55 protein-coding genes (1 of these 55 running past the window's edge) are annotated in these 57,671 nt (G+C 36.0%); 31 read left to right on the top strand and 24 right to left on the bottom strand.

The features are described 5' to 3' along the window. Both ACH6C1_RS16860 and ACH6C1_RS16855 read left to right on the top strand, forming a co-directional pair. On the top strand, positions 1 to 723 hold the end of the coding sequence (locus tag ACH6C1_RS16860; protein WP_374079129.1) for a serine/threonine-protein kinase. The gene continues 2,424 nt to the left of window position 1, outside the view; the window shows 723 of its 3,147 coding nt (coding positions 2,425-3,147); the start codon falls outside the window, past its left edge; its stop codon occupies positions 721 to 723. After that, positions 720 to 2,456, top strand: coding sequence for a hypothetical protein (locus ACH6C1_RS16855; RefSeq protein WP_374079126.1), 1,737 nt, complete (start codon positions 720 to 722; stop codon positions 2,454 to 2,456). The genes ACH6C1_RS16860 and ACH6C1_RS16855 overlap by 4 nt, the downstream gene beginning before the upstream one ends. Before the next feature lie 361 nt (positions 2,457 to 2,817). Here the strand turns inward: ACH6C1_RS16855 and ACH6C1_RS16850 are convergent, their stop codons facing one another. Continuing rightward, positions 2,818 to 3,978: a hypothetical protein gene (locus tag ACH6C1_RS16850; RefSeq protein ID WP_374079123.1), complete on the bottom strand. Its 1,161-nt coding sequence runs from the start codon at positions 3,976 to 3,978 to the stop codon at positions 2,818 to 2,820. Between the two features lie 422 nt (positions 3,979 to 4,400). On the opposite strand from ACH6C1_RS16850, the gene ACH6C1_RS16845 reads away from it, so the two are divergent. Both ACH6C1_RS16845 and ACH6C1_RS16840 read left to right on the top strand, forming a co-directional pair. Then, a complete protein-coding gene (locus tag ACH6C1_RS16845; protein ID WP_374079121.1) occupies positions 4,401 to 5,459 on the top strand; it encodes a hypothetical protein in 1,059 nt (352 codons plus the stop codon). Next, entirely contained in the window at positions 5,459 to 6,211 is a 753-nt protein-coding gene (locus ACH6C1_RS16840; protein WP_374079118.1) for a hypothetical protein, read from the top strand. Before ACH6C1_RS16845 ends, ACH6C1_RS16840 begins: the two co-directional genes overlap by 1 nt. Here ACH6C1_RS16840 and ACH6C1_RS16835 read toward each other — a convergent pair. The 7 genes from ACH6C1_RS16835 to ACH6C1_RS16805 all read right to left on the bottom strand — a co-directional run bounded on the left by ACH6C1_RS16835 (position 6,208) and on the right by ACH6C1_RS16805 (position 16,466). Then, positions 6,208 to 6,846: a hypothetical protein gene (locus ACH6C1_RS16835; RefSeq protein ID WP_374079116.1), complete on the bottom strand. Its 639-nt coding sequence runs from the start codon at positions 6,844 to 6,846 to the stop codon at positions 6,208 to 6,210. The genes ACH6C1_RS16840 and ACH6C1_RS16835 overlap by 4 nt on opposite strands. A 9-nt stretch (positions 6,847 to 6,855) precedes the next feature. After that, positions 6,856 to 8,880, bottom strand: coding sequence for a peptidoglycan DD-metalloendopeptidase family protein (locus tag ACH6C1_RS16830; RefSeq protein WP_374079113.1), 2,025 nt, complete (start codon positions 8,878 to 8,880; stop codon positions 6,856 to 6,858). Then, the gene (locus tag ACH6C1_RS16825; protein WP_374079111.1) at positions 8,880 to 12,713 is read right to left on the bottom strand and encodes a hypothetical protein; all 3,834 of its coding nucleotides are present in this window, start codon (positions 12,711 to 12,713) and stop codon (positions 8,880 to 8,882) included. Before ACH6C1_RS16825 ends, ACH6C1_RS16830 begins: the two co-directional genes overlap by 1 nt. Position 12,714: 1 nt before the next feature. Continuing rightward, positions 12,715 to 14,820, bottom strand: a complete 2,106-nt coding sequence (locus ACH6C1_RS16820) for a VirB4 family type IV secretion system protein (RefSeq protein ID WP_374079108.1) — start codon at positions 14,818 to 14,820, stop codon at positions 12,715 to 12,717. Then, entirely contained in the window at positions 14,771 to 15,676 is a 906-nt protein-coding gene (locus tag ACH6C1_RS16815) for a hypothetical protein (protein WP_374079105.1), read from the bottom strand. Before ACH6C1_RS16815 ends, ACH6C1_RS16820 begins: the two co-directional genes overlap by 50 nt. A gap of 14 nt (positions 15,677 to 15,690) precedes the next feature. Continuing rightward, entirely contained in the window at positions 15,691 to 16,011 is a 321-nt protein-coding gene (locus ACH6C1_RS16810) for a PrgI family mobile element protein (RefSeq protein WP_374079103.1), read from the bottom strand. A 68-nt stretch (positions 16,012 to 16,079) separates the two neighbouring features. After that, the gene (locus ACH6C1_RS16805; RefSeq protein WP_374079101.1) at positions 16,080 to 16,466 is read right to left on the bottom strand and encodes a hypothetical protein; all 387 of its coding nucleotides are present in this window, start codon (positions 16,464 to 16,466) and stop codon (positions 16,080 to 16,082) included. 261 nt (positions 16,467 to 16,727) lie between these two features. On the opposite strand from ACH6C1_RS16805, the gene ACH6C1_RS16800 reads away from it, so the two are divergent. Next, positions 16,728 to 18,248 (top strand): hypothetical protein, encoded by a 1,521-nt coding sequence (locus ACH6C1_RS16800; RefSeq protein ID WP_374079098.1) that lies wholly within the window; start codon positions 16,728 to 16,730, stop codon positions 18,246 to 18,248. A gap of 29 nt (positions 18,249 to 18,277) precedes the next feature. Here the strand turns inward: ACH6C1_RS16800 and ACH6C1_RS16795 are convergent, their stop codons facing one another. Then, positions 18,278 to 18,472 (bottom strand): hypothetical protein, encoded by a 195-nt coding sequence (locus tag ACH6C1_RS16795; protein ID WP_374079096.1) that lies wholly within the window; start codon positions 18,470 to 18,472, stop codon positions 18,278 to 18,280. A 15-nt stretch (positions 18,473 to 18,487) separates the two neighbouring features. Next, the gene (locus ACH6C1_RS16790; protein ID WP_374079094.1) at positions 18,488 to 18,826 is read right to left on the bottom strand and encodes a hypothetical protein; all 339 of its coding nucleotides are present in this window, start codon (positions 18,824 to 18,826) and stop codon (positions 18,488 to 18,490) included. Between the two features lie 590 nt (positions 18,827 to 19,416). On the opposite strand from ACH6C1_RS16790, the gene ACH6C1_RS16785 reads away from it, so the two are divergent. Then, positions 19,417 to 20,520 carry a hypothetical protein gene (locus tag ACH6C1_RS16785; protein WP_374079091.1) on the top strand — a complete coding sequence of 368 codons (1,104 nt, stop codon included), beginning with the start codon at positions 19,417 to 19,419 and terminating at the stop codon, positions 20,518 to 20,520. A gap of 563 nt (positions 20,521 to 21,083) precedes the next feature. Here ACH6C1_RS16785 and ACH6C1_RS16780 read toward each other — a convergent pair. The 6 genes from ACH6C1_RS16780 to ACH6C1_RS16755 form a co-directional block, all read right to left on the bottom strand. Then, positions 21,084 to 21,245, bottom strand: a complete 162-nt coding sequence (locus ACH6C1_RS16780) for a hypothetical protein (RefSeq protein ID WP_374079089.1) — start codon at positions 21,243 to 21,245, stop codon at positions 21,084 to 21,086. A gap of 71 nt (positions 21,246 to 21,316) precedes the next feature. Beyond that, positions 21,317 to 21,475 carry a hypothetical protein gene (locus ACH6C1_RS16775; protein ID WP_374079086.1) on the bottom strand — a complete coding sequence of 53 codons (159 nt, stop codon included), beginning with the start codon at positions 21,473 to 21,475 and terminating at the stop codon, positions 21,317 to 21,319. Then, positions 21,472 to 22,440: a TIR domain-containing protein gene (locus ACH6C1_RS16770; RefSeq protein WP_374079084.1), complete on the bottom strand. Its 969-nt coding sequence runs from the start codon at positions 22,438 to 22,440 to the stop codon at positions 21,472 to 21,474. Before ACH6C1_RS16770 ends, ACH6C1_RS16775 begins: the two co-directional genes overlap by 4 nt. 38 nt (positions 22,441 to 22,478) lie before the next feature. Beyond that, positions 22,479 to 23,762, bottom strand: coding sequence for a DUF3854 domain-containing protein (locus ACH6C1_RS16765; protein ID WP_374079082.1), 1,284 nt, complete (start codon positions 23,760 to 23,762; stop codon positions 22,479 to 22,481). Between the two features lie 225 nt (positions 23,763 to 23,987). Beyond that, on the bottom strand, positions 23,988 to 25,334 hold the full coding sequence (locus tag ACH6C1_RS16760) for a CpaE/TadZ family protein (RefSeq protein ID WP_374079080.1): 1,347 nt from the start codon (positions 25,332 to 25,334) through the stop codon (positions 23,988 to 23,990). After that, positions 25,306 to 25,557, bottom strand: a complete 252-nt coding sequence (locus ACH6C1_RS16755; RefSeq protein WP_374079078.1) for a helix-turn-helix domain-containing protein — start codon at positions 25,555 to 25,557, stop codon at positions 25,306 to 25,308. The genes ACH6C1_RS16760 and ACH6C1_RS16755 overlap by 29 nt, the downstream gene beginning before the upstream one ends. A 326-nt stretch (positions 25,558 to 25,883) precedes the next feature. Between ACH6C1_RS16755 and ACH6C1_RS16750 the strand changes: the two genes are divergently transcribed. The 8 genes from ACH6C1_RS16750 to ACH6C1_RS16715 all read left to right on the top strand — a co-directional run bounded on the left by ACH6C1_RS16750 (position 25,884) and on the right by ACH6C1_RS16715 (position 32,479). After that, positions 25,884 to 26,813, top strand: a complete 930-nt coding sequence (locus ACH6C1_RS16750; protein ID WP_374079075.1) for a Rad52/Rad22 family DNA repair protein — start codon at positions 25,884 to 25,886, stop codon at positions 26,811 to 26,813. 71 nt (positions 26,814 to 26,884) lie between these two features. Beyond that, the gene (dnaN, locus tag ACH6C1_RS16745; RefSeq protein WP_374079073.1) at positions 26,885 to 28,003 is read left to right on the top strand and encodes a DNA polymerase III subunit beta; all 1,119 of its coding nucleotides are present in this window, start codon (positions 26,885 to 26,887) and stop codon (positions 28,001 to 28,003) included. 58 nt (positions 28,004 to 28,061) lie between these two features. Continuing rightward, a complete protein-coding gene (locus ACH6C1_RS16740; protein WP_374079071.1) occupies positions 28,062 to 28,406 on the top strand; it encodes a hypothetical protein in 345 nt (114 codons plus the stop codon). A gap of 9 nt (positions 28,407 to 28,415) precedes the next feature. Continuing rightward, the gene (locus tag ACH6C1_RS16735) at positions 28,416 to 28,922 is read left to right on the top strand and encodes a hypothetical protein (RefSeq protein ID WP_374079068.1); all 507 of its coding nucleotides are present in this window, start codon (positions 28,416 to 28,418) and stop codon (positions 28,920 to 28,922) included. After that, on the top strand, positions 28,919 to 29,623 hold the full coding sequence (locus ACH6C1_RS16730; RefSeq protein WP_374079066.1) for a hypothetical protein: 705 nt from the start codon (positions 28,919 to 28,921) through the stop codon (positions 29,621 to 29,623). The genes ACH6C1_RS16735 and ACH6C1_RS16730 overlap by 4 nt, the downstream gene beginning before the upstream one ends. Further along, a complete protein-coding gene (locus ACH6C1_RS16725) occupies positions 29,616 to 30,554 on the top strand; it encodes a hypothetical protein (protein WP_374079063.1) in 939 nt (312 codons plus the stop codon). Before ACH6C1_RS16730 ends, ACH6C1_RS16725 begins: the two co-directional genes overlap by 8 nt. Next, positions 30,551 to 31,393, top strand: coding sequence for a ThiF family adenylyltransferase (locus ACH6C1_RS16720; protein WP_374079061.1), 843 nt, complete (start codon positions 30,551 to 30,553; stop codon positions 31,391 to 31,393). The genes ACH6C1_RS16725 and ACH6C1_RS16720 overlap by 4 nt, the downstream gene beginning before the upstream one ends. Positions 31,394 to 31,471: 78 nt before the next feature. Next, positions 31,472 to 32,479: a PIN domain-containing protein gene (locus ACH6C1_RS16715; RefSeq protein ID WP_374079058.1), complete on the top strand. Its 1,008-nt coding sequence runs from the start codon at positions 31,472 to 31,474 to the stop codon at positions 32,477 to 32,479. Positions 32,480 to 32,601: 122 nt separating this feature from the next. Here the strand turns inward: ACH6C1_RS16715 and ACH6C1_RS16710 are convergent, their stop codons facing one another. The 8 genes from ACH6C1_RS16710 to ACH6C1_RS16675 form a co-directional block, all read right to left on the bottom strand. Beyond that, on the bottom strand, positions 32,602 to 32,766 hold the full coding sequence (locus ACH6C1_RS16710; protein ID WP_374079057.1) for a hypothetical protein: 165 nt from the start codon (positions 32,764 to 32,766) through the stop codon (positions 32,602 to 32,604). Between the two features lie 221 nt (positions 32,767 to 32,987). Continuing rightward, on the bottom strand, positions 32,988 to 33,869 hold the full coding sequence (locus ACH6C1_RS16705) for a hypothetical protein (RefSeq protein WP_374079054.1): 882 nt from the start codon (positions 33,867 to 33,869) through the stop codon (positions 32,988 to 32,990). 21 nt (positions 33,870 to 33,890) lie between these two features. After that, positions 33,891 to 34,529: a hypothetical protein gene (locus tag ACH6C1_RS16700; protein ID WP_374079051.1), complete on the bottom strand. Its 639-nt coding sequence runs from the start codon at positions 34,527 to 34,529 to the stop codon at positions 33,891 to 33,893. Further along, positions 34,517 to 34,957 carry a hypothetical protein gene (locus ACH6C1_RS16695; protein ID WP_374079049.1) on the bottom strand — a complete coding sequence of 147 codons (441 nt, stop codon included), beginning with the start codon at positions 34,955 to 34,957 and terminating at the stop codon, positions 34,517 to 34,519. The genes ACH6C1_RS16700 and ACH6C1_RS16695 overlap by 13 nt, the downstream gene beginning before the upstream one ends. Positions 34,958 to 35,204: 247 nt before the next feature. Continuing rightward, positions 35,205 to 36,086, bottom strand: coding sequence for a tyrosine-type recombinase/integrase (locus tag ACH6C1_RS16690; protein ID WP_374079046.1), 882 nt, complete (start codon positions 36,084 to 36,086; stop codon positions 35,205 to 35,207). A 251-nt stretch (positions 36,087 to 36,337) separates the two neighbouring features. Further along, positions 36,338 to 37,327, bottom strand: a complete 990-nt coding sequence (locus ACH6C1_RS16685; protein ID WP_374079044.1) for a hypothetical protein — start codon at positions 37,325 to 37,327, stop codon at positions 36,338 to 36,340. 388 nt (positions 37,328 to 37,715) lie between these two features. Further along, entirely contained in the window at positions 37,716 to 39,071 is a 1,356-nt protein-coding gene (locus ACH6C1_RS16680; RefSeq protein ID WP_374079042.1) for an FtsZ/tubulin family protein, read from the bottom strand. Then, entirely contained in the window at positions 39,068 to 39,427 is a 360-nt protein-coding gene (locus tag ACH6C1_RS16675; RefSeq protein ID WP_374079039.1) for a hypothetical protein, read from the bottom strand. Before ACH6C1_RS16675 ends, ACH6C1_RS16680 begins: the two co-directional genes overlap by 4 nt. A gap of 860 nt (positions 39,428 to 40,287) precedes the next feature. Here ACH6C1_RS16675 and ACH6C1_RS16670 point away from each other — a divergent pair. From ACH6C1_RS16670 to ACH6C1_RS16590, 17 genes are all read left to right on the top strand, one after another. Further along, complete coding sequence (locus ACH6C1_RS16670; protein ID WP_374079037.1) at positions 40,288 to 41,607, top strand: replication-relaxation family protein; 1,320 nt, start codon at positions 40,288 to 40,290, stop codon at positions 41,605 to 41,607. Further along, positions 41,600 to 44,164 carry a type IV secretory system conjugative DNA transfer family protein gene (locus tag ACH6C1_RS16665; protein ID WP_374079035.1) on the top strand — a complete coding sequence of 855 codons (2,565 nt, stop codon included), beginning with the start codon at positions 41,600 to 41,602 and terminating at the stop codon, positions 44,162 to 44,164. The genes ACH6C1_RS16670 and ACH6C1_RS16665 overlap by 8 nt, the downstream gene beginning before the upstream one ends. A gap of 836 nt (positions 44,165 to 45,000) precedes the next feature. Beyond that, the gene (locus tag ACH6C1_RS16660; RefSeq protein WP_374079032.1) at positions 45,001 to 46,173 is read left to right on the top strand and encodes a hypothetical protein; all 1,173 of its coding nucleotides are present in this window, start codon (positions 45,001 to 45,003) and stop codon (positions 46,171 to 46,173) included. Positions 46,174 to 46,366: 193 nt separating this feature from the next. Further along, entirely contained in the window at positions 46,367 to 47,266 is a 900-nt protein-coding gene (locus ACH6C1_RS16655) for a S1 RNA-binding domain-containing protein (protein ID WP_374079030.1), read from the top strand. Between the two features lie 108 nt (positions 47,267 to 47,374). Next, the gene (locus ACH6C1_RS16650) at positions 47,375 to 48,235 is read left to right on the top strand and encodes a hypothetical protein (protein ID WP_374079027.1); all 861 of its coding nucleotides are present in this window, start codon (positions 47,375 to 47,377) and stop codon (positions 48,233 to 48,235) included. 238 nt (positions 48,236 to 48,473) lie between these two features. After that, positions 48,474 to 49,970 (top strand): hypothetical protein, encoded by a 1,497-nt coding sequence (locus ACH6C1_RS16645; RefSeq protein ID WP_374079025.1) that lies wholly within the window; start codon positions 48,474 to 48,476, stop codon positions 49,968 to 49,970. 18 nt (positions 49,971 to 49,988) lie between these two features. Continuing rightward, the gene (locus ACH6C1_RS16640; protein ID WP_374079022.1) at positions 49,989 to 50,750 is read left to right on the top strand and encodes an SAF domain-containing protein; all 762 of its coding nucleotides are present in this window, start codon (positions 49,989 to 49,991) and stop codon (positions 50,748 to 50,750) included. Between the two features lie 12 nt (positions 50,751 to 50,762). Then, positions 50,763 to 51,959 carry a CpaE/TadZ family protein gene (locus tag ACH6C1_RS16635; protein WP_374079020.1) on the top strand — a complete coding sequence of 399 codons (1,197 nt, stop codon included), beginning with the start codon at positions 50,763 to 50,765 and terminating at the stop codon, positions 51,957 to 51,959. Further along, positions 51,959 to 53,446 (top strand): ATPase, T2SS/T4P/T4SS family, encoded by a 1,488-nt coding sequence (locus ACH6C1_RS16630; RefSeq protein ID WP_374079018.1) that lies wholly within the window; start codon positions 51,959 to 51,961, stop codon positions 53,444 to 53,446. Before ACH6C1_RS16635 ends, ACH6C1_RS16630 begins: the two co-directional genes overlap by 1 nt. Continuing rightward, positions 53,443 to 54,429, top strand: coding sequence for a hypothetical protein (locus tag ACH6C1_RS16625; protein ID WP_374079016.1), 987 nt, complete (start codon positions 53,443 to 53,445; stop codon positions 54,427 to 54,429). Before ACH6C1_RS16630 ends, ACH6C1_RS16625 begins: the two co-directional genes overlap by 4 nt. 20 nt (positions 54,430 to 54,449) lie before the next feature. Continuing rightward, positions 54,450 to 55,358, top strand: a complete 909-nt coding sequence (locus ACH6C1_RS16620; protein WP_374079013.1) for a hypothetical protein — start codon at positions 54,450 to 54,452, stop codon at positions 55,356 to 55,358. A gap of 15 nt (positions 55,359 to 55,373) precedes the next feature. Continuing rightward, positions 55,374 to 55,511 (top strand): hypothetical protein, encoded by a 138-nt coding sequence (locus tag ACH6C1_RS16615; RefSeq protein WP_217324243.1) that lies wholly within the window; start codon positions 55,374 to 55,376, stop codon positions 55,509 to 55,511. Positions 55,512 to 55,523: 12 nt separating this feature from the next. Next, the gene (locus ACH6C1_RS16610) at positions 55,524 to 55,664 is read left to right on the top strand and encodes a hypothetical protein (protein WP_374079011.1); all 141 of its coding nucleotides are present in this window, start codon (positions 55,524 to 55,526) and stop codon (positions 55,662 to 55,664) included. Between the two features lie 61 nt (positions 55,665 to 55,725). Continuing rightward, on the top strand, positions 55,726 to 55,881 hold the full coding sequence (locus ACH6C1_RS16605) for a hypothetical protein (RefSeq protein WP_374079008.1): 156 nt from the start codon (positions 55,726 to 55,728) through the stop codon (positions 55,879 to 55,881). A gap of 49 nt (positions 55,882 to 55,930) precedes the next feature. After that, the gene (locus ACH6C1_RS16600; protein ID WP_374079005.1) at positions 55,931 to 56,308 is read left to right on the top strand and encodes a hypothetical protein; all 378 of its coding nucleotides are present in this window, start codon (positions 55,931 to 55,933) and stop codon (positions 56,306 to 56,308) included. Positions 56,309 to 56,328: 20 nt separating this feature from the next. Next, positions 56,329 to 56,823 carry a peptidase M23 gene (locus ACH6C1_RS16595; protein ID WP_374079003.1) on the top strand — a complete coding sequence of 165 codons (495 nt, stop codon included), beginning with the start codon at positions 56,329 to 56,331 and terminating at the stop codon, positions 56,821 to 56,823. Positions 56,824 to 57,179: 356 nt separating this feature from the next. Continuing rightward, positions 57,180 to 57,671 (top strand): hypothetical protein (locus ACH6C1_RS16590; protein ID WP_374079000.1); only part of this gene is annotated, 492 nt, incomplete at its 3' end.

Genomic DNA, 57,671 nt, shown 5'->3' with positions numbered 1-57,671 from the left:
GAAAACCAGATTGATACAAGTAAGCTTGAGAAAAGCCTATTTGAAGATATTTTTGAAGATTCAGCACCTGAAGCAAGAGTCACATTGACTTCACAATTTCGAATGCACCCGGTTATATCCGATTTAGTTAATAAAAGTTTTTACCAAACGTATAAGATAAAGACAAAGGTAAGTGAAGATAAAAGGAAACACCATCTTGATTTTGAAGAAGTAGTGTTATGGCTCGATACTTCTGCACTGCCTGATAAAAAGGAAGAAAGAATTAATAATTCTTTCAGAAATAGTTTAGAAGTTCGAATTATAAAGAAGGAGTTAGAAAGGATAAATAGCATCTACTTTGAGAAGAATATCAAAGCGAGTGTAGCTATAATTTCTGGATATAACGCTCAAAAGCAGTTGCTCCTTAATAGTATCGAACCCAAAAATGAAATTTGGACTAATTTACAAATTCAAATCGACAATATAGACGCATTTCAAGGTTCTGAAAGTGATATAGTTTTTTATAGCTTAGTACGGTCAAATGAAAGATTTGATTTAGGTTTTCTAAGAGATCAACGTAGAATCAATGTTGCCTTATCCCGAGGTAAAAATGGATTGTATATTATTGGTGATAAAGAGTGCGTATTGAACAGCTCTGTTAAACAAAAAGAAGGGTTTGCTAAAGTCCTTCAATTTATAAGCCGTACCCCTCAGAAATGTATAATAAAGGGAGCAAGATTATGAATATAGTGAGAGAAGCAGCGAAATCAGATTACCCAGATTATAGAATTGTTAACATTACAGGAGCTGGTTTTCCTATTCATAAGAAGACCGTAGTATGTCTGGCGACGATCCAAAAAGGTTTACCAGTAGTTATGGACTTCACATTAAAATTACTTAATCTAGGTCTTACAACGGATAAAATATCTGAGCTTTTGTCTATAGACGAGGAACTAATAAACAATGCCTATTACGATTTAGACCAAAATAATATGTATGATATAAAACTAAAGAGACTTACAGACGATGGTCTAAAATATATTAATTCGAACAAATACGAGTCTTTACAAAGAATAGAACTACCTGTTGCAATTGATGGATTCACCAGTTTTGTCAGTAAATCAAAAAATTATATATCTAATAAGAATGCAAAAGAGCTAAATTTAAACACGATTGAGCCTATAATAAAGAAGAAAAATAATGATGTCATACGCGGTGGTACTATAAAGAAAGTACTTAAAGATTATATTCTCGAAAACAACATGGAAAACGAAGGAGAACTTGTTGAGATAGTAAAAGTAATCGACAAACCAACAGAATATAGACAGATGTATATAGTTGTACTAGAGGGCCCAGATAGTAAATGCAAATTGGCTGTTTATGATAGAAATATCAAAAATAATTATATAGAAGCTGAAATTACTACTGCTGATAAAATGGGCATAAAATTCTTTTCCGACAATTCTATAGACTTTTTCGTAGAGAATATAAAACAAAATATATCTGCATTCAACTGTCCTTCTGATGAAATACAAAATATAATAGATGTGAATTTTTTCAATGAAGACTATAATCATATATACTTTGAGATTCCAATGATTGAGGCATATGAATTAAATAGCGATTGGATTAATGAATTAGAAAGATACTTAAAAAGAGGATATAGAGTTAAGATTAGTTTTAATGGTCCTAAGTATCCCACAACCTATATTAGGAATAGAACTTTTGATATTATTTTGTTAAGTCACAAATATGATAACCTTGAAATATCACATAATATTGAATATAGATATGCCGCAACAATATTCAATAAAACTCTAGGATTCGTAGATGGAATACAAAAATATGACCTACCGTTAGTTCACAACCCTTATTGTTTATCTCAAAATATTCATAAATTAACTCAACATGAAATAGATACAATATATTTAACCAATACTGATTTGGAACTCAATTTCATAGATAGCACAAGGGATTTAAATGAAAAGGTTAAGGAAATGATTAAACTTGCAAAGAGTTTAAATATTGAAATGGAAGATTACTATGGGGTAGGATGGTTAGATAACGGAGAGTTCTTAAATGAATATAGTCTTAACGACTTGAAATTAGCAACTAATAGTAGCAACTTTAGTGACTTCACAAAAAAACTCAACGCTTCAATGATTGAAGTTATAGAGAAAATCGGGCAAGAATACGGTATTAGTGAATACCTTTATAATGATTTCAAGAAAAATTATCCGATACTTTTTAACGCATTGGAGAGGTTAAAAGTCTACAGAAACTCCATGCAACATAATGATTTAAATACAGCCAATAGAAAAAAGTATTTAGAATTAATTAGCTTAGACCTTGGTAATTCATTTCCTGAGTTTCATTCAAACGGATACAAAATTTTACAAACTGCAATAATAGAGGGTATAATCAAAGCCATAAGAGAAACCACTGAAACTATAAAATTAGCTTCAGATATTTACTAATTAAGAAGAGAGAGTATAGAGTTGGCACTTATTGAGACTACTCTATACTCTCATTTTTATTCTAGTTTACATAAGATATATTATCGGAAGTAACTGTAAAATTTATAAAATATCTCATTATGTTGAGTATTCTTGTTTTTTGAGACAAAATTAAAAAAAAGACTAAAGAACGTAACGCATTTTGGTTCAATAATCTCTTTTTAATGCTTTTCAATATGTGTTTCTGCTAAATCATACCTTACTATTGGTAATTCTATATGCTTACAGTGCCACTAAAAATTAGGTTATTCCAGTAATTTGTTCTATCGCAAGGAGACTTTACAAGAATAGTTTTTTGTCTTTTGCATAATAAGAACTGGAGTTAATTGGATTTTATCTCTTTCAGCATAATAAAATCATACAAATATACCTTTTTATTAAACGTGTTCAATTCCGGGAAGTTTTTAATGATCCATTCTCCTGTTTCTTCATCTTTAAGAAGACTATACTTCAAAATCTTGGCCGATGACTTATTCTGATTAAGAGTGAATAGATACAAATGATTATTTTTATGAAATATTTCAATACTTCCCTGCATGTCTTCCTTCTGAAATGAGAAGGCCTTTTCACTTTCTCCCCCAGAAGTAGGTATACGATACACATCACCAAATCCATCTATAAAGTAAAGATTTTTTCCTTGGAGAAACACACTTCTCTTAAAGCTGAAAGGCGTTTGTTGATACATCGTTTCCTCATTATCTTGGTACTCTATGGCTTTTGAAATCACATTTTCCCCTGAACGTTTATCAACTTTCACCATTTCAGTCAGGTTTCCTGTTTGTCTTATGAAATACAGGTATTTCTCATCAGCTTGCAACTGCCCGAAAGTTGTACTATTCTCACTCTTTTCTATCTCCGTGACCGTTTCAAGTGATGATTCGGAACCGATGCCTGCCATGCTGATAACATATGATTGTCCATCTTCCGAGGTTGACAGAGTAAACAATTTATCATTATCCACAACCGAAGCTTCTATGAAAAAAGGAATCACTGTTTTTTTGAACTTTCCTTCTTCTTCCCAGTAAAGATCAGATTGATAAACTCCGGTCTGACGGTCAAAGCCTGAATTATAAAGTGAATAAAACCCTTTCTTCGCCTTTAGGTAGCCGATATGGTCTCCTGTATGCTGATATTTTCCCCTCGGAATCTTTTCGAATCCGTCCGCAACCTTATAGAAGTTTTCTTTGTCCTCCATCAGAACTTCATCTTCATTGACCCCTATGCCGCCTAGCTCCAGCCCTCCCATTTCAAAAAAATTAGCTTGGCCTTCTTGATTCAAAAATACGGTAAAACTTTTTCCTTTCCCGTCCATATCCTGATCGGCGGTTGTAGAAAAGTATAGGACGGCTTTTTTATCTTCTAAGAACCCCTCATTATCCAGGTCACTTTCTACAGCCTTGTTTGACTGGTTTACTGGCCCGACGAAGTACTGGTAAAAAGCGATTGATACAAATAGAACGGCCAGTATTCCGGCTGCAATCAACCAACTCAGTCTCAACACAACCCCTCCTTTGTGCCCTCTTGCAATTCTGCAAAGAGGAATACACTTACAGCCTCCATGCTGCTGTAAGTGTATTCCTCATATTAATTAATTGTGGCCACTGTGCTCGTATATGAAGAACTTGTGATATCACGCGGATAGACACCCAGCCCCTCATTATCATCGATATCAATACCCGCTTCCAGCGTGAACGCAGACCAAAGCAACTTAGAACAGTTTTTATCTCCATAGTGACTTGTTAGTCTGTTTCAAATTTTTAAATTGATTGATAGCTTTTTTTAAAAATTCTTACATCTTATGGAATAATTTAATACTGATACTTTACTTGTTACATCAATATTCAAATAGTGTAATATATGATTTTTTATGTTACAATAAAAAGAAAGATGCACGGGGTGATCTGAATGAATACATTGTTACATATAGGAGATATCGCTTTACAGTATTATAGAGGACGTAAGACTGGATTAGTCGGTTTAGCTGCAATATTCATTACTATAGTTGTAGTGGCAGCATGGAAATACATTTCTCCTATATTTCGAGTGACTGGTATCTCCTCATTATTAGAAAACATTGGTTTAATTTCTCCTGGCGATGCCGCATTATCCGGATACAAGATTCTCTTTGCTATAGTAGCGGTCTATTTCTTACTTATTCTTATTACATTTCCTACCCTTTTAGTCTTTGCTCTCCTACATCGTCTTGTTTCGAGTAAGCTGGGTACATATGGAATAAGCGCAATGCTAGCTATTCTACTGTCGCCTATACTTATTCTAAACTTCTTCTTAAAGCTATTTCTAAGACCACAGCATAAAATGCAAGTTAAAGAAGAAAGCATTGTAGATGAACTTTTAACGTATAAATGTAATACTGGCGATAACAATGCCATTTTTTCTGAAGAAGCAAGAGAATATTTAAACCGAATTCCTACCCTAAATGATCATTTATTCCTAATTGGAGTAACTGATGCAGACGAACTTTATGCACTGTTACCGCGACCATTCGGTGTTTCTATATACGGAGATGTACAAAACAAACTTTTTTGCAAAAGATTAAATGTACGCAAATATAACAGTCAAACTGACAAGATTCCTTCATATGCTATGTATCCTGAAAAATTCATAGCTGAAATAGAAACAAATCCAAAGATAAACGATATTGACATTGAGGAATATGATTCATATCGTTTTAAATACTTTATTAAAGCTAGCAATATGGCTGATTTAGTAAATACTTTCTCGATTTATGCAGCAAGTAAGCAGTATAAGAGTTATGTCAATGTTGTGCAGAATAACTTTTTTAAGGGTATGGATAAGATTAAGTATGAATTAGCAAATTGTTTAGATAGAGAGCATCTCTATACATTAAGACATGAATTGAATATATACGAAAAGATAACTAACCAGAGCATAGTAAGGAGTATCTGGGAAGGGAAAAATTCGAACAACATAGAGGGATATTAATGGATTCAGAACGAAGGAAAGAAATAATTAAGCAAATAACGGATTCCAAAATTAAAGTAACTACAGTAAGAGATTGGAACCTAACTGCAAAAGAACAAAGGTTACCTTCAAGTTCGACTCTTATTAATGAATTTGGATCGTGGAAAGCCTTTAAGGAAGCCTGCGGCGTTGGCACGGAGAACAAATATACGTTAAAAAAACTGCTTGAGATAGCAAAGTTGAATAAAGACCACCTGACTTCCCGAAGAAAATGGGATGATTTTGCTTCTGAAAATTCTCTCCCTCGATCACAAATATTTATTGATAAATTCAGCAGTTGGAATAATCTTAAGCAGAAGTTAGACTTACCTGCCTTAACAAAGCGATCGGACCTCTATACAAAAGAAGACATAGTTAGCATCCTAAAACAACATGGAGCTAATCTGGAGTCCCGCCAACAATGGGATGTATACGCTCATGAGAATAATCTACCTACTTATAAAACTTTGCGGAAACACTTTACTTGGGATGAAATATTAACCTTGACCAATAGGAATAAGATTAGTCACCTGACGAGAGATGATCTTATAGAAATTAGTATTAAACATTATAAAGTATTTGGCTCAGCTTCTATTACTACCTGGAACGACTATGCTAGGGATAATAAAGTCCCAAGCAGCTATAGCTTCATAAGAAACTTTGGAAGTTGGAAAAAAGCTAAAGTTGAAATCACAAAAATTAAAAATGGTTTAAAAAAGACACCCACTAATTAGTTGGTGTCTTTTTCTACTTGAGAAACTATTTCAGAAGGTGTTGTAGAAATTAGATATGTGGAGAGATCATCTCCATGATTATTCGAACTGTAGTGTTTAAAAGCCAAGTTTATTTCAGCTTCAGATTGATCGCTGTATACCAATTTAACAGTTGCTTCATCCTTAGATGTGCCCAGGACTCCATCTTTTTGATTGTATTTTATATCAGTTATTTCTTGATCCTTCGAAATAGCTTGGATGAAATCCATGATTACATCACTGTTATCTACAGAGCCACCATTGAATAAATCTTTAGAAAGACTTTCTGGCTCAAATGTTTGAACAAAGAGATCCTCATCTTTTAATGTCACTGCAGAAAACAAGAATGTTATGGCTCCTTCTACTGAATTATATTTCTCTGCCACTTCATCATTGTGTAAATGAATGTGACCGCCGTCTCCAATTTTCTCTTCATCAGCCCATTTATACAAATCTTCTTCCTGATTTATAACAGACTTCATATCTTCTAATGTGTCAGCAGACGCTTGCTTAATATTTATACTGTCTTCTTCGTCATCTAAACTGAAGAATACAAGCAACCCTGTCATAATAAGCATCCAGGCAGCGATAGAAGCTAAAACAAGCTTTCTTTTCATAATTCCCTCCTAGAATTGCACATATTTTGCAGGATCTAATTTACCCGACTTAGTAGAATTCCATGCTGGCGAATGTAGTTCAAAATGAAGATGCATGCCTGTTGATTGTCCAGTATTACCCATGTAACCTATAAACTGTCCTTTTTTGATATTAGCTCCTGCTGATACCTTTCGCGAAGCTAGGTGAGCATAAAGAGTTTCATATTGTTTTCCTTCTATATTGTGCCTGATAATAATCGTATTTCCGTATGAGCTTGAAAGATACGATTTAACCACTACTCCATCTGCAGATGCCACTACCTGTACATTTGATCTACCACCACCGCCAATGTCTATCCCATTGTGGTAAGTTCCCCATCGTATACCAAAAGTAGAAGTGATATCACCTGTTGCCGGTCTCATAAAGGCACCAGAGGTTACTTGTGGTACATCGCCACCACCATTAGGGGTATAAGTTGCTTGTGATTTGAATTTATTAGCGTTTTTTAGGACCTTATCGACATACCAGTTAGCATGATTGTAGTTGTAGATAGCCCCTCTTTGATCGGAAGCATAATTACTTCCGGCCAAGTAATTGGCCGCAGTATGTATTGCATCTTCAATCTTCCATGGATCAGCCTTTCCATCGCCATTACCATCTACTCCATATCCACCACCGGCTTTAATTACACTTAAGCTGGTTATGTCAAGAGTTGCACTTACTAGCCCGCCTCCAATATCATATGTCCAACCTACCCATGTGGCTGGCATAAACTGTAGATGTCCAACTGCTCCGACTGAAGATACCATAGTGGGATGTGTACTAAAACCTGTCTCAACAAAGTGAATAGCGGCTAAGGTGTACCAATCTACACCGTATTTCTTCTCAGCAGCTAGATATATTGGCATATACTCTGCAGGAACCCCTTCACCTGGAACAATTGTTCCATCATATGAAATACCGGAACCAAACCCCGCACTACTATCTGATTCCAACCACTCTAAGTAGCTAATATCAAAGCCCTGAAATTCGTAGTTAGCTGATATCATACGTTTGTCATTAAGTCCTAGACCGTAGGAATTTAAGATACTATCAAAATTGGAGTAATCATGAGTAGTCGTTTCAGTTGTATTAAACCTTTGATGTCTCGTCATAGTTGTAGTTTTCACTGTAATATCTCGGACTTTTTCAACCGGGACTCTTTCTTCAACAGTTTCCTTCACCACTTTATGCTTTGTAACGTACTCTTCTTTCCAAGTCCCGTCTTTTTGTTGTACATATTCCTTTTCTCTATAAGGAACTTTCGTTGAAACTGTTTTGGTCACAGTCTCATATTCGATATATTCTTCTTGCTCTGTCTTATAAACAACATCACTCTTCCAATCAGTAATGTAATCATCATGGTCAAAGTGAGTTCCGCCTTCCCAATGCTCTACACCGGTCAACTTAGTTACCCATTTGTCTTCCCTATCTACATCGCTCCATTTTTCGCACTTGTCATTCCGGCAGACCTGCGTCTTACTTTCAGACCATTCATTGTATTCATTGTAAGAGAACGAAGGAGCTAAGCTTTCTGTAAACTTATCTACCAGCTCATAATAATCCTCTCCTTGCATCCCATCAATTTGTATTACCGCGGAAAGTAGTTCAACTGGAAGCTTATACGGCGCTTGCAACGGATCTGACATATCCACTGTTTCTTCAGTTTTCTGAACCATATAGTCATGTAAGTCTTGTTCTTCCGAGGTAAGACTTTCTCCTTTACCAAGGAAAAACGATAAACTCAATGACACTATTATCACTGCAATTACTACAATTCCAAAGACAATTAGCGCTGGTACACCAATACTCCCTAAAAAGGTTAGAAGCATCTTAATTAAAACCGCAACACCTTTTTTTACTGCTTTGGCGGCTAGTTTTGCGAGTTTTTTCCCGGCTTTCTTACCTAATTTCTTACCCGCATTTTTTACTTTTCCTTTCGCATAGCCTTTGGCTAAATCGATAGCACCTGACTTCTGTTCTTGATCATTTTCTTGTTTCACAGGAAGAACCATTAGATGGCTCCTCCCATACTTTGATGACGAAGTGCTTCATATTCCCTTCTTCTCTGCAGGCGATTATTAACCACTGGCGGAAGTAGATCCTCCGGTTTAGCAGAGGTCTGGTAATTTTGGCTAGAAGGATTAAAGTCTTTGACCAACCTCTTATTCTCAACAGAATAATTGATTTGAACTGTCTCTTCGTCTTTCAGTCTTGTATCACCTTTACCGTAAGGAGATACTCTAAAATCTCTGCCGCTACTATCCTTGGCAATCATAAAGCTTCTATTTTTAGATACTACCATTCGAACATCTTTTGTATTTTGCACTACATCAGCATATGAAAGCTCACCGCTATCAACTTGTTGATTGAGTGCAGGTATCTCTTGAATAGTTGGTTGTTTACTAGAATTTGAGCTAGCCCTATTAGCTAACAAGCTTGCTGGCTTCACATTTATTGGTCTTCCAGTTTCTATACGGCCACCAGTACTATCCATCTTATATGGTGTTGAGTCATGCACCAGGGCACCATTAGAAACGTTAAGATCTTGATACACAACTTCACCTTTCTTAAGTGAACTATCTCCAGACCCATAACGTGATACGACTTGTTTCTGGCCATGTATATCTTTTACTTGAACAAACGATTTATTTCCAGTCGTAACTAGCTGTATTGCACCTTTTGCTACTTCCTTAGTGCCGTTAGGTGTTTCTACTTTCTGAGCCATATGCTCCACTTCAGAAACTTCCATCACTTTTTGATTTACGTCTGCGTTATAAGGATTTGTACGAACACCTAATTTGCTTGCTGCTTGGTATCCCCTAACACCACCGATCACTCCACCAACGAAGGACACTGCATTAGTATAGTTAGCTTGTCTTTCTTCAAGGTTTTGCGGAATATGAGTGTTTCCGATTTGTGTCTTAGCAGCAGCTAATCCACCAGTTATTCCATTTGATACTGCAGAAAACGCGTTAGAAACAGGACTTGTAGCTAGATCAGGATTAATGACAGTTTCCTGATAAGCTAGGGCAGCGCCTAGTACACCAGATGATACCAATTTCCCTAATTTGGTATCCTTCGCAAAAGCGGACATATCTTTCACACCAGTTACAACCCCAACACCACTGAGGACACCAGAAGTAATTGCCGCGGCTCCATTGATTGCTCTTACATTACTGAATGCACCATTAATTGGAACTTGAGAGGGTATTTGTTGCGAAACCTCTCTAAGATTCTGTTTGTATACATTAGGTTCTTGTGCCTGCCAGGCTTGTTCAGCAGCTTCTTTAGTAACATCCTGCTGTCCTTGTTCCTTAATAAAATTAGCTTTAGCTTCACTAGTCTTGACTGAAGCCATTTGCGAGGCTAAATAATCTGTATTAACTTGATTTCCGGAGTACAAGGTTCCTGATTTAACAGAATCTGCTGCTCCTTTTGCCATTTGGAAATATCCACGAGAAGATCCGTTATGCTCTTTGAAAGCAACTTCTACGTCTTCCTCAGTTGCACCTGGATTGCTTGCTTTATAATTCTTTTTGAATTCTGCCTGATCGGCGTTAAATACTTCTTCACTGACACCGTTCGCAAAATTGTTTTTATCAATTAAAGATGAATTTCCAGGATTAGCACTTGTCATCTTAGCAGCAACTGAGCTTGCAGCAGCTTTAATACTTCCGGATTTAGCTGTAACAGCATTATTCCAAGCTGCATCTCTTTGCTCATTACGTGTAGCAATATCTTGTTCAGACATATTTTCTGTAATAGGATTTTCCCTATCATAGTTATCCATGAATGCTTGTTTATTATTAGAGGCCCAGTTGCTAGTCAATTTAGCAGTAGTTGCACTCACAAGTTCATCGGCATCTGCAACTTTTGCTTGTTTAGCCATGCTCTTACCTGCTCCAAGTCCACTAACAGCAGCTAAAGCTACTTGAGCATAGGCAGACTTATCACCATTCATAGACTGGAACGCCTCTTCTGCTTGCTCATCTGTAGCCGCAGGATTACTTGCCATGAATCTATCTTTAAATTCATTTTTGTTCAAGTCTGATACTTGATCACTAACTGATCTTGCGTAATCAGATTTATTAATAAAGGCTTGGTCAGATGGAAGTCCATTGCTCATTTTACCTGCAGTCGAATTTGCAATACCTGCTATCTGCTCACGCTTGTCTGCGACAGCATTATCCCACTCAAGTTCCTTTCGCTCTTCTCTATCTGTTAAGTCTTTAGAGGACATGCCAGGAACAATAGGATTTTTCTTATCGAAATCCTCCACAAATTGTTCTCTATTCTTGTTAGCCCAGTCCTGGCTCAATTGATCAGTAGTTGCTGCAGAAAGAGCATTAGCATTTGCGTATTGACCATCATTTGCTCTGATCTTACCCACTTGTTCTCTTGCCTTCGCTAGATTTTCAGCTTTTTTATCACTGACCGCTTCATCCCATCTACTCTCATGGGAGTCAGGAAATCTTTCTCTTAAGTCATTCATAAATTGCTCTTTATTCGCACTTGCCCATTCTGTAGTTTCATTTTCTGCCATTGCTTCAGCGAGCTGCTCATCTGACTTAGAAGGATCCATTTTGTCTCTTGCAGTCTGTAATCCCTCTTGCCAACCTTTTTTCAACCTAGATCCTACAGCCATAGCCCCAGCTGCTCCTGTCCTACCTACAAGCCCGCCGGCAATGCCACCTGCTTCATAACCTATAGTAGAACCTAAAATACTACCTGAAGGACCCATTGTAGAACCTGCAATAGAACCCGCTGCTCCAAAAACTGCTTTACCACCGCGAGAAAGGATGTCACCTGCTTTAAGCATTTTCTCTGCTTTAGTAGTACTACCTGAGTCGGTACCGGTATTAGCGGCTAGTGTATTTGGATCCGTTTCTCCATTCTCACCTTTAGATTTGCCCAGTTTATCTTTTGCACCTTGATATGCACCTTTTAAAGCTCCTGTTACTGACTTTCCATCCATAGCTCCTTTAGCAGCTCCATACATACCTGCAAGTCCAGATAAGCCAAACATAGCTCCTGTTTTAGCTAACCCCGAGTTCATTCCACCGCCTAATCCTAATAGAGAGCGTAACGATTCAGATACTGGAATAAATATCACGTATAAGATAATTGTTTCTAATCCGTTATTAGCCGCGGCTAATAACGCAACTATCCAATATAGTGCGGCATGGATGGATTGAACAAACACAGTACCTACAAACTCTTTAAACCAGGCAAGCGTCATATTCTTTGTCTGAGGAATTAGATATAGAACAACCATTAGCGGTCCAATTATCATAAAGATGATTAGCGTTAGCTTTCTCATCATGTAATAAAAGTTTGCCCAGATACTAAGACCAAGGAGACAGAGCGCAATAATAATCTGACCGATTATATCTTCTCCGCCCTCGACACTCTCCTTAACCTTAGCAATCTCAGCGTTGTCTCCTCCACCAGCAAAGAGCTCAACTATTGTATAGTTGACAGTGAAAACAATGGTATATAGTGTTGCTAGGTTAAAGAACAGGATACCAACAACAGCTAGATCTTTCATGAATTGAATTGCATACAATCGATTAGAAGGGTTTATTCCGGAAGAGGAAATCTTCATCCCGCCCATTACTATCGCGATGAGCAAAGCACTTACAGCAAGTACAACAAACATATTCATACCTGGTGTATAGATGTTTGTTAACTCTTCCTCTTTGAAAATCCCAAATGCTAAATCTACGTCTTCTTCTTTACCAAAAATAAGACTTTTGAAGGTGCGTAATTCCAAAAACGGTGCAATCAACCACGTATACATGGTTGAAATCAGTGAATTAACTATATCTGTGATTCCATCAAGCACTTTACATCACCTGACCATTCCTGGAATTTTGTTTTCTCCTTTTCTGTAGCAGCTGCTCAAGTACTGCAGTATTGGACTCGATAAACGTGAGTTCTTCTTCACTTGGATTAGTCTTTAGCCATACTGAACTCTTACCGCTTCTTAAAATCCCTTCACCCTTGTCTGGATTACCAAAGAGAATTCCAATTTCACCATCACTTAGATCAAAATTTTCTTTTACTCTTTCCAAGTCGATTTTGTTCTGTTGCATAAATAGAATTGTGAAAGTGGAGGATAAAATACCCCTAGCTTTTGGATTCTCAAGAATCCGTACAAAATCTTGAGTAGCCCAACATAATCCGCAGTTTCTCTTACGCGCACGTCTTGCTACTTTCTCAAAGAAGGAAACTGTCTGTTCGTTATCGATGAACTGCCAAAGTTCGTCTGCATATATGTACTTCTTCTTTGTTGCGTTCTCACTATTCTTGGCAAAGTACTCCCAAAGGTAGTTGAGTATAACGTGATATGCAATTGGACGTAGGAAGCCCTCTTCCATTTGGCTAATGTTAAAGTTAATTAGTCTTGATGTATTTAGCGTTTGTGTAACGCCTTTTCCAAGATACGTTTGACCATCGAATATCGGTTTTGAACCTGTTTTCAGGAATGGCCGTATAGCAGCTATTAACCGGCCAGCTTTCCGATCTTTTGAATACTTATTAGACAAATAATTATAGACATCAGAAATTGTTGGTTCTGGCTTTCTCACTTTGGATTGTGTGAGGATACCATCGACTTCCTTTACTTCGTTTGTATACAAAGAAGAGGGATGTGATGTTATCTCCAGCTGTTCTTCAAAAACGTACTTGATAGACTCTTCAAGGAAGTTTCTCTCAAATACATCTAGTCCGCCCTCTTCTCCATTTTTTCCGCGCACAATGATATCAAAGAAACTTAGAATTTCATTCTGTTTTTCACGAAGAGGAACAAATCGCACAAATGTTTTTTCACCTTTTTGAATTATTTCTCGATCATCCGCTGTCTCTAGCCATTCCAATTCTTCATCTTCATCCGTCATCGGTATATCCGTGTAGTTAATGGAACACGGGTTAATACAGATATCTGCTTCTTCATTGACATTAAGATTTATTCCACCAAGCCTTTTAGTCAGCATAGTGAATTCACCTTCAGGATCAATGATAGTAGACCAAACGTTTGCTCCGCTCATTTCCCTAGCAATTTTGAGTTTCATGGCTAGTGACTTACCAGAACCTGGAATACCGGTAATCCCTACATTGTAGTTTTGAGGTCTATTCTCTTCGGTACCGAAGCTATTGATAAACTCAAGTTGATCAGTAATTTGATTTTTTCCGATCGGGACTCCACCGTTGTATTTACCGCTACCACTGATGAACGGGGAGAATGTTGATAGTGCTCTCCTATCAACGTTTCTCATAGAATCTGGAATTTCATTCTTTCCTAAAGGAAGGACACTATAGAATCCTTTTTTTACACGACTCCAAGTTGAAGTCATCTTTACAAAGTTACCTGAAAGCTCATCTTCAAGTGTCTCACTGTAATTGTTTAATTCCTTTTCACTACCCGCATACAAAACGCCCATAGTGGACACATAGAATAAGTCATTCTCTGAGAACTGAATTTCACCCATCAGAACATCAGTATCAAACATTTTTGTCTCAAGGTCTTTAATCTGATCAATATTCCCTCTCTTTGTTTGGAAGGAATAGTTGGACTGTAGCATCGTCATTTGCTTTTGTAGCATTCGTATTGCATCTGTCTTTGAAATTTTGTGTATATCCAGCATCGTATCTGCTTCACCACTAGAAGTGATAGAGTATAGCCAATTTGTAGCAAGCTTACGAGGATAGCCGTCACGAGGAACATACCACGGTCTGAAATACGTATTGGTTCCCATTGATTGTTTAATCACACCAAAATCTTCTGCATTGATTGTCATACCATCCGGAGCGATAATATCCCAAAAAGTCGGCTTCGCATCAAGTTGAGTTTGTATTTCTTCCTCGTTAAGCTTCCCCTTCTGTTTCTTTTTTTCTACCGGTTTAGCTGGCTTGCTCTTTTTGTTCGCGTTCTTCTTCTGTAACAGCTTCATCTTCAATTCCCTCCTTAACAAGGTCTACACGGATATCATCCTGGTCTGATGTTACAAATAGTGACAGCATCTCATTTGGACCAAAATCTTTAAATCTTGATTTTACTGCTCTCTTCCTATTAAAAGCGTGGTAGAGAACATCTGTAATTCCTTCACTAGTTAGTAATTGAACATCTATACGAGCTTTTCTTAACTGGTTCCTAGCAGCAAAGTACCTTCTTGATAACTCAGAGAAAGCCTTATCTACAATCTTTTGTTCTAACTCCTCTTGATTCTCTGCATTTATTTCACTGGACTTAACTTGATATATGAAGAGTAAATACCTTTTTGTTTCAAAGCGTGGCGCAATGCGCTGCCACTCTGTTAGATCCTCCACCATTGTTTTTGCATATTCTCGAGCGTTTTCACTCAGATCTTCAGCATCCTCCATGCTCTTTCTCATAGAACTGATTTGATCTGACAAGTCCACATATCTGTTTTGTAAGTAAATTTGAAACTGATAGTTTGTTTGAGCTAACCAACGTTCGAAGACTACATCAATTGCTTCTTGTTCAGCTTGGCTTAATAGAAAATAATTGACTGGTTCAACTTCTGCATACATCACAAATTTGTCATCTTTGTAACGAAGCATGTGACTCTCAATCCCTTTTACATCTTTAAACAACTCTTGAAACGGTTGCGGCTCCTGATCCATTTCAATACCGTTTTTACTATCCGATGTTTTGCTGTTCTTTTTAAATTTGCTACTTTCCCTGGCTTTCTTTTCACCCCAAGGTAGTATGGGTTCCTTCATCATTACTCTGTAGAAAATCCACAACCCTATAGCAAGTCCACCCATTAAGAGCATGTCGAGCATTTTATCGTCCCCCTTTATTTAGGTCCCTTACGCCATATACCAAGTTGCTTTTTGTAACCCGCCTTAATAAGAAGATAAAAATCGAAGTTCAGATTGTACTTTCTCTTCTTATAGAAAGCGAATATAAAAACTAATGCAGCTGTAGGAACGGCAGAAATGAGACAAAAGATAATGCCGAATATCATGTTCGGCGCTAAGCTAAAGACCGGCTCCATATATGAATAAATCAGCACAATACCACCGAATATATAAATCAACTGCCTTTGTGTCAGAAGGCCAAGAATCGTCTTTTGTTCACTTGCCATATCTATTGGAACTGTCACTTTTCGGCTCATAATATCTCCTTTGCTTATAAATACACCCCTCTCGAACTAAGAGGGGTGTATTTCCTTTGTTATGCAATTTAAGCTCCGAATCCAGCAATCCATCCTGCAAAGTCGTAACATTTGTAAACAACGAATCCACCGATTCCTGCAAATGCCAAACCAATCATCCCAGCTGTACGGTTTTGCGGATTACCTTGTGCTGCAGATAGCTTCATACCTGCAAAAATGATGCAGACTACTGTCCAGATACCACCTAGAATGATGATTAGAGTAACAAGACCATTTAGATCATCGTATACTCCACTGCTTTCTACATCACCGTCCGGTGTGATACCAGCTTTTTCCCATGCATTTGCGGAAGCAATATCTGGGTTAACCGACATTAAAGCAAAAACAGCTGCCACAATAACCAAAGCAACAAGTGCTCTAGTTAGCATAGGTTTTTTAGAAGTTAGACTGTTCATCTCTTTTTCACCTCCATCTTCCGGAAACAAAAAAACCCCACAACTATGAGAAATGATTATTTCATCTCTTAATAGTTGCGGGGTGTCCCGTTTATATGTAGTTATTGCTTTGTCTAACTAATAGTAATGTTATAAGATATTTTGGCAAAAAGCAACGATAATTCGCCTTTTTTTGTAAAATTGTGCTTTTCTACAATATCCTATTTTATAAGCCGGATCCTTGCTATAATTAAGGATAGACAAACTAAGGAGTGATGTTTAATGGTAGAACTTCCTTATCTGATATATCAGGGTATAAACACGTCTCCTAAGTACGAATTATTAAAAGACAAAATTTTAAAGTTCCTTAGTGAAGATGAAGAACATGCTATAAAAGTGATATATGAGAAGTATTTTGATAATAAAGATCCAGAATCTGTTGTTTCATACCATAAGCATAATAAATTGCTTAAACGGAAGAAAAGTTGGACTGAAAAAGTAAAGACTGGCTATGAGAGTTACAGGAATGGAGACAAACTCAGTAAGGGCTTTGCAAAGCATTTAGTGGATATATATTCGATGATGAAAGACTATGAAGACGATAAAGGATTAACTGGATTTCAAAAAATGTTTAAGGAATCGAGCGCAGAAGCTGCTATTGAAAAGTACATCCAGGAGCTAGAACAATGGCATAGTGACAAAAACAGTATGTTAGCGGCATACCCCTTCTTTAGTGACCTTACGTCTAATCAAAAAGCAACATCAGTTGAGATCGACTTGATACTAATTATGGGTGAATGGTTGGTAAATAATCTTCATACACTCTCACCTACAGGGATAGAAGATGGGTTATTAGTTTTTGATGAAGAAGAGTATATGGAGTCTAAAAAGTTCGTTGAACAAGCCCCTACCTCTGCTCTAGAACACCCTTATTGGGGTGTAGCCAAAAAGGGGAAATCCCCATTAAATAAAGAAACGACGTTTTTAGAAGATGGGCGAACTCACTTTGAAGTTAAAAAGAAGAAGGACTACGAACTAGACGATTCTTATAATCTTGTTGTAGATTCTGAGATAATTGAAAGCTTTAATAAGCATGTTAAAACACCAGATATGTTCGATTCAAAGATATTTATAGATTTAATCAATAGAAGAGATAAAAATTTTCAAAAAAACCGCAGAATAAGAGTTTATTTATCAGAGCTTTTAGATACACACTTCAACGACAAAAGTCAGAAGTCGTATAAGGAATTAACGGAAAGGCTACTACGGTTAGGGTATTTTAGAATAGCTCAACGCGAAGGCGACTCAGTAAGATTGAGATCCTTATTTTCTGAGATGACAATTGAAAGAGAGCAAGGAAACAATGACCGTTGGTATCTAATGGCCTATGTAAGCGACAGTGTTTACGATAATATTCTTAAAGAACAATATGTCAGTATCTACAATAAGAAAATACAAGAATTAGAAAATAATTTAGCTTACCACTTATCTTTTATAATTCAAAAAGAACGTATACTAAGCTATAAATCTGATTCTGAGGATATATCTTTTGAATTGAGTTGGAGTGATCTTAGTTCATCGATACGCTTTAATAAGAGAAGTAAAAAAGAGAATTTTGATGAGATTGAGGCGGCACTCGAAGAAATAAAGCAAAAGGATTTTATTGTTAAAGGATACAAAAGATATACAAACGTTTCTTTCTTCGTTACATGTCACCCTTTAAACAAACGTGAATTGCAAGATATGAATAGTAAGCGACTTAACCTAAACTCTTCTAGTGACGCGATGATACTTGGAAGTTAAAAAACGATCCTATTCAGTAGGATCGTTTTTTAACTCATGAAATCTTCTATTGCTGTCCAGGACGCATAAGTATCTAGATTTAATATCTTTTCTTTCTCTTTTACATCAGTAAAAATAATATCTATTTTAAAATCATCTTCATCAACAAAAAATTCCTCTTGCTCATCTCTATCAAGAATCATAGTTAATTTAAGGACTTTACAAGTATTAGCCTCCAAATTCATTACGTAAGGTAGTTCTTAATCATCCACCTCAAACTTAAACTTTGGGAAGAAACTATATCCCGTACTCTTATTAGTTAAACTCAAACCGATATCAGAGAACGCTGTATTTGTTTTACCAGAATTAGTAGCTATTATGTATGCAGTCAATTTAACCTCTTCTGCAAATTCTATAGGAACACTTTTTTTTGTTAATACTCCATCGTCCTCAAATGTTCTCAGTCTTTCAAGATATATCTGTCTCTGAAAGAAGTTTGATTTAGGACGATTAGATATTGTATCTAAAAAATGTTTCACAAAAATACCCAGAAATGCCCCAAACGGTAATGTTGCTAGGATTGTAGTTAGTTCTTTCAAAAAAACGCCTTCCTTCTTAAAAATATCGGGTAATTCTACAATTTCTCTTATTTATATCGGTATTTTCTTCAGAAATTCTAGTAAATTACGGGACAATTTGCAGTACTGCTGAAAAGGTTCGGGATTTTCTTCAATTCCTTAATAAAATTTAATCAGATTACAATATTATTTGCTGATATTTACTACATAACTACTAGTAAAATCTTATTCGCATTCTAATCTTTATCGGGATTTTCTGCACTTTTTTCTTTTGTTGTAGGAAATTCGCAACTTTATTCTACTTATAGCTTAACTAATAGGAACAATACATAAAATCACTTATATCTCTCGGGATTTTCTGCACAAAATTTTCTATATTTTTTTTTAGAGCCTGATTTGGAGCTATTATTCAAATACCTCTTAAAATGTTCGGGTGTTTTTGCATCTTTTTCGGTATCTTAAACAGCCATTAAAACAACCTTCCTTTAAACTCTTCTTATATTGATCGGGATTTTTTGCAGTTTTGACCGAAAGATTGGAATCTATTATAAATGGTTAATAGAGGTAACTATACTACTACATTTTACTAATTACCGAAGGAGGCGGCTGCTTTGAAATTAGAATTCAGAAATCATACACCTATAGCAAATAAGTGGTTAATCGTCTTCTCTGGAATTAATAAGAACGCAGTAGACAAGAACGGTAAAAAACTCTATGAGCAACACGCATTTCATATTCCAAAAAGATGGATCTCAGTTAAATGGAGCCGCAGTATGATTAAGCAAATGCTAGCATACATGGCCTTATCTGATAGTGAGGGTAATGCTGGTGTTATTCATCTTGATACATTGGCTACATACATAGGATGTTCTACAAAAACAATTCAGAATAATAACAGAACTTTTGAAGCGCTGCAGCTGATTGAACGAACTGAGCTGTGGTCTAATTTAGTATGTATTAAGCTTTCTAACTACCGCGAAAACTTTTTAGATCTATACGCCTCCCCTATTAAAGGAGGCTCTTTGACAAGCGCTAATCCAGGTTCCGAAAGTGCAGAAACTAAATATTACTCCCGTACTGGTTATACAACGATTAAAAAAGAAGCTATGCTAGAGCTGCTTGGGCTCTTGAACGTAAATGAGCTTCGAATTGCTTGCAGATCTCTTTATTTATTTGAGAAAGAAGTGAATGTAGGCGGAAATTCAAAAGCCTATCTTACATATAATGACCTTAAAGGTATTTTACCAAAATACTATGTATTCAAAGCTAACATTAAAAAGACATTCAAGTATTTAAGTACTCTATTTAATTTTAAAACATTAGAAGAAAAAGAGATCATTGAATCACTGAACAAAAGCCATGAATCTATTCCGTTGCAGCTACAGAAGCTAAAAAGCAGATTTATGGTATCTTTCCAGCTACATGAACAGAAAAACAGCCGCCTTACACTCCAAAAAGAAATTAAAGAAGCAGATTCAGCATTTGATCTTTTCTTTTTGGAGACAAAAGTAAGGTCTATTTCCAATGAACAGAAAAGCTCACTTGTATCAGAATTTGGCATTGCTAAGATAAGCCAGGCACTTGATCAAATAACAACAATAATAAAAGGTAACTATTCTCCAACCAGGTCTAAGTTAATGGATGATTTAGAGAGCACCCCTGTAAATTCTATAAAAAATTTCATTTCTAGCACTGAGAAGGTGCAATTGATCTAATGAGCACCTTTTTTTGTCATGCACTAATTTAAGTAATTGTTCTTTTAAATAGAATATCAGTATAAGAATCAGTAATTATAGAGGACTCTGAAATATAAGGACGACACTATAATTACTTTTTTTTACAATCAAAGAAATAAATCAAATATAACCTTAATTTATCTATTTCATAGGTAAAATCTCAACTTACTTATAAAAGATTCAGATATAACAAAAAAAAATTAAGATAGAATGTACTTTTAATAACTTTTAAGTATTAATCCAACTTCTCTTTTGTATCTCAAAACCTTATTATTAAAGGATTCTCTGCTCTTTTCGTTTTACAATTTCTTTTAATTTCTTTAAATCTCTTCTAATTATATAAATATATATATTCATACATCCGACATTTTATATCTTTTCTTTTTTTAACCATAATTTAGGACACGATGAATTACAAAGATAGGAACGTCATTAAGTCTAATTGCTACTACGAAGATTGCGAGGGTTGTATTGGAGTTATTGTTTTTTGAAATATTATTCTTTTGATAAGCTGCAGATTGATCAGTCTACAGCTTATCAATTTACCTTCTTAGCCTATCAAGAGGATGACTATAAGTTGCTTTTTTAGAGTAAACAAGTATCCCTACATTTTCATCTAAATCTTTTCTTTTTTTAGCTTCTTCAGGTGTAACAGCAGCACTATAGAATTTCTCGTGCTTTCTACTATCTTTGTTATTATTCAATATATATACCCTCCTATAAAAAAAGCTACAGATTGTTAATCTGTAGCTACATATTATACATATAAAATCAACTATGCTCTTTTTCTGTCCAGTGGGTGTGTATACTTTGGCTTTTCAGAAAAGAGTATAATCCCGACGTTTTTATCTAGGTTTTTACGTTTTTTAGCTTCTTCAGGTGTAACAGCAGCACTATAGAATTTTTCGTGTTTATGCTTATCTTTTGTGCTCATTGCTCAGCACCTCCTAATAATGAATCCACAATGCCTATAATATCTGAATTATAGGATCTAATTGCTTGTAAATCACCTTGTTCTAACACATCTTTCCCTGAAATATGGAATGTTAAAACAAATTTCTTACCTATAGGATAGCATATTAAGTATGTCTTAGTAAATGGTGAGTCCTTCAGTATAACGTACCTGACAACATTGTTTAAATAAGTATCGATAACCATTATTTCGTCATTATATTCACTTGAAAAGTCATAGTATTTTCCAGAACCGACGTTACCTGCTACTTGTGCTATTCCTTCTGAATTCGCTTCCCAAATACTAGCACCTTCTAGTCGATAAGATAATAACGATTGGATATGTGAAGGTATTTCGTACCCACTCATTAATGCACTATATAAAGTTTGATATTTGTCGTTACTTTCGTCCCAAATCTTATCACAAAGGTGAGCATAGAATCTCAAGGCACGATAGTAATTATCTGCATCTAATTCATGATTAGGTCTTTTACCAAGTTCTCTAATCTTTTGGGTAATAACGCCACAAGCATGACTTACAGCTGCAGCAAAGTTGTTGTCTGTTCTTTTAGTATAAGACAGTGTATACAACCCCTCTAAATCAGTAGGCAATTTATAATCGCTTTCTTCATCGGGAATTATAAAAAATACTCTTTCTCTCCCTAGCTTGCCCCAAAACATACCTAGTTCAAACAAGGAATTATCCCGTGTTTTTAAATACTGGCGATCGCGCATATTAACAAGATCGTCAGGAGAAAATATAAAAACAGCGAAATCATTTGTTTCAAGCGCCTCCTCCAAGGAATCCATTGCGTATTTCTGAAAATCAAAGGCACTGGTCCAAGGAGTTACTTCTGCAACAAATTGCAAGTATCCCTGAACTGCTGTTACGTAGTCTAAAGATTCACTTGCTGATCCAATAAACACTCTAGGTTTAATATTATCCATAGTTCCTCCCAATATATTCATCAGTTAGTATTTGCTTTTTAAAATAGTGCGTTTATATTCGGCTTCTTATGGCCAATGAATAAATCATCAATGCCTTTACCGTCCTCTGCGTTCCATATAACCATATTAACATGGTAACCCCTGATTTTAAGCTCTTTTACGCATTTCATAAGATTAAGTCTGACGTATGGATTATTTACAACGTCTGCGTCAAAAGCCAAATTTACGACCTCTACACGCATGGCTTCTAAAAGCGGTAAAACAATTTGCCATGCGTTAACTCCAGGAAGTCCTAGAAAGATATTGCCGTATTCTTCAAGCTCACTTGCTGTAAGGATATCCTGTATTTTATCTGAAGCTATATCGATTTTGAGAGGACCTTCGGATAGCCAAACAGATTTTGCTTGAATTCCGTTTTCTCCCCTTCTCCGGATACCTGTAGGTAGCGATACATGAATAGGCGGTGGATCACCAGAACCTGTTCCTTTTGGTTTATTAGCAGAACTAAGCCAGTAATATCTGTTACCCTTTTTTAATGTTACTGACCCGAGAATATCCTTTATCTTTAAATCCTTTTCAGATTTTCTGTCGTAGATAAAGACACCCTTATCTAGCTCCAAAATCTTTTCATAAAGGAGTTCGTTATCTTTATAAATTCGCACAACATTCGGCTGCTCTATGACTTCAGCTGTTAAACCTGGATACCTCTGATCCACTTTTACATCATTCGAAGGATTATCTAATCGATATTGAAATCCCACTATCTGTTGCCTAGAATTCCTAAAAGGAATCAAGATCCCAGACCTGCCGCTAATTGTCCAATAGTTGCTGCCATACTTACCTTGTGCTTCGTAAAATCCGGGGACTCCTTTAAAATTGTCAATTCCTAACCTTTTCTGAATTTCTTTAACAACGACCCAAGGCTTGTCTGGGAATGAGCGGTATTCTCTTTCCTGTACTTGATTGAGATTCAACCCTCTATCAGGAGATGTAAGATGCTTTAGGTGTTCATTTGATAAGGTTAGACAATTGATTAGCTCCGTATATATGCGATGAAGAGTATCTTCATCAGCTTTTGGTTCACTCACTTCAATTACCTGGTTATCGTCAATTTTTTGTCTTCGTTGATCTCCATTTAGGAAATGAAGGTATGAAGGTAAAGAAGAATTTTTACTGAAGAATTTCTTACTTTCAACTCTTATACAAGCGACCATGTTTCCATCTTTATGTTGCATACACGCACCAGTTTTACCACATACAGGGCAAGCAATCTTAGTGAACTCGTACCACCCTTTTATTCTTGTTCTCCTTAATCCTTTCATTTGTACACTCCTTACTTTGTTTATTAAAAGCTATCTTTTTATTACCGTTGTCCTCTTTAAACACAAAAAAGTGGTCCTAAGAATAGAGAACAACACATTAATGTGTTAATCACTAGTCCAAGGACCACTTGATAAGTTTAATTGAAAGAACCTGCAAGCTAACTGCTGCAAACGAAAATAAAAAGATAAGTTTCAAGATAATCATACCTTTAAAATTTTCGCTTATCAAGAGCCACTAGGCTGCAGAAAAGACTGAAGGCGTTTGAATAGTCCTGGTTTTTTGTTCTTAGCGTAATCATCACCAAGCAAGTCAGATGCTAATATATGAAAAATCGGATTTAATTCATTTTGAACCTGCTGCACTTCTATTAGAGGCTTTTTGTCGAGATAGTTTTTATAAATCTCTTCTGTAAGATCTGGAACAGCTGTAAGTAAAGGGATCCCTAGCTGCTTGGCCAAATCATCACTACGAACGAATGGGAAGTCCTTCATAAAGATAAGTTTGGCATCTATGTTGTAGGTACTTATGGTGTTTTTAATATAGTTCTTCCAAGCAAGAATTTGTTGATATGAACCATCGACGAGAATCCAAATCTCATCTAGGTATTCCAATGTATCTAAAGTATGATTAGCCATTTCCCCCGTTGGTAAATCTACAATAGTGACATCAAAATACTTCGGAGTATTAATGTATTGTTTTATATGCTCTTTACTCCAAGAAGTTGATTTTGCATCTTCATCATCTAGTGGGAGCCAGTGTACTCCTTTAAATTGCCACTCTACAGAGCTTGGATGCTTCTCTGGATGATTTAGTACTTGTATAAATGAATTCCAGTTATCCGGAGTCTTTGTATATCTCATTAGCATGCTTTTCAATAATTGCTTTTGCGTAAGTCCTTCAATTACAGCGGAAGGAATATTGTACATGCCCAAGTAGATAGAGAAATTAACCGCTAAAGTTGTTACACCGATACGATGTAAAGGAGACCAAATACCAATGGTTTTATTTCTATCCCAATTTCCATTGTTAAAAGCTTTTCTCCTTATTAGTAATGAGCGTTCAGATAATAAATCAATTTCTTCTTCTTCGAAAGTTGTATTACTGTTTTCTTGAATTAATTTCTTACCCTCTTCTTCTATCATCTTAGACATACTGTCATCGACGATATCAGGATATGGATCGCTTACTTCTACAGGGTTGTAATCATTCTCGTTGTCATTTACTTCTTGTTGCTCTACATTAGCGATTTCAAAGACATTAGAGCCATGTTCGCGTATCCAGGTAACAAATGCCTTAACATCATTAAAAATCAAGAGTCCAGGCTTTATCTCATACAATACATTGTCTTGTGTACTCCTAATTAAGCAAGCAGCATTTTTAAAACGCAACTTCATGTAATCCTCAACAGATACATACCTTTCATCAGTAACCAGAAAATCACATTCGACTTTCGATACATCGATTCTCTCTTCGATGACTGAGATAGAAACCTCCTCAATCACCGCGCCAAATTCGCTGCGGACAATATTGAGTAATGCATTGTCACATATTGCTAAAGAGATTTTCTTCATTTCTGATTCTCTCCTGTTTTATAAATGAGTTAATTCTTTCTCTAATTTGAGGAGTAAATGGAAATTTACGATTTTCTACCTGTCCTATGTAACTCGCAGAGAATCCAAGATCTTTTGCGAATTGATACTGACTTCTACCTAAACGTTTTCTAAGGATAATCAATCTCTCAATATCGTCCTCTATTGTGCTGATTTCGTTAAAGCTATTGATATTCACCTTCATCACCCTTGTGCCAGAATTTAAAATAAAAAAACCGCTATTATCCCTTTTCTTGGGATTATAGCGGTTTTCGCTTCGTTTATAATTTGAGATTATTATAGCACAATTTAAAGAGCAATCGGAAAAATAATTGAGCATTTGTTGCGATTGGGCTATACTATCCTTATATTCACATCTTTTATTTTTTAAAGCAACTCATTTTGAGTTAGCTGTTTCATTAATTACACGTTATGGAGCCTTTGAGGTTCATAGATACCCCATCTATGTATCCTCAAGGGCTTTTTTGCGTTTAAAAGACGTGAATAATAAAATCAGAAAGGGTGCAAAACATGGGACGTAATTTAGACTTTGCAAGTATCGAAAAGGAGTTTAATAAACCATTTAGAGAAGACGAATTAGGTTGGAGAGTACTAAATTCTTATAAAAGATACAACAAAGTATATGTGAATTTAGCAGCATACGTTGATAGCAGAGCCATTATGAAAAGATTGGATTCTATACTTGGAATTAATGGATGGGAAGACATCTATGAAGAAATTAATGATGGATTCAAGTGTGGTATTCGTATTTATATCACAGACGAACAATCTAGAACAAAGTGGGATGGCGCACCTCTTACTGACTTTGAGTCAGTTAAAGGAGGTATGAGTAATGCATTTAAACGTGCGGCCACTAAATGGGGAATCGGAAGATATTTATATGACGAAAAAATAAAGTCAGCCGAACTTCTTCCGGAAAGACGTAATGATGGAGAATATATTTTTTTCCAGGATAAAAAGAAGAATTTGAAGGGTTATTACAAAGTTCCTTCTACTACTGACAGTAATCAAAAAGAAAATAATTTTAGTGCAGAAGCACAAGCTAATCCGAAAATCTTAGAATTAAAAGATGCACTAAAAAAATGCGAGTACAAATTAGGTCTCTCAAACAATCAGAAATCGATTGTTAAGATCTTCAACAAGGCAAATGGTATAGCCGGTGAAATTAATGTTAATCGTATGAACTACATTAATAGCGAGGCCACCGAAACTGAACTCAAGAATTACTATTTAGCACTTAAACCTCTCTATAACATCTGTATGGCAGCGGAGAAGTTTAGGATTAGTCTCGATGAAATGCTAAAGTTTGCTCAAATTATAAAGCCGGAGCTTAGTGTAACTAATGTGTTCTCACTTTTATTTAACTTGAGTAATGCGGAAGTAATGAAGATTTATAAGATTGCGGAATCAGAGTACAACAATAAGAAGCAAGCAATGTAATTGCTTAAGTGGGTGAACAGAAGATAAATCTTCTGTTTTTTTATTTTACTAACGGATTGGAGGAAGAATTTATGAAATTATCAATAGAAAAAAGCATGTTATTAGAAGGTCTACAAAAAGTGGCGAAGGTTGTTACTAACAAAAATTCAATACCAGTGCTACAAGGGATCCTAATGGACGTTGACCATGAAAAGATTGTTTTAACTGGCAGCGATTCTACAGAAACCATCCAGCACACTATACTAATTGATCAAGGAATAGAGGTCACAGAACCTGGGAAAACAGTCTTACCTAAAAAAGTACTCGATATAGTCAAGAAAGCACCAGCAACTATTTACTTAACTGAAGATGGAGAGAAATTAAAGATAAAATTCAAGAAAAAAGGTAGAAGTGAATTTAATCTTAATTGTCTTAACGCTGCCGAATTCCCTGCTTTACAGGACAACGAAAAGAATTCAGCAGCTGTCAGTTTAAGTAGTCAACAGTTCAAATCTATTGTAAATAAGACCATTTTTGCCGCAAGTACTCAAGAGGCACGTCCTATGTTACAGGGTGTTCAATTTGGTACAAAAGAGGGTTTCTTAACTCTTTACGCGACAGACAGCCATCGTCTTTCTAAAGTACAAATAGAACAGGATTGTAAAGACTTTGATGTTGTAGTGCCAGCAAGAGCTTTAGATGGCATGTTAAAGGTTTTTGATGATGAAGGCACAGTTGAACTTCATATTCAAAACGAGCAATCTGTCATGTTTAAAAGCGGCAATACGAGTTTTATCACAAGACTCTTCCAAGGTAACTATCCTGCAGTTGAAAGACTTCTGCAGATAGAATCTGATACTACAATGACTATCAATAGAAAAAACTTCCTTAATGGATTGGACTTAGTATCACTCGCAGCAGATAATACGCGCCCTACTGTTCATCTTCATGTTAATGGAGTAGCAGTTTTGGAGAGTTTATCAAGCCAGTCCGGAAAAGGAACAATAGAAGTTGAATATAAGGCTATTGAAGGCATGCAGGAAGAATTCGATATAACGTTTGATGCGTTGTTTGTTATGGATTCCCTTAAAGCCTTGCAGAGTGACGAAATTAACTTTAATTATGTAGCTAAAGACAAGCCTATTATTACTGGCGCTGACGATACATTAGCTTCAGAGGTACATCTAATTACACCAATTAGAACTAAATAATGTTAGAGGCAGGGAGTATTCATTTAGAGTACTCCCCTTTCTATTGTGGAGGCTTAGTATGAACAAATTTAATTTAAGTTCATTGGAGGAGAACCTTAAGGAAAAGCATAAGAATTCTGGACATTTGTCTTGTAACAAAGGCTATATAACTGTCCTTGAAACTCTTTGGTACGGAAAAGACATTACAAGAATAGATTTCACAGCATTCACAGATTCTGATGTACAACTTGCATTCGACCATATATGGAGTGTAGCAGGTGAAGCGTTGGATGATGGTGATGAAGCATTTGAAATTGATTGGTTATCAGATTATATGACATATGGAGCAATAGATAACGCTCTTACAGCGATAGCAAGAAATAAATTTAAACGATATCACAATGAAAATGATGATTTCATTTAGGAGGATCAAATGAGTGTTATAGAATCGCAAGAAATTCACTCTTTAGAAGCGACACTATCCACGCTTTTAACAGCAAAGCTTTTTGTAGATACCGGTGTAAATCCTGATGAATTTCAAACTAAGGAAATATATGTGAATTTCTACAGAGGAGACATAAATGGCTATGAAATCTTTATTGAAGGCTTAAATATCTTATTTGGTGAGATAGAAGAATATGATCCATATGATAATTCTAGAGAAGAGTTACTCGAAGTTGGAATCAGTGCAAATGGTCATGAAAAGTATCTGATATTAAAAGATAAGCTTTTTAATGGCTGTAAAACAATAGATTTATCTGAATACAAAAGAATAATAGATCAGGATAATCACTTCTTTGATATGGGATTTGAATGGGCTTCTAAATGCGATGGTATTCTTATAAGCCTTGACGGTATTGGATACTATCACTCATTAACCAGGGCTATTTTAAAGCTTAGAGAGGATCTAAAAAATCGAAAAGAGGAGATTGTAGCATGAAATTCACTATTGTAATAGATGATGACATCTCAAATTTTGATGATCATGTATTAATTACGCAGGAAGAAGATAATGTGACGGTCGCTCAGTACACTATGTCTCTTTCTGATGTAAGTGCAGCCCTGAACAATTCGAGGGAAAGCTATACCTATATTGAGACCCCCCTTCTACCAAATAATTGTTTGAAATATGAGAAGGTAGATGGTTCCAGGGTAAATGGAGGCTCTGTAGAAAATGTCTTTGTTGAAATCCCAAAAGGCAATCTCAACATTACATTTGAAGGCAAGGTTTACAACATAGGAGTTCCCCGACTAATTATGAAATACTCAATTGCTTCCAGCAGAGTATTTGAAATAGCGATTTTTGCATTAAAACAAGGTCAGAGAATCGAAGAAGATGGAGAATTGTTCTACTTCCCTTTTCCTAATGTAGCGCACGAATCTGGCGTAGCATGTTTTGGTGCTAATACTCTACCTAAAGTTGAGAAAATAAGACATTTAGAAACATATCATTATCTATTCTTTTCAGCCCCTTTTGGAGCGGATTATGGTACTAGAGTTCTAACAAATAAGACTATCCTTCAATTATTCGAAAGTCTGGATAATAAGGAATTTAATGATGATTGGCTTATGCCGGCAACAACAAAAAAAATTGGTGACTTTATCAAAATGAACAATGAGGAGAATTTACAAAATGACTAAAAAACTTAATTCCGAGCAAACAGATATCTTTTCACTTTTTGAAATTCCTGACGAGTATGCTGAGGAACAAAAAAAGCAAGCAGAAAAACGAAAAAAACAACAGGAAGAAAGACTAAAAACAACCAAAGAGGCTGCTAATAAAAAGGATAAGAAAGACGAATTTACTCTTAATACAGATACTAAAATATACTTTTACGCAGAACTAATTGATGTTAATGAGTACTTTAGTATTGAGGAACTCACTAACGGCATTCCTAATAGTACAAAAGCAGAAGAGGAAATTACTTATAAGAAAGTAAGTGAAAGAGAGTTATTGAAAAGATTAAAGAAAGACTACCCCGTATTAGATGTAAGTACAGGAGCACAAGCAGTGTATATCAAAAGTAAAAACGCTGTTTCCATAATACTTCAAGCTAAAAAGAAGGGCGGTCCTGCAGCGCCTACCCATGGATTAGTCAAAACAGATACCAAGATCCCTTATAGTATCTTGAGAGATTTCATATCTCTTGCAAAGAGAGTATATGACCTATATGGAACAGAGTTTCATGCAGATATATATCTGGATCATGAAACGAATGAATTCTTTTTAGATATTCCAGAACAAGAAGTAACTAGCGTTACAGTAGAAGTTATTGAAGATGAGCTAACTACCGCCTTACGTTTCTTGGAGCGAAGATGTACCAAGTATATGGAGATACATTCACATCATGTTATGAGGCCTGTGCCGAGTGCATTAGATGATGCTAGTGAAAGAATGCCCATCTACTATGCAATAGTTGGCCGCTTCGATTATTATATGCCACAAGTAACAGTGAGAACTTTTGATATAGAAAGAAATGAGCATGTCAGTTTTAATCCGTCTTTAGTTTTTGAAGATCCTTTCTATTATGCTAATCCACAGTATGATTTAAGTAAGGTGGAGAAAGTATGAAGGAAATAAGTCTTCTAAAAGATTTCGGTCGATACGATACTGTTTATCCTTTCATATGTCAGATAGGAACTGGTGCAACTGGTACAAACTTAGTTCAAAACATCGCACAAATGCTATCAGGATTTAGAATGAGTTTTAATTATATTCTAGCTGATCCAGACGTAGTAGAAGATAAAAACCTAAAAAATCAATTGTTTATTAGGAAGGACGTCGGCCAGACGAAGGCAAAGGTCTTGGCCAAGAGATATAGCGCTGCGTATGATATAGGGATAAGTTCTTATTCTGATGGATATGTAGAAGATGTAAAAACGTTAAAAAGGCTGTTTAGTATTAATGAAAAGTATGCTGATATTAACTACGGTACATTAATCTTGCCTATCCTCATAGGAAGTGTAGATAATAACTTCACCCGTAAGGTTATGCATGAGTTTTTTTATTCCGTACCTAGACTATTGTATATCGACGTAGGAAACGATTCAGTTAAGTTACCTAAAGGTAAAGAACTAAGTAATATGGGTCTTTGGACCGCGGATGAGAAAATAGAATATGATTCATCAGGTTGGGACGGACAGGTGGTATGCGGATTGAGATTTAATAATGAAACAATCTTAGAGCCAGTGGCTTCTATTTTCCCTAACATCCTGGAAGATGAGGATGAAATAGCGCCAAGTGAGATTTCTTGTTCTAATGTTGTCGCAAGTGATCCGCAGCGACTGATGACTAATCGGATGGCATCGATAACTGTACTCACTTATCTTAATCAGATATTTGAATCAGGTATTATAAACAATCATATGACGTTCTTTCATGCGAAGGATGGCTTTATGAGGAGTCAATAAAAAAGACGCTGCAGAAAATCTGCAGCTTTTTTTTATGTTTGTTATAATTTGTTAAATAGATCATAGAGGAGCTTATTAATGAACTTTTTTCTTGACTCAACAGTCTTTCAGAATGGAAAAGATGTCTTTCTAAATAACAAATTGAGTAGAAAATTCTTTGATATTTGTGAGCAACAAGATTTCTCGATTTATATCTCTGAAGTAGTATTACAGGAAATAAGAAGACAATATAAAGAATTCATGAAGATGCAACTAACAAACATAAAAAAGGGAATGGGTGCCCTTAATACAGTGCCTCGTCTATCTTATATAAACCAATCACTACCCGATATAGATAGACTGACTGGAGCCTTTGATGATTATTTTGAGCAGTTGCGTAGTGAAGGGCGAATTATATTAGTGCCTTATGACAATAATATTCTCCCAGAATTAATTGATCGTTCAATCCACCGTATTATGCCTTTTACGGAAAAAAAGCAAGAATTTCGTGATGCTGTTATTTGGTTTTCCTACGCCAAGTTAGCTGAGGAAGAACAATTGGAAAATTGTTTTTTGATAAGTGGTAACACGACAGATTACCTTGACAAAAAGGGTTATATACATAAAGAATTAGAAGAAAAATCTTCACGTTTCCAACTTCTAAAAGATATGCACGCTGTCTTAAATTCAACCTTCATGAGTCCCTTTATGGAGAAGCATGCATTATTAGAGAGTTTAAGACAAAGGTCATGGGAAGAAGAAAGTATTTATGAATTCCTTTGTAGAGATGACTCTTGGAATAACTTGCTAAACTATTTTCGAGATGAATATGAAAGTGAAGACAATGGTGAAGTAACAACAATTAAAGTATCAGATAAGAGACTCAAGATAAGAGGAACCGATTACGTTAGTAATGAGTTTATTGTAAGTGGAAGTTGCTTTATATTTGTTAATTTCACAAATAAAGAAAGCGAATATTTATACGTTGATTTCATCGCTACTTATAATTCAACACATGAAGCATTACTAAACCTTCAGGTAACCAGTTATATGGATGGATATGAATATTTAGAGGGTGTTCATCGTATTTCTCAAGACGAATATTAGAAAAATGATAGTAAAAGGCGAATCTTTATTTAAGAAGATTCGCCTTTTACTATTCGATATGAAGACATGGAATTAGTAATAGTCGTAGAATATAGACTTAGCACCTACTTGTGCGGAAAATACTAATTGAGTCCTTCATTATTTAGATGCTCTTCATTTTGTATACTGTATTCTAATTGTTCATTAGCTCTTTCTGCAGCAGTGTTGTCCATATAGGAGACAATTATAAGCGTTATTAAAATACCGCTAGTTAAACCTAAACAAAAGAGCTGCATACTTCTTTTCACCTCTTATTCATCTCCTCAAGTCAATATATGATGATTTGTTGTAAGGTAACCTATTAGCCCACTAGCTAATATAGTGACAGCCAGTGCTAACATGAATAAACATTTACTCATTTACTTTCTCTCCTATACGAATAGATAGAGTAACCATAAAGCCCCATACAGTGAGCCACTAATTAATCCAGCATTTAGTAAGCCTACAAAGAAGTCACCTTCTCTATTGATCAATGTGCTACTCCATCTTCTACTATTGCAAGATATTCCTTCACAATAGCTACATTTACCTGTAGCTGCTTTCTCTCTAATTGATTTATCTCCAGAAATCTTGAAACGAGATTGTTATAAATTAATTGGATTTCATAAGGAGTAAATGTTGAAACAAGATTAATGTTGAAAATATAATTATTTACTTCGCCATTGTTTACTTGTATTAAAGTTACATCGCCAGCCTTGTTATCGATCTGCCTAAGTGATGACCACCAATACAGATCCCACATTTCAGTTTCAGTTGTAATATGCTTCGGTCCCAGGTAAATTTGTGGCGTTATAAAAGTAAAGTCTCCTATTCGAGCCATACGGCTCTCTAAGCCGCCCTTTTGTGCTTCTACTTCTAATGAGTTGCGTTCGTCTAAAAACGCTCTCTTGCTCCCTAAGAAAGCAATGTCAAAGGCTATTTGCAAAAGAGAAGAATGAACATCCTCATATTCGGCCGTTAGCTCCATAATAAACTGGTACATTGTTTCAGTAATCAATGCTTCTTCTTCATTTTGTAAAACTGCTTCTCGTATAAGCATCGGAATTTCTTCAGTTAAAATGCCTTCAGGATTAGATAGCCATACAGGATCCAATGTTGTCTGCTCATCAGACAATAACTCACGAACGATAAAGTAGCCATTGAAATATTGAGATTTAACAGCTTCAAAGAAGGGTTCCTCGTAATCTCTGTGTCGTTCAGCATCAGTTAGAACTTTTACTTTCTCAAAATAGAAGTGATTTAAGATATTAAACTGCATATTGAAATGCTCATCATTTGTAAAAGCTTGGCGTAGTTTGTTTTCAGTGAATAATAAAGCTTCTTTTTTTGTTCCGGTGTTATTCATTGTCATATTAATTCCCATCTCCAATTCTTATTGCTCGATATATGGTCCAGAGGGACTGTCGTCAGAGAATTTCCAAATACCGCCCTCTTTGACGATCGTTGTGATATAAAATTCTTCGTTCTTGTCTCTTAATACTTTCCGATAAAAGTATGCTTCTACGTTTCCTTGGCTGTACTGTAATTCAGAAAGAGAGTAATCTTTTGCAGCAGGATTATTTTCTTTGTAAAGATCCTGGATGCTTTCAAATATATGAACACCTTCATGTTTGTCTTTAGGTAAATCATTCACAATCTTTTCTGATCCATACCTGGATAGAAAGTCATAATACTGCTCTGCTTTCAATTCACCATTCTCAAAAGAATAGAGTATAGTTGCAACATATTGTGCGAATAATTCAGGGTCATTCTCGTTTATCTCTTTTGATGCACTGTCATTCTTGTTCATCTCTTCTAATTCATCTAAGTCATTCTCTTGCAATGAATCCGATATAGGTTTCTCATATTCCTTATAAAATTCTTCAAGTTCCTGTTCTGATTTATCAACTTCAGTTTCATTGTCTTCAACTTGTCTGCCTTGTGTTTCCTTAGCCTTCTCTACAAAACTATCGCTGCAGCCTACAAGGAATACTAAAGTTAACGTGAACGATAGTACGATTAGTTTTCGCATGCTGTCCTCCAGTGACCTACATCTAATTTATTTCTAAGGTAATCTTTCTCATTATTATTTAAGTAAGAAGCTATAGTAGAACTTTCCAAGGAAGTAGTTCTATGGATGATTTTTTCATAGAAAGAAGATACATCTGAGATTTTCCAAATTCCTTTGCCAGGAGTGATGGAGTGATCAAGGATACTAGCAGCACAGTAACAAAGAGTTTTGAGATAGTCCTTGTTTACATTAGTAGAAACGCTTATACCCTCAATCTTCCTTGTACCAAAAAGACATATACTCACTATTAATGAATCATGGTTCAATACATCTGTTCCAAAAAGCTTTGTAAACACCTTGTCACCCTGAATATATAGCTGATCTCTTATGCTCTTTGCTGAACCGTTGAGTATAATTTTAAATTGATTTCTATTAGGCTGAACCTTCACCTTTTCACCTAGATTATTGACTAAGATGTAATTGAATAAGTAATGTGATTTCTCTCTCTCAAATGGAACTACTAGAGTATCTTGATTTATTGCATCTACTTCACTACAACTTATCAACGCTGCTATTACTAAGTTTCTGTATGACTCGCTTGATATCGTAATACACCTCCTTTTAAACAAAAAAAGCCTAAACGAAGCGCACGAGGCACTTCGTTTAGGCTTTATACCTGTTATATTTTGTATACACTTATTCTACTACTTGTGAACTTTGATTATCAAGTATGTTTTTACCTTCTTCTGTTCTAAGCTTACTGTGCTTAACTAGTATAGCAGCGCTCTCATACTCAATTCCAAGCATCTCAGATATTGTATCAATTGTATAGTTAAGTTCATAGTAGAGGTAATAAGCGTATGCCAGACGAATTCGCGATGGAGATAATTTTGTATTTAAGCCAAAGTCTTTGGCAATTCCATTAAGATGGCCATGTATAGTCATTAATTCCATCGGTCCAATTGAACCATCTTGTTTTTTGGAGGTTAAGAGGTATTGTGACATATTAAAATGAGCTTGGAACATATAGTGATTTAAAAAATCCGCATGTGCATCTATGAATTCTACATAATGCTTCCCAAGATCTATAATTACACTCTGTTCTGAAACAATCACATTCTCTTTTTTAACTTGATATTCAGAACTTCTTAACCCCTTCAGAGATAGTAGAAACACAGCTTTTCGGCTATCAGTATAACCTGCTTCATTTAAAACATCCGATGTGATTTCTATTAAACTCCGATAATTTAGAAATGAAGGACTCATTTTTAATTGTTTTATCGTTTCAATTTTGGCCGCTGGATCAAGAGCAATCTTATGGAACCTTTCGAGATAGTCAAAAAAGTTTTTAAGGATACTCAGGTGCTTATTTAACGTGGACGCGCTATTACCATCATTTATTTCCTTATATTTTAGAAAATCCTTAATATCAGATGCTGATATCTCATACAGTTCTTTTCTTCTTTTATACTTTTCATCCAGGAAGGTAAATAACATGTTTACAGTCTTAATATAAGATTCAACAGTATCTTCACTTTTATTATTGTTAAGTAAATAGTCAGAATAACCAAAAGGCAACCTATTCACCTCTTCTCGCAATCTTTTAGTATATTATAACATCACTTCTATATGACACATATTTACATGGGTCAAAAGACATCTTGATAACATCTTGTTTTTTTAGAGAAACATTAGAGTAATCAATTACCCTAATGTTTCTCTAAAAGTTCAAAACCATTGTCACCAAAATGAAAAAAGACCTAGCTTTTTCTCACAAATAAAGACGACACTATAGAGTGCCGCCTAAGCTGTATACATCCACTTGATTCTCAATCCTCATCGCCCATTTCGAGGTATCCGATACCTATATCAGCTAGTCCTCCTGCTGCTTCCTTTATACTTTGAAATCTGCTTTGTATATCTTCTAACTGCAGCTGATCTCTTTCGACCTTCTCTTTTGCCACTGCAAGTTCTTCTTCTTTAGCTTTTTTAAGGGAATATTTCTCTTCAAGCTGAGAATCAAATTCTTTTTTAAATGCACTTACTTCTTCTTGAGCAGTTTGCTCTGCTTTAGCCATAACTTCATCTACATCAACCGGATTGTTATCAGGCCCTTTGAAGATGTTTTTCAGTGACCATTTCTGCTCATTTTTAGCAGCCATTGAATTTCTCAATGAATTATCAAGCATACGATAGTACTTCTTCTCGAGCGCCTGGTTGTTTCTGCTTAATTTAATATTATCAATCTGCGAATCGATATGCTTAATCTCATTCTCAATTAACTGTACTTTCTTAACAGAATTATCTAAGTTGTATTGTTTCTCAAATACACTACTCTTCAAAGATTGGATAGTAATCATTTTCTTTAAGGTTGAGATTTCCTCTGCTAAGTCTAAATCGTCATAGCCATAATCTTCTACTTCTCTCGATTTAGGTGGCGTATAGCTTTGGTTAGAAATTGCACCTGTTATTCCAACTAGATAACCGATATCAGAAAGAGTCTTTTTCGGCTTGTCCATAAGAATAAATATCATATGAAGTTTGAAAATACTTATGTAGTCAAGTCTAAAGAACCTTCCTATTTTCTCAGGGTTTATATAATCGTTAATTTCTGATCTGAAATAGTTTCTCAAAGTTGAATCAGCTCTAGCTAAAATAGTGCTGGCTTCCATAGTACTGTATTTAGCAGTAGTGCTCATATTTAAGATTGATTTTGTAAAAAGTTCTTCATCTAGTTTCCAGTATGCAATCTCAGTCCGAAGAGGATCATCCTTAAAAGTTTGCTCAAGCAAATTCTTCATATCGTTTTCGTTGGACAAAACGCTACACCTCTTCATTGTGGATTTCTACAATAATACTAACTATAAAATGCTGTGAAATCAAGGATAACAGCACACATTACAAACGTTGAGCGTATTTACTGTAGCGGAACTGTATCGCTAGTTAGCGCTGAATCGTTATCTAGCGTTTTAGTGAACGTTATATCGTTTGTTAGCGTTTGTATAACGGATTAGTTGCATTTTGTTTGCGTATAATTAGCGTTTGCTTTAAGGATATTTTGCGTTTTTGCGGTTGGGAAACGCTAAGTAACGCTATATAGCGGAATACGAGTGCTGTTTTTAATAAACTACCGCGTTTTACCGTTCGTGGGTTCGCAAACGTTTTGTAGCGCAAAAAAATAACCCTCTAAAAGAGGGCTATTTCATCTTAAAAATCGATATCATCAAGGCTAGATGCAGTAAAGCGTTTAGCGCTTTGATTGTTTTCATCAGACTCCTCAAAGTCATCTAAAGATAGTTTCTTTCTTCTTTGGGGCTTATCCTGTTTAGTCGAGAAGAAATCATCAAATTCACCTAAATTTAGTGATGCTGCAGCTTCTTTTTGAGCTTTCTTTCTTTCTTCTTCGATCTGTAACCATTCTTGTAACTCGGAATTTAACTTAGCTATACGAGTAGGTGGTGAAGGTAAAACAGCTATACCATATAAAGTTAAATTCTTCACTCTGCTGTTATTAGAAATTGATAGGTTAACCTTAGTTTCTAATAAATCTGAGCTAAATTTATAAACATCATCTGCGATTCGCGGCTCGATATTTCTAGATGAAGGATACATAATTGCTACCGCTGCATTAACAGCAGAAGTAGAGTCATATTCAGCTAATACTTCATTGTTCCTAAAGAGCATATCTATTACACCTGAAAGGTTTGAATCGGTTTTAATATCGTTATTTCGAGAAATTGATAACCAACCTGGTGTAGACAATGTACTTAGAAGCTCAGTTTTGTCCAATACCGATCTACCGCTTAGAAGGGGGATAGACGAAATCTCTGCAATTAAGCCAGATACAACCATATTACTATAGGATTTAGCATCTACTTGATGACCCCCGTGAGTTTTAAGAGGGCTTTTCTCGTAGTAATCATTCATTCGTTCGTTGTCTATAACTAAAATACTACCTATTTGGTTTTGATCAACCATACTTTGAAGCAATGATATACCTGCTAATGCATTCTTTCTGAATTGGGAGCCTCTCTCATCTGAAGAAGGAAGGCTGCAGATAACGCCTAAAGGAATTTTGTCACCAGGTAGTTTTCGTGCTTCGCGAACTCTAGAAAGGTAAGAAAGGGCTACTTTTAAAGCGCCGTTTCCCGTTCCGCCACCAAGACTCACACAAACCCATACAAATTCGGCATCTTGGATCTCATCAGCTATGGCTACTTGCTGATACTTCTTTTTATTTTCTACAGCAATTTCGTAACCCAATTGTGCATTTTTATCTGTTCCTTCAAGTTCTGGGAACTCTTCACTGGAAGTAACTATTCTGTGTGATTCCGGTATTAGTTGATTATGTTCTTCCATATCAGACTTAGAAGAGTTAAGTAGATATGTTGGATGGCCAAATCTTGATAGTTCAGCTGCTATTCTTCCGCCGCCTTGTCCTAAGCCAATAATTGCTTGAGTAGGGTAACGATCCATCTCATTTTCAACTTCTTTGGAAAATAAGTGTTCAGACAGGATCGCTTTTAAAGCGCCTAGTTTATTATTTTCTGTCATAGTCTTCATTCAATATCCCTCCGCTTTTTTTCTTGTGTTAAAAGGGTTCCTAGCTGCAATCCCCTGATTGTTACAAAATAAGGAGTAGATGTGCCATCTTCTTTTTTCTCTATGAATCCCTGGGATTCCAAAACAATGAAAGCAGCGTCATACTTTTTTCTTTTGCTTTTATAATCTTCGAGACGCGTTTTAACCAATCCTTTTAAATTTTGGTTTTCTCGATTATAAATTAGAATCTTCCGGAATACCTCAGTTGTAAACTCGTTATGTTTGTCTCTTAAGAACTTTAGCGTCTGTTTATCGTACTCAAAGTTCTGAAAGTATGTATCATTAGAAGATTGAACTATCTCATCCAATAGTATCACCCTCTCCTTGTGTACCTAAAAGGTTCTTAATTATGTACCATGAATTCATTATAACAAAACCCCTTTAAATAAGGCAAATGCAATCTTTCGTAATTTGTGGTCCGAAAGGCTCCTTAATTGTGGTACATAAATATGGTACAATAGTTTGCGGGTTTTATATTTAAGTTTTTCTTTAGACTATTGGCATTTATCTTTCTTAAATGTATACTCGCCGCTGAATTAAAGATCCCATTAATCAGTAGCTCTATGATAGTGTTACGTTGCGTTCGGTTCAGGTAATGGCATGATAAAAAGCAGCTATATTCGCTAATCAGCGTTTGTTTAACAAGAGAATATAGCTATCTAGCGTTGAATAGCACTTTTAGGAATCACAAGTAAGCTCAATTAGCGTTTAATTAACGGTAACGTTCATTTAATGCTAGCGCTACGCTTCGTTTTACTTAGCCGAACGATAAAAGGACGCTAAATACAAGAGAAGCAAACGCTATTAAGCGTTACAACTTAAGCGTAACAGTTTAACCGTAACAGTTTAAGCGTAACAGAATGCCTGTTACGCTTAAACTGTTACGATATCGAAACAAGCTCGGTAGCTTCACTATGCGGAAATTCACTTCTTCAGAACCCCGAGTATTATCCCTCACAAAGAATTAAAATATCGTTATAAACCTCTGAAATGGCTTTTCTAGATAGTCTCAAAATATTACTCTAAACTATCCCTCTAATATGCCTTATCAGTCCTTTATTTAATGGGTGATTTCAACTTAGAATAGTCTAAAATGAAATAGGATGCTACAATGTTTTATGAAATATATATACATCAGGGATAAGCCCATTCACTTTACTCAACAGGAGTATTGTGGATGGGCTTTTGTTATGGGGAGGTATTTACTATTAAGCATCATTTTTCATTCGGTATTAATGGAAGGGGAGTCAATCTACAAGATTTTGAATTAGATCTTCTAAGGATTCTTGCTAATCAAAAGTTAGTTACTTCAAAGCAATTTCTAGATTTATACAACATGCATAAACCTATCTCTGGTGATTCATTGAGAGTAAAGCTATCTAGATGGAGCAAGTATGATGTAGTCAGCACTCAAAATGTGAGGGTTCAAAGACGATTTGGTAATCCTCTCAAGCACATCAGAATAGGCCAGAATGGATTAAGAGTTCTGGTTGATATGAAAATACTATCTCCAGATTGGAATAAGGTTGAAATAAAGAAATTCTCTCAAATTAAGAATTATGATCATTTCTTTGGCATTCAAGAAATAGCCACTAAGACCATCATAAACTTGCAGAATAAACTAAGTGACTTCAAATCTATATCTCCTGGATTCGCAGATGGTTCAGCTGTGAGTGAGGGTGAATTATCTTTAATAGCTGCAGATAATGTGATTCCAGATTGGATACTTAGTAGCAAAGGGCAAATGCTATTCTTAGAGTTTGATACAGGGAATGAATCATTACATGTTATCCAGGATAAGGTTAGACATTACATATCTTTATCCAAAAGGGACCACTCCAATAAATACATTGTTCTTTTCTCCCTTATTGATGAGTCGATGCCTACGCTTCGATATTATCCTGACAATAGAAAGATCAGAATCAATAATATGAAAATGGCTATTAAAGAGACATTTGATTCAGTTGGGGGGAATTCATCTAACTTAAGTGTTTATGTAGTTTCATTAAATAGATCAGTACGATTAGCAGAAGAGATCTTAATTGGCACAAAACCATATGGGTTATTAAATCAAGAGATAGAATTAGATACCTTTGCAACCTTAATAAATGACAACAACGGCTTAGACTTTCGTTTTGAAAATATTAGACATGCTGGTTCTCAGACAGGTCATACATTAGATACGATTGTTGAAATCGTAAATAAGAGCAGCGGCAGAAGAACGAATGCTTCTCTACTCCTAATGGATGAGGGGAACGTTGACATGATTGCTAAAGTGAAGCGGTTTTCTGATTATTCGCAGATGAATGTACTAGACAATGACAGCAAGATACTTATAGGTGTCTACAAAAATAAAGTCCAGTTAAAGAACGAGATTATTGGGATTAACCTTCCTAACGTATATTTCACTGATATGGATAGTTGGAAGCCATCTGGTTCTCAGGAATTTTTAAGAACTGTATCACCTACAAAGATGGAGGTATGTACTCTTGAATAAAAAAGAGCGATTTATTAGTAGCCTGCCTACTATAGTGTCTGGAACTCTTTTAGTTTCTTCTCTTTTTCTAACACTAAGAGCAATCTTTAATTATTCATTTTTAATGATTGGTCTGTTCCTAGACAAGATACCCGCGTTTATACTTTTCGGCAATCCGTTAAAGCCAACAATATGGGGAATGCTTGCTATTCTCTTACTCTCTGTTGCAGCATGGCTGATTTCAACTAAAGTGAAAAGATTCAAGTCAATTAGATGGAAAACGTATATATTCTTTCAGATGTTTGCGGGGATAGTTGCCTTTTACGTTTGGTGGATATCCGCTCCTGTATACAATCATGTAGTACCTTATTTACTCACGCTGGTAGATGGAATTAACATGAATGAAACATGGTCACAGCTACTTCTAGGGAATCCGGAATCACTTATGATTTTCATAATGTTTTTCCCTACGATTGCTATAACTTTAATCCTATTATGGCTCGCGGGACGGTATTCTCAGCATAGCGATTCACTTAAAGATGCATTTAGAGAATTCGAGTTTAACTCTTACTGGCTACAGAGATTCATCGGATTAGGGGAGACAGAAAGCTGGCCGGACGTTGTACTCGGAAAAGATTCAAAGACAAAGGAATTAGTTGTTCAATTAGGTAAAGATAGACCACTCAACAACTCAATTATCGGTAGTATTGGTACCGGTAAGACAGCTGCTTTAGTGCTGCAGCTGCTCAATCAAGATTTACATTGGATGACTAAATTCATTAATAAATTTGCAGATATTCATGAGGATGAAGATTATATTTCTGAGGACAAGAGCGGTATGTACTTAAACGGTATATCCGTAATTGAACCTTCAAATGATCTATGCCAGAAGGTATTCCAGTTAGTGAAGGCACACAATATACCAGACGAAGCGGTATTTTATATCGATCCTTCTAATCCCAATACCCCAGGGATTAATGCTATGCAGGGGCCGGTTGATCAAGTGGCTGAAGCATGGACAATGGTAATTGAGGGATTAGCTGAAGAGGGCAATTCAAACTTCTTCTTCCAACAATCCCAACGTAACCACTTGAAACAGTATATATACTTGTTAAAGCTTCATGAACCAGACAAGGAAGTACTATTCGATGATTTGATAGATATGTATAACAGCCCGCAGCTAGTAAGAAGAATGCATGAAAAACTTAAGAAAACATTCCCGAATAATATAGGAGGCATCAAAGATAGAGATGAAAGAAACCATTGGAAGATTGTACAGCAAACAGATGAATGGTTTGATATGCACCACCTGCCTAAACTATCAAGGAATGGCCAGCCTGAGCTAGTTAAGATCGAAGGGGAGTACCGCGGCGAACCCGCTTATTACGACTCTGAAGCAGAAATGGTTAAAGGTCTTAGAAATATACTTTCAGACCTTGGAGCAAACAAGTTGATGAGAAGGGTGCTATTCGGAAATTCAGATTTTAATTTCGATAAACATCTCGAATTTGGCGGGGTTTTACTTGTTAACACAGCTAAAGGAGAACTAGGCGGATTATCCAATGTGTTTGGTAAGTTGATTCTATTGAGCCTTCAGAATGCTGTGTTCAGGAGAAAGCCAAACGTATCTAATTTTCACCATATACTAGTGGATGAGTTTCCAGATTACATATACAAACCGTTTAAAGAGTTTCCTGCTCAGTCAAGGAAGTACAAGACTATTATTACGGTAGTTGCACAGACGGTTGCGCAGCTCGCTGATAAGTACGGTGAAATGTATCTGCAGACTTTACTTACAACTCTTAGACATAAGATGGTGTATGGAGACGTATCTGAATATGATGCAAAACTATTCTCAGGTATTTTTGGAGAGGCTGAGCATTTTGAAGAAACGCAGAATGAGCAAAGTATTTCACCTCTACAAGAGAATCCTGTAACGCGGGCCGGAAGTTCTTACGTAAGAACGGAAGAAGCTATACTATCTCCTAATGATATTATCTTCCAGAATGCTTTCCAGGTAGCGGCTAAACTTGTAAAAAACAATAGACCAATGCCGGTAAGACAAGTGAACGCCAACTTCGTTGCTAAAAAGGAATTTAACGTTGCAAAGCATTTGGTAGCAGATGAAAAGGGTGAATATTGGATTCAAGCTAGAGAGCGATTCTTGCAGAGTGAATACCTTGTAAAAGCTCCTGCTGAAGAGGAAGTAGAACAGGATGTAAGAGAAGTTGAGCAACAGAAAGCTGCGGAAATCAAGAAGGGGCTTGACGAGCCAATGATTATTGTTCCCGATAACGAGCAACCTGTAAGAGTTACTTATCATTCTGATAGGCAGACCATACAAGTAGCCACTCCTGTGATAGAGCACACTCAGGTAACTGATGTAGATGACAGTTATGATCCTCTAAGTGAATTGTTTAGATCTACTGCTGCAGTAGAAGATGAAACGGAAAAAGCAAGTTTGTCTGTCTTAGGCAAGAAGGAGAACGATTTACTAGAGATACTACAGAATGAATCATCAAAGGTAATTAGAAATAAACCAGAACCAATCTTTGAAGAATTAGAGAAGGATTACTAGAAAAACTCTCCATAAAGGAGAGTTTTTTAATTCATGCTAATGCAGGTTCTGCTTTCGTTATAAAACTTCCCCTTTTTTGAAATAGGGTTATTTTGTAAAACTGACTTCGTTGTGTATTATTTGGTATATAATAGCTTGGTCTTAAAAGAAGGAGTGGTTCTTATTAGTAATCGAAATCTTAGAGTAACTACACTTGTGATGCTGGTCTTTCTATTTGCAGGTACCGTTTTAACGATGTTTGGTAAAGAAATTGCAGCATTAGCCACTGGAATGAATTATATTCAGCGAATAGGTGTGTTGTGCTTAATAGTGGTCTTAATATCTTTTTTACTATTATTTATGTTCTATTCTTTTTCCATAGTTAGATCAAAAGATAAAGTACATTGGGATATCAAGTTCCTTATAATGTTGATGACTATAATACCCATAATAGTACTCTGCATAGATTTCACTTTAATAGCAATGGAGTTCGAGAATTTCAATCCGGACGGGGTGAAAATTTATCTGTTAATATTAGCGAACGGGATAACTGGGGTCATTATTATGTGTGTTTCAATATCACTAATAGATAAATATATTTCAAAAATAAATACTAAGCTCAAAGCAAACGAAAAGCTTACAATAATAATATCTGGTACTAGTGCTCTAATTGCTCTAATTGCTATTCTAAAATCGTAATAATTTATCTTTTAATAGTTTTTCGAGAGTATATCTAACTATTATACAACCGTTTTTTAGTAGTCTAGAATCACCTTATGACTATGTACGAAAGTAATATGTTATAGTTGGATTGTTATTGTTAAATTGTAAATTTCTACAAAATAGGTGATTAAACTATGGATTATAATATTTTTTATTCTTGGCAATCAGATCTTCCTAATGCTTCTAACAGAGGATTTATTGAATCTTGTATAAAGTCAGCAATAAAAGAGTTAAGCATCGCTGAAGATTTCCATTTAGAACTTAACTTAGATAGGGACACAAAGGATGAGCTAGGGACGCCAGATATAGTAAGCACTATCTTTGATAAAATAGAAAATTCAAAAATCTTTATTGCGGATATAAGTATAATAAACTCTAATTCTGATGGAAGGAAAACACCTAATCCTAATGTATTATTAGAATTAGGTTATGCTGCGAAAGTTCTTGGTTGGGAAAAAGTTATCTGTTTATTTAATACTGACTATGGGGATTTTAAGGATTTGCCATTCGATCTAAAGTTTAGACGCCCTCTAACTTATGGAATAGAGGGTCAGGATAAATCTAAAGTAAAGGCAAGAATAAAAAAAGTTATAAAGGAAACTATCAGTTCTTTACATAATAAAGGTATGCTATATGATGATCTTAACGATTATCTGAAAATGCAGGTGGACACACAAATACTTACGGTTATTAAGAATTTAGATTATATAATATATGGTTATGATGGAGAAAGTTCTTTTGATAAATATAGTAGATTATTAAGTATGGAGTACTCTGACATAAAGGATGTTCTTGGAAAGAGAAGATTCCTTGGATTTCAAGTTTTTAAAAATTTTGAGAAGATTGAAAAAGAACTAACCACCATTCTTATGAATATCACAGCATCTGCTTACTTTAAAAAGGAAATAGGAGTTAGTATCGTAAATCTTATTAGGTGGATAAATCGCTTTGATAAATTCAACAGTTTACGCCAATCTCCAGATTTATTTGTAACTTCTGGAGAAAAAACAGATAAATACAGAGTTCTATTTGGTCCGGATATAAATCCCCAAAATGAAGAAATTTACTTATTAATAAAAGTAATCGATGATTCTCATGGTCAGGTAACAGATTCTGGTCAATTCCAGGAAAAACAAAAAGTAGATCAGATGTTAGATTATGTATCTATGAATAAGAATTACATTGAAATATATGCAGGGTTATTATATGAATTTATTCAACTTATTAACAAATGGTTATCATTAACAAACGGAGAATTTATAATGGATAATCTAAAACACTTCGAATTTAGATATAGAAAGCTTTGACCTAAATCATTTTTTGGAATACCTATCAATTTCTTTCTCCTAATATATAAAGAAATTGTTGCCAATTTTATAATCATAATGTAGTATCTACACTATAAGCGAATATGACTAATGGGACACCCCAATACTACTTTGCCTCTAGGCATCGTATGTGTTGGGGTGTTTTTTATTTAATTTTTTGGAGGGGTATCATATGACAGAAACACTATTGAAGTCCTGGAACAGTAATCTTGAGCTTGAGGAATTAGCAAATAAGCGGCGTACAGGAGAAATTACTAGAGGGGCGGTTAGTTCTACTACAAAAATGAAAATGCCTACAGAAGAGAACGGTAGAGTAGTAACTAAAGAAGTGGAAGTGGCTATTTTCAGACTAGAAGGCGGCATCAGAGCCTATTGCCCAGCAAGTGAATTCTCCGCTCATGAATTCTCCAGCTTAATTGGCTTTGTTGGATCAATCCAGGAGTTTGTTATTACAGCTCTGGATCTTGAAAATGAAATAGCTACTGTCAGTGTAAAGAAAGCAGATGAAATAAAGAGCGCTGCTTTTTGGGAGGAATTGCGCACCCGTAAAGACGGAGAGGCTTTGTCTGAAGAGGTATACGAAGGCGTTATCTCCGGATATAATCCACAATCACGCACAATATTTGTAAAAGTGAATGGGACCAACTGCTTTATGAATACTGCAGAGTGGGATCATGGTCGCGTAAGAGATATTGAGACTCAGGTAACTCGCGGTTCTAAAGTTGAGGTAAAGGTATTACGGATTGATGAAGAGAGACAGCTGGTACAAGTCAGCAGAAGAGCAGCAGTCGAGGATCCATTTAATCAATTGGAACAGATGAAGGACATGGAAGGTATCGCAGGTAAGATTACTAACGTTCATCCTATCCACGGCATTTTTGTACAGCTGGACAATGGACTGGAAGTAAAGGGCATTAAGCCAAGAAGTCTACCAGAGCCGGATGTTGGCGATATTGTTTCATGCCGCATTAGAACTATCGATAAAGAAAGCCGGCGCTGTAAAGTTGTTATCTATGCTTATCCCCGCGGCAAGAAACAGAAAAAAGACGTTGCATCGTTCCTTTTCGACTAAATGACAATAGAGCTTGTAAAGGATGACGCGCTAGAATATCCTTATTATTACGATAAGCGGGGAGAAATTCCTTTTTGGGATCATCCACTAATAAAGGGATATAAGTTCTTGCCAAAGAACTATAGGCCGCATGTTGGCCTTGATGCTGTGCTGTCACTTTACCTTAGAAAGACGATTGATGACGCTGATATAATGCTTCTTAAAGTGCTCGGAGATTCCATATGCAGCAACGAGGACCAATTAAGAAGATACCTTTCTTCTAAGATGTCTAGATCAGATGTTTCCAAACGCTTGGATCGGTTTAGGAAGTTTGGTTTGGTAGACAGATGGAAAATTAGGATCTCTACGGACGAGGATGAGGAAGTTAAGCCTCCTGCTCCTTTCACACTAGGAGTGGCAGGCTATAAGTTCTTAAAGCACTTCTACAATGAAGACTTCTTTATGGATCCAGGCAGATGGGATACACTTGGGGTAGGAGCGGTTCAGCGCTATGTAGCAATGAATGAGCTTAGATGTAGGCTTATCGAGGCAAAAGTAGCTAAGTCTTGGAAATGGAATGCTACGATCGCTGATCATATGCGAATTAAAAAGCCTATGGGGGCTGCTGAAATCCAAACTCCAAAGGGGAATCTGAACTTTCTAATGGAGAGGACCCAACAGAGCCAGGATTTTGTAGGGTTCATTAGAGACAAATTATATTCCTGGGCTGGGGTTTATAAGAGCTTAGGTAACCTTCCAATCCGCGGAATGGGTAACAATATACCTGTAGTAGTCTTATTTACGTCTACGTTATCAGTAGCAAATCATCTCAATAAAGAACTACTATTAGATACTTTCCCGTTTAAGATTTGGATTTGTGTTGAAGAAGATATGATTGAGTCTGGTCTAGAAACAGCAATTTACAGCCCTATAAAAGGTGAGCTAAAAAGATCAAGGTTGGATTTCTTAGCAGCGCCTTCTCAAGGCTAATATACACCGCGAAACTTAGAAAAAAATGGTAATAAATTTTGTTGACGTTACCGAACACAAGTGCTAATATTGTCTCAAGCATCCTTTCTGAATATATATTCGGAAAGATGGGTTCCCAGCTTCCCATGGCTGGGAACTGACAATATAATATTATCGGGAAAACCCCGAAAAAATCATGAATGATCGTGATTTTTTCGGGGTTTTTTATATTTCCGGATAAAAGATGGAGTGACAGTTTTTGAAAAAAGTCTTACTGGCAATCGGAGATGCAACATACAGTAAAATTCTTCGAAACCACCTCAGCGTGCATGTAGATGATTTCGAAGTGATAGACAGTGAAGTTATGCATCATCGTTATTTGGACGAATTCATTATTGAAGAGCAACCTGACATTCTCATCTTACATGACTACTACTTACCTAATGACTTCGAAAGTAGTGATAGAGAATGGATTGAAACAGTCTATCGGATAAGAGAGCAATTCAATGACAAGGTACGAGTAGTATTTCTTTGTGAGAGAGCGAATTCAGATCCATTTTTGACTAACCTTGTCGCATACCATGTACTAGATATTTTCAACAGAAACTCTATTGATCTGGATGCCATGATTAATCAGTTGAAGAATGAGCCACTATTCTCCAATGTTTCAAGATTCATGAATACTGCTGCAGAGGTAGCGAAGGTCGATGTACCAGCTCCTACAGTGGTTGAGAAACAACCAGATCAAGAAGAGGCAGTAGATTCAGAACCTCTCGAAGAGGTAGAAGAGCCCCCACCACAAAAGTCGAAGAAAGAAAAGAGAGAGAAACCGGAAAAGCCAATCATACAAAAGCAAGTAATAAAGCGGAATTATAACATACAGCTAAGTGAACAGGTTGAAAAGGTAGTAGGTATACCGGTAGAACGAAAAACAGTCCTGGTTATCAGTCCGTTTGCAAGAAGCGGCTCTACGTTCTTTTCGCACATTGTCAGTCGGCAGCTGGCTATGTTAGGGGTTTCGACAACGTATATGGAGAATCCATTTCAACCTTCATATACATGGGATCGATTTAATGGCCATAATCTAAAGCCTAATTACAGAAGTAAGTATTTTCAACAAATAACAGATTATGAACTTGATTCTGAGCAAGTTGAAGATTGGATCTTTCGCGATGTGAATCTCCTTGTCAAAAATCCTGCTGCAGAAAAAGAATATGATGAGCAAAATTTCGGATTTGATAATTACATAAAAATGCTGTTTGCAAGTAAGTCTACGGTAACGATTATAGATGCCGGTGCGGATTGGGCTAAGCCAGTTTTCAGAGAATTGTTCAGTGTAGCCAGTCACGTTTTCTGCGTGGTCGAACCAGATTTAAGCAATCTGCAGAACGTATTTGATGAGAATGATTTACAAAAGAGCTTACTCTTTGAGATGGCAAACGATGATAAGTTTCACTTAATCGGTAATCGTTTCAGTAACAACTTTGATAAAGAGCTGATAGAACTAGCAAATCAAGCATTAGATCTTGATTTCACTACATTCATTCCAGAGTTTTCTTCACAAGACGTTTTCGTTTCACAAACAAAAGGAGAATTCTTAAATGATTCAAGGAAAAATCGAGAAAGTATAGAGAAAGCTTTGTCACCAGTACTTGACTTACTTTTACCAAAAGACTTTAGGAAGAAACAAAAAGGTAGCAGCCTAATGGGACGTTTGATGAATAAGAAAATAAAAATAGTTACAAACGAAAATTAAATAACGAGGAGATATGAGATGAAAAATAAAAAGATTTTCCTAGCACTAGGTACAGCAGTTCTGCTTCTGGCTTGCCTTCCAATGTATGAGTTATTTTTTAAAGACAAGATGGATAGCGTTGAAGTACTAGTAGTAAACGCTGAAGAAGGTATCAAAGCAAAGGAGCAGCTTACAGAAGATAATGTCATTGTAGAGCGGAGAAGAAAGCAAGATTTAGTAGCTGGAACAGCGCTTGCTACTGATTTTAAAGAGGTTATCGGCAAGGAAGCAGGCAAAAATCTAGTGAATAACTCAATTGTTTCAAAAGAAGATGTTGATTTTGAAGATTTGGTTCCCGACCGCTCTAAAGGAGAAGCAATTAGACCAATTGTAAATGACATGATCTTTGCTCAACCAGGATCACTAAGAAGGAAAGACAGTATTGATATCTATGCAATAAGCGATACAGACATCGAAACAAATACAGAAAATGAGACTCAAAATTCTAATAATGACTCTGATGATGCGGAAGAAGAAACAATTGTATCCAGCACAAATCCCGAACAAGAAGTTGCTGCAACGAAATTAAAAGCACCAATCTTACAAGATGTAAAAGTTGTTTATGTAAAGGATTCATCTAACCAAGAAGTTACAAATGAAATTGAAGAAAAAGGTACAGAAGAACGATTGAATGCGACAGGTAATATTTCCGATCTTGAAGTAATCCTTGATGAAGCGGACTTTGATTTATTAATGAACACAGTACTAAGTGGAAAGAAACTATACATTACTTATAACTAGGAGGCAGTTCTAATGGAGATGGTAATAGGAACTTTAAGCAATGACAAGATCTACAAAGAACTCTTTGAGCAACATGATGATATTAAGCTAGCCCTTACAGTAAGTGAATTAGATAAGCATAATAAAACTTTTACAGTTGATATCAACGCACTACTAATTGATGGAAATCATAAACATCAACATGAGCTAGGTAAGGCCACAGAGCAATATCCCGACATACCGATTTTTTACAAGCTGCCTGATGGAATCGATCGTGACGAAGCACAACAGATTCAATACTTCTGTTCAGCTTATAAGGTTAAAACTTTACCACCTAACTTAAGTCCAAGAGAAGTCACAGATAAAATGTACAACCAGTTGAAAACAGAGTTGACTATTGCCAGTAAACAGACCGTAGTACTATATGGAACACACAGTGGGGCCGGAGTAAGTACCACAACATTTAATCTAGCAGAATCTATTTCCTCCCAGGTAAATGAGAAAGTTTTAGTTCTTAGTTTAAATGCATGGGATCCTTCCGATTACTTCTTCGAATATAAAGGAAAGTTCTTAAATGACTTAAAGGTTGATCTTCAAACAAAATCTTTGACTCCTAACCTACTGGAAAGGTCAGTGCACAAGCATAAGAATTTCTACCACTTGGCCGGCAATCGTGATATTAAGCTGCAGCGCTTTTATCAGATCGAAGAGATTGAACATCTATTAGATATCGCAAAGAAAACATTTGATCTGGTTCTAATTGATGGCGGTACACATTTTGATACAGCAGTAGCTGCCGAGACTTTAGTAAGCAGTGATTTACGATTCATTGTAACTACACAAGAAGATAAAGGTTATCGTGGTTATTTCCCTCACGTCTTTGAACAATTGCTAGAACCAGCTGGTGTAAAGAAATCAGAGTTTATGCTTTTAATTAATCGATACAATCCAAATATTTCTCTAATTTCTGAGAAAGATTTGGAAGATGAGATGAATATATCACGGTTAGCTACTATCCCTGATATGGCAGAACTTGGTCCAGTTGCCGTCCGTCAAAAAGAGCTTCTATACAACGTAGCTAAAGGCGAATACAAAAAGAACATAGATATTGTTTCTAACTTAATTATCTCGGAAACTAAATTGTCTATCAAAGATCAAGATATAGATAAGAATCCAGGCCTATTCGGAAAGTTATTCACTAACAGAAAAACTGCAGGAGTTGGTAGATAATGATTAATAAAAATCTCCTACATGATGCACAGCAAATCGAGGAAGGACAGTATGACGTCGGCCAATGGCTCTCTAACCGTATCCAGGATATTGGGGGAGAAGCACCTCGAGCAAAGTCAAGTAAGGAAAAGAAAGATGAAGAATTTAAGTCCCTTTGCCAAAAAGTCAAAACGCAAATGGATGTAAATAACACGCTAACAGGTGAAGGAAGTAGTGAATGGCTTGATAGAGTACATAAAGCTGTAATAGGTGATAAGAATGAAATGGCTTACTTTATCAACAAGATCAACGAAGTGTTGCATGCTAGTAACTTAAGCGTCAGTGAGTATCCTTATTTTTATGACTCCTTAGCAGAAGCCATTTTTCATGAAGTTTGGGGTATATCCATTCTTCAAAAGTGGGAGAAGTATCCAGAAAGTGAAGCGGCAGCAATTCGCGGGACCGAATTATGGATAGATGTTAACGGAGAATTTGTGCTTCAAGAAGAGCGGTTTGCAAGTGATGATGTAGTAGAGCATATTAAGCGAACGTTTACTATACGGTCAAGTGACTCAATAATTAATAAAGAAACTCCAGAGTTGGAAATTGAACGGGAAGACGGCAGCCGTATCACAATGATTCAGAAGCCGCGCAGCCGAGATAATTATATTATGTTTCGTAGATTTGTTGTCAAAGAGGTCAGCTTAGAGAAGCAGGCTGAACTAGGCACTATTGACGAAAGGGATATCGAAATCTTCCAAGCACTCTCCCGTACTATGCCGAACATTATTATTGCTGGTCGAGTCCGGTCCGCTAAATCCACTTTATTAAAGACTATGGTAAAGCAGCGAGATCCAAAATATGTGATTGCTTCGATGGAGAAACACTTCGAGCTACAGTTAAGTAAGTCTTTGCCAAACCTAGTATTCGAGGTTCAAGCAAAAGAAGGAGACCTTCATACCGCTTTGCTTCGATTACTCCGAATGGAGCACGACTTTATTGTAGTAGGAGAGATAAGATCATTAGAAACAGAAGCTTACCTACAAGCGTGCGAGCGAGGTGAAAGAGGGGCTATAAGTTCATATCACTTAACGGATAAAGATAGCATAGTTCCACAGATTACGCGTCACTTACTTGATGAATTTCCCAATCGAGTATTTGAAAATGAGTTGGAGCGCGTAGCAAGAAACCTAGACCTAGTTATTACAACTACTGCTGAAAGAGATAGGAGAAAGAAGAGAGTATTATCTGTTACTGAAATTATTTGGAATGAAAAAACTAAGCAAGATGAGACTAACGATTTGATTAGATATAGTTATTCAACTGGTAAATACTACTACAACTCGAAGATCAGTGACAGGCTGCTGCTGCTTATGGCAGAGGAAAACTTACCTGAAACTAAGAAGTTAGTTCATCTATTAAAAGAACGTGAAAAAGAATCATCAATGAGGGATTACAAAGAAAGCACTAAACATTTATTGGCAGAGATCTTTGGTGATGCAATATGAGCAAACTCTACCAATGGTTCTGGGGAGACGGCATTTACTACATCTTCTATATCCTCATTTCCATAGCCGTAATATACTTTGTCCAATTAGTCTTAAGCGCACCCGTTAGAGAAAAATATGGGCAGTGGAAGTACAAATACAGATTACGAAAGATGCGGATTGAATCCACCGTTAAAGAAACTGATATCACTCATAATGGTGCCTTCCTAAATCACATTCAAATGTTGATTAACGCAACCAAAAACGAAAAATCAGAACAAGATGTGGGATCGTTCTTTATCACTACGATGTTGCTCTTAGTCGTCACAAGTGTTATGACGTTTATTGCTTTTAAGGACATAGTATTAGCAATAACTCTCGGAGTCCTTATAGCGACGATACCTTATCTGTTCCTGCAGATAAAGTTAAGGAAAATTAGGTCCGCTATGTCTGGTGAATTTAGAGAGTTAGTTCAAATAATAATGCAACAGTATAGCGCTAACCAACATGACATGTATTATGCCCTAAAAGAAACTCAAAGGATTGTTGTAGAACCTACATTAAGAAAGATAATAACTAAGTTAGTAAATGATCTTCAAACAGCCCGAAATAATGAAGAGCTTAGAAATACAATCTCTGTTTTTGTCTTTACTGTAGGAAATAGCTGGGCAAAAAGGCTAGGGAGTATCATTCTAAAGGCATATACGGATAAAGAAAATGTATTAAAGACTCTAATGGTTTTAACAAGGCAAATAGAAGATACAGAAGAGATGCTTGAAGAAGAAAAGTCTGGAATATTGGATACAGTACACACAGGTTATCTTACAATACCGATTCTGATTGCCTCTGTAGCATTGGGCTATTTTGTATCTGGTGCACAGGACTGGTTTAACTTGCAATTTAACAATAGATATACACTGCTTCTATTTACCTTAGGATCGATTGGAACTGTCTTTTCCGTGATAATCTCTTTAATACTTAAGAGTCCTAAGAATGATTTGTAAAAGAAAGGAGGGAGAAAGTTTTGGATCAAACGCTGATCTTTAAGATTATCCCAATATTGTTTTATGGATTTTATACTATTTTGGCCTTGAGTACTGGTTATCTTGTATACGCTGGACTCACTACTAATACTGAAAGGTTACAGACGCGGCTGCGAATAAAACAATCCTTTAGTAATAGTAAGCAACAAATTATCAAGACCGCCAAGGAAACAAAGGCAGAAAAATGGTTCAAGCTCACAAATTATCCTTTAGGTTTAAATTCGACGAGGTACTTTGTAATTTATTTCAGTATTGTGGGCTTGCTATTAGCAAACTATGTTTTGTTACCAATGCTAACTGGCAGATTAATTAGCAATTGGGCTTTCGTAGGTATTATCGCTTTCGCGCTGCTGTTTTTACCTAGTTTTCCATACTCTCTTTTCGTATATACGATGAAGCGGATAGTAGAATACCGAATCGCTAAGAAGAACGCAGAGATATTTATGCTCTACGACCTTATAACCAACGAATTAAGAATGATGAGCAACACTAGAATCAATTCATACAACCTGTTAAGAAATTTAAGACCATACTTTGATGTTATAAGTGAATCTTATAACCGCTTACTAACAAATTGGACAAATGATGAAGGTCCTAAGGTCGCCTTAAATCGTTTTGCAGATGAAATTAGTACAAAAGAGGCTCGGGCACTCGCTAATATCATCAGTAGTTTAGATGAGATTGAAATAGATACGGCATTAAACTCACTTAGCGGATTAAACGATATGTTCATTAAATCCCAAATAGAGAACTATCGTAGAAGGAAAAAGGTCACTAATGAGCTCTCTTCTCTTCCAATCAAGGCTACACACTTTATTATCATTTTGAACTTCGTTGCAGTAGTGATTGTAATGGTTATGGAGATTCTTCAAGATAGTCAAGGATTTTAAAGGAGGTGGTTTATATTGAATACTACCTTGGCTGCTTGGATGAAGCTGGGTTTTGCAGCGCTCATCACAGGAATACTAATATATGGTTTATTTTTCGACCAAATTAATGGTTTTGTGGGCGACGTCAATGGTTACATTGAGCAAAGTTCCTAAGGAGGGTTGTGCATGTCCAAGGTGCTTCAGGCTTTTATGTTTGTAGGATTAACAGCGGTAATAATATCTCTGATAGCTTACACAACCTTTGATCTCATGTCTAATAAGAATCAAGATTACCAAAGTAATATCGAAAGTAATCATCAATTATGATTTTTAAAGAGTGTTATTACTCTTAAAAAATAAATTTAACTATCAATTGGAGGAATTAACAATGAATACAGCTTTATCTACTTTTCTAAAATTCGGTATCACAGCATTAGCGATTGGAATTCTGCTCTTTGGTGTAGGTTATAACCTTATGAGCGATCAAGCAGATACTTACAGCGGCCATGTAACGAGTGTTGAAGCAGATCTACCATCGAAGTAAGAGTAAGGGGGGGAACCCCCTTACTTCATTTTTTTAAGGAGTGAATTTAATGGCGGCAGTACTTCAAAAATGGATGACGATTGTTTTAGTGGCAAATTTTATGTTCGCACCTATATTAGGCTATGTAGACAGCTTGCACAGAGAAGCGGTTGAAGTTGTTCTACATGAGGGAGCAAAGAAAGCATCTATAGAGGGAAGATTCACGGAAGAGATTATTGCAGATATGCGCTCAGAACTTGTAGAAGATTATAACTTTGACCCAGATAAAATTGATATTAATGCAACAAAAAATCTTACGTATAGAAACGAATACATAGAAGGAAGTATTGAAGTACCTCGTGGCCCTATATTCCTCTTTGATATTTTTATTTCAGGACCGCGAACAATTAAGAAAGACACCCAAGTTTTAAGTGAGTATATAAATTAGCATCGTAAAGGAGTTTAAATATGTCTCATGTACTCAGAATCTTATTCCTGGGAGCTATGTTTGCTTTTATTATATCTATGCAATATAACCAGGAAGCTGATAGGACTGCCAATAGACAGGTTAAAAATGCGCTTGAGCTTGCTGTACACGATGCTGCGCTTGCCCTTGATGAAGCACAATTAGCTCAAGGGAACATTGTGTTTGATCAAGTGCAGGCGAGAGATAATTTTAATCAAAGCTTAGTGAATAACCTAGAATTAAAGAGTTCTTCAAATAAGTTCTTCGAACAGGAAGTCGATTCTTACTACCAGGACGAGTTTGAGGTAGAAAGTATTGAATTCTTAGACGATAGTAATGCTACTTTCCCGATGGATTACAATAACAATCAATATAATATTGTAGAACGTGTTAATGGGCCAAGTATTGTTGCAGTTTTATCAACTAAGAGTCCAAGATATTTCAGAGGAGAAGGAATTAATATAAGAAAAGCAGTAGTTTATGAGTACTTTAAGTAAACATTTTTCCAAAACTGCCGATAATAGTAAAGACTACTGTTTTTCTCCTCCAAATTACATATTTTTAAAGCCCACTTCTCAGAATATACTGGATTTTAGAAGTAATTTGAACTATACTATATGCATACTCATTTTATTTCTGATTTCTTGGCAACCATTACTGGTTCGCAGTTTTAATACTAAACTAAAGCGTTCTATGGAACCTGGGTTTTTCAACACATTATTTGTTGAACAATCTACTTCTATAGAGCGCTTTTTTTGTGTCTATGTTTAGTATTAGAGCTTTATAGAGTAGAGAGGCAGTAGCAGAAGAAATGAGTGTATGAGAAAGGAACAAAAAAGAGGAGAGTGTAGTTATGAAGAAAATGAGAAAGTTGTTTTACGGTTTACTAGCGGTACTTATCTTAAGTTTTGGTTTTACAAAAGAGCAGCCAGTGTATGCGGCAGACGATACATCTACGCTTACGATAGTTGCAGATGAAAACACTAGTCGTGCAACTGCAGCAAATGCTACTGGTCAATTGAATGGTTTGGTTACAGGTTTCTATGCTGCTGATCACTTTATTGTAACTGGTCTAATTCGATATGACGTTGAAAGTAATGGCCAACAATTTGAAGTAGTAGTACCAGGATCTGGTGATGTAGTTACTTTAACAGTCTACATCGTAGAACCAGGTGCCGAAACTCCTGAACCACCAGCAGAACCAGGGACTCCAGTTGAAGAACCATCTGAGCCGGAAACACCAGTTGAGGAACCAACAGAACCAGGGACTCCAGTTGAAGAGCCAACTACTCCGGAAACACCAGTTGAGGAACCAACAGAGCCAGAAGCTCCAGTTGAAGAGCCA

Source organism: Terribacillus sp. JSM ZJ617 (assembly GCF_044383785.1).
Lineage (GTDB): Bacteria > Bacillota > Bacilli > Bacillales > Amphibacillaceae > Terribacillus.
This window is presented reverse-complemented; position numbering and strand designations above follow the sequence as displayed.

Coding starts and splice junctions, on each gene's coding strand:
- ACH6C1_RS16855 (WP_374079126.1), top strand. CDS start 720: ATGAATATAGTGAGAGAAGCAGCGAAATCAGATTACCCAGATTATAGA.
- ACH6C1_RS16845 (WP_374079121.1), top strand. CDS start 4,401: ATGAATACATTGTTACATATAGGAGATATCGCTTTACAGTATTATAGA.
- ACH6C1_RS16840 (WP_374079118.1), top strand. CDS start 5,459: ATGGATTCAGAACGAAGGAAAGAAATAATTAAGCAAATAACGGATTCC.
- ACH6C1_RS16835 (WP_374079116.1), bottom strand. CDS start 6,846: ATGAAAAGAAAGCTTGTTTTAGCTTCTATCGCTGCCTGGATGCTTATT.
- ACH6C1_RS16830 (WP_374079113.1), bottom strand. CDS start 8,880: ATGGTTCTTCCTGTGAAACAAGAAAATGATCAAGAACAGAAGTCAGGT.
- ACH6C1_RS16820 (WP_374079108.1), bottom strand. CDS start 14,820: ATGAAGCTGTTACAGAAGAAGAACGCGAACAAAAAGAGCAAGCCAGCT.
- ACH6C1_RS16815 (WP_374079105.1), bottom strand. CDS start 15,676: ATGCTCGACATGCTCTTAATGGGTGGACTTGCTATAGGGTTGTGGATT.
- ACH6C1_RS16810 (WP_374079103.1), bottom strand. CDS start 16,011: ATGAGCCGAAAAGTGACAGTTCCAATAGATATGGCAAGTGAACAAAAG.
- ACH6C1_RS16805 (WP_374079101.1), bottom strand. CDS start 16,466: ATGAACAGTCTAACTTCTAAAAAACCTATGCTAACTAGAGCACTTGTT.
- ACH6C1_RS16800 (WP_374079098.1), top strand. CDS start 16,728: ATGGTAGAACTTCCTTATCTGATATATCAGGGTATAAACACGTCTCCT.
- ACH6C1_RS16795 (WP_374079096.1), bottom strand. CDS start 18,472: ATGAATTTGGAGGCTAATACTTGTAAAGTCCTTAAATTAACTATGATT.
- ACH6C1_RS16775 (WP_374079086.1), bottom strand. CDS start 21,475: ATGAGCACAAAAGATAAGCATAAACACGAAAAATTCTATAGTGCTGCT.
- ACH6C1_RS16770 (WP_374079084.1), bottom strand. CDS start 22,440: ATGGATAATATTAAACCTAGAGTGTTTATTGGATCAGCAAGTGAATCT.
- ACH6C1_RS16765 (WP_374079082.1), bottom strand. CDS start 23,762: ATGAAAGGATTAAGGAGAACAAGAATAAAAGGGTGGTACGAGTTCACT.
- ACH6C1_RS16760 (WP_374079080.1), bottom strand. CDS start 25,334: ATGAAGAAAATCTCTTTAGCAATATGTGACAATGCATTACTCAATATT.
- ACH6C1_RS16755 (WP_374079078.1), bottom strand. CDS start 25,557: ATGAAGGTGAATATCAATAGCTTTAACGAAATCAGCACAATAGAGGAC.
- ACH6C1_RS16750 (WP_374079075.1), top strand. CDS start 25,884: ATGGGACGTAATTTAGACTTTGCAAGTATCGAAAAGGAGTTTAATAAA.
- dnaN (WP_374079073.1), top strand. CDS start 26,885: ATGAAATTATCAATAGAAAAAAGCATGTTATTAGAAGGTCTACAAAAA.
- ACH6C1_RS16740 (WP_374079071.1), top strand. CDS start 28,062: ATGAACAAATTTAATTTAAGTTCATTGGAGGAGAACCTTAAGGAAAAG.
- ACH6C1_RS16735 (WP_374079068.1), top strand. CDS start 28,416: ATGAGTGTTATAGAATCGCAAGAAATTCACTCTTTAGAAGCGACACTA.
- ACH6C1_RS16730 (WP_374079066.1), top strand. CDS start 28,919: ATGAAATTCACTATTGTAATAGATGATGACATCTCAAATTTTGATGAT.
- ACH6C1_RS16725 (WP_374079063.1), top strand. CDS start 29,616: ATGACTAAAAAACTTAATTCCGAGCAAACAGATATCTTTTCACTTTTT.
- ACH6C1_RS16720 (WP_374079061.1), top strand. CDS start 30,551: ATGAAGGAAATAAGTCTTCTAAAAGATTTCGGTCGATACGATACTGTT.
- ACH6C1_RS16715 (WP_374079058.1), top strand. CDS start 31,472: ATGAACTTTTTTCTTGACTCAACAGTCTTTCAGAATGGAAAAGATGTC.
- ACH6C1_RS16705 (WP_374079054.1), bottom strand. CDS start 33,869: ATGACAATGAATAACACCGGAACAAAAAAAGAAGCTTTATTATTCACT.
- ACH6C1_RS16700 (WP_374079051.1), bottom strand. CDS start 34,529: ATGCGAAAACTAATCGTACTATCGTTCACGTTAACTTTAGTATTCCTT.
- ACH6C1_RS16680 (WP_374079042.1), bottom strand. CDS start 39,071: ATGAAGACTATGACAGAAAATAATAAACTAGGCGCTTTAAAAGCGATC.
- ACH6C1_RS16670 (WP_374079037.1), top strand. CDS start 40,288: ATGGGCTTTTGTTATGGGGAGGTATTTACTATTAAGCATCATTTTTCA.
- ACH6C1_RS16660 (WP_374079032.1), top strand. CDS start 45,001: ATGGATTATAATATTTTTTATTCTTGGCAATCAGATCTTCCTAATGCT.
- ACH6C1_RS16655 (WP_374079030.1), top strand. CDS start 46,367: ATGACAGAAACACTATTGAAGTCCTGGAACAGTAATCTTGAGCTTGAG.
- ACH6C1_RS16640 (WP_374079022.1), top strand. CDS start 49,989: ATGAAAAATAAAAAGATTTTCCTAGCACTAGGTACAGCAGTTCTGCTT.
- ACH6C1_RS16635 (WP_374079020.1), top strand. CDS start 50,763: ATGGAGATGGTAATAGGAACTTTAAGCAATGACAAGATCTACAAAGAA.
- ACH6C1_RS16630 (WP_374079018.1), top strand. CDS start 51,959: ATGATTAATAAAAATCTCCTACATGATGCACAGCAAATCGAGGAAGGA.
- ACH6C1_RS16625 (WP_374079016.1), top strand. CDS start 53,443: ATGAGCAAACTCTACCAATGGTTCTGGGGAGACGGCATTTACTACATC.
- ACH6C1_RS16610 (WP_374079011.1), top strand. CDS start 55,524: ATGTCCAAGGTGCTTCAGGCTTTTATGTTTGTAGGATTAACAGCGGTA.
- ACH6C1_RS16605 (WP_374079008.1), top strand. CDS start 55,726: ATGAATACAGCTTTATCTACTTTTCTAAAATTCGGTATCACAGCATTA.
- ACH6C1_RS16600 (WP_374079005.1), top strand. CDS start 55,931: ATGGCGGCAGTACTTCAAAAATGGATGACGATTGTTTTAGTGGCAAAT.
- ACH6C1_RS16595 (WP_374079003.1), top strand. CDS start 56,329: ATGTCTCATGTACTCAGAATCTTATTCCTGGGAGCTATGTTTGCTTTT.